Source organism: Methylobacterium ajmalii, assembly GCF_016613415.1.
GTDB classification, from domain to species: Bacteria; Pseudomonadota; Alphaproteobacteria; order Rhizobiales; family Beijerinckiaceae; genus Methylobacterium; species Methylobacterium ajmalii.
The window spans coordinates 121,259-177,625 of record NZ_JACWCT010000026.1; the positions used below are offsets into that span (position 1 = coordinate 121,259).

The window sequence follows — 56,367 nt, forward strand, 5'->3', positions numbered from 1 at the left end:
GGCGGTCCCCCGCGCCGTCGCCCTGTCCTCGACCACCCCGGCCCCGGCCGAAGCGACCCCGGTCGAGATCGCGGCCGGCGGCCAGATCTCGCCGCGCCTCGACCGCGACACTCGCGCGGGCGTCACCACCGCCGCCCGCATCGCCCCCGAGGCGCTGCCGAGCGACGACGCGAAGCGCCGCTACGCCGACCTCATCACCCCGGAGAACGCCGAGAAGGAGCAGCGCTGCCTCGCCGAGGCCGTCTACTTCGAGGCCCGCGGCGAGCCCGAGCAGGGCCAGGCGGCGGTGGCCCAGGTGGTGCTCAACCGCGCCAAGAGCGGCCTCTACCCGGCCAACATCTGCGGCGTGGTCTACCAGAACCGCCACCGCTACATGGGCTGCCAGTTCTCCTTCGCCTGCGAGGGCAAGTCGCTGCGCATCACCGACGACGCCTCCTGGCAGACAGCGACCCGCGTCGCCCACGCGGTGGTGGAGGGCCGCACCTACCTGGCCGATGTCGGCGGGGCGACCCATTACCACGCCGACTACGTCAAGCCGCGCTGGTCGCGCCGCCTGCGCAAGATGGACGTGATCGGCCGCCACATCTTCTACCAGCTGCGGCCCGGGCAGACCTGATAGAGAGCTGCAGGCTCCGATAGCAGAGGTGGGACGAGGCGGAATTTCGCGATTCGGTCTTCACGGTCCGAGGCTCGGAGGCTTTGGGCCGACCGGCAGCTCCGGAGCGGCGCGCGGGTTCTGATGGCAAGCGGACGTCGCCATCGTTGCGATCTCCGCGCCGGGCCGCGCGCAGGTGGTCGAGCCCTGCCTGGACCCGCTCGACCTGCCCCGCGCGGTCGGGGTCGCGCTCCTCGTCGGCGGTGTCGTACTGATCCGGCGGTGACCGGGCGGGGCTGCAACCGCCGGGCTCTCCGGCGGTCTGGATCGCCGTGGTAGCGATCTCCGTCTTCGCGCGGGGCTCGAACGTCCGCCTTGCCAGGAGCCGGGCCGCCGTCCGACAACCCGACGACGATGTCCCTCGGACCCGGATGTTTCCATGCAGGCCTACCGCGCCCTCGAAGCCACCTTCGCCCGCATCGGTGCCCTCGAGGATGCCTCCGGCATCCTCGGCTGGGACGCGCAGACGCTGATGCCGGACGGGGCGGCGGAGGGGCGGGGCGACCAGATCGCGGTCTTGCGCGGCCTCGCCCACGACCTCCTGACCGATCCCGCCACCGCCGACCGGCTCGCGGCGGCCGAGGAGGAGGGCGGGCTGGACGACTGGAGCCAAGCGAACCTCACCGAGATGCGCCGGGCCCACACCCACGCCGCGGCGGTGCCGCGCGACCTCGTGGAGGCCGGCTCCCGCGCCGTGTCGCGGGCCGAGATGACCTGGCGCGAGGCGCGTCGCGCCTCCGATTTCGCCCTGCTGCGGCCCGACCTCGCCGAGGTGCTGGCGCTCCAGCGCGAGATCGGCCGGGCGAAAGGAGAGGCCCTTGGCCTCTCCCCGTACGACGCCCTCCTCGACAGCTACGATCCGGGCCTGCGGCAGGCCGCGATCGACCCGGTCTTCGCGGTGCTGGAGGCCGAGCTGCCCGGCCTGATCGCAGAGGCGCAGGACCGCCAGGCGGCGGCCGGGCCCGCGCCCGTCCCGCAGGGGCCGTTCCCGGTCGAGGCCCAGCGCCAGGTCGGGCTCGCCCTGATGCGGGCGGCGGGGTTCGACTTCCGGCGCGGCCGGCTCGACGTCAGCCTGCACCCGTTCTGCGGCGGCGCCACCGACGACGTGCGCATCACCACCCGGTACGACGAGGCCGACTTCGCCCGCGCCCTGATGGGGGTGCTGCACGAGACCGGCCACGCCCTCTACGAGCAGGGCCGCCCCGCCGCCTGGCGCCGCCAGCCCGTGGGCGCGGCCCGCGGCATGAGCCTGCACGAGAGCCAGTCGCTCACCCTGGAGATGCAGGCCGGGCGCAGCCGCGAGTTCGTCGCCTACCTGGCGCCCCTGGTCCGCGAGGCCTTCGGCGGCACCGGCCCGGCCTGGGAGGCCGACGCGCTCCACCGCAACTACACCCGGGTCGTACCGGGCTTCATCCGGGTCGATGCCGACGAGTGCACCTACCCGGCCCATATCCTGCTGCGCTATCGCCTGGAGCGGGCGCTGATCCGCGGCGAGATGGAGATCGGCGACCTGCCGGGCGCCTTCGATGAGGGCCTGCACCGGCTCCTCGGGCTGACCGTGCCGGACGACGCCCATGGCTGCCTGCAGGACATCCACTGGCCGGGCGGCGCCTGGGGCTACTTCCCGACCTACACGCTGGGCGCGATGATGGCGGCCCAGCTCTTCGACGCCGCCTGCACGGCCGAGCCGGACCTGCGCCCCGGCCTCGCCCGGGGCGACTTCGCCCCCCTCGTCGGCTGGCTGCGCACCCATGTCCACGCCAAGGGCAGCGCGGCCGGCACGCAGGAGATCCTCGCCGCCGCGACCGGGCGGCCGCTCGATGCGGGGGTGTTTCTCGACCATCTGCGCCGACGCTACCTCGATGCCTGACCCGGTCCGCCCGGGCGGGGATCGACTTGCCTTCGTTCTGCTTGACCAGTCGAGCGAAGTCATGACATGAAACTCGGGTAGAGCCAGCGAATTGACGATCCGATGTCATCGGATCGTCATAAAATTAGAAGATCTATATTAGACGGATAAATTTAATACTGTGTAAGGCTCTGGCGACGTATGGGCCCGCCATCCGCTTCTGCGTTGGTGCACCCCATGCGTTTCACCCTGGGCAAGAAGCTCGGCCTTCTCGTCGGGCTGCCGATCCTCGTCGCCGCCGGCATCGCCGCCTTCGCGGTCTCGCTGTCCCACAACGAGCAGCGGCGCGCCGGCGCCGTGGAGGCGGCCTGGGAGGCCGCGCTCCACACCCGCAACCTCGCGCAGGCCATCGAGCACGTCGTGGTGACGGTGCAGACCTTGGTGGCGGCCGAGGACGTCGCCGAGGCCCGGCAGAAGTTCGGCGCCCTGCGCACCGCCCTGGAGGCGCTCGAGGCCGAGCGCCCGGCCTTCTTCGCCTCCCTCCAGCCCTATCTCGACGAGGACGAGGCACGAAAACTCTCGCTCACCCTCCAGGAGTTCCTGGCCTACCAGCGCGACACGGCGGAGCTCGGCCAGACGCTGTCGCCGAAGGCCGCACAGATCCAGGCCGCCGACGAGGCGACGATCAAGAGCCGCGAGCGGATGGTGGCGCGGATCCTGAAGCTCGGAGACGCGGTGCTCGAACGCCTCCAGGAGGAGCGCGAGGCGGTGGCCAAGGCGCGCCGGCGCGAGGCTGTCGCCCTCGTCGCGGTGCCGATCCTGGCCCTCCTCCTCACGGTCGCCGGTGCCGTCTGGGTCAGCCTGACCCAGCTGCAGCGTCCGCTCCACGCCCTGCGCCGCACGATGCAGGCCCTGACCGACGGCGACCTCGCGGTGGCGGTGCCGTTCACCCGGCGGCGCGACGAGATCGGCGAGATGGCTTCCTCGATCGCGGTGTTCCAGGCGGCCCTGCGCGAGCAGGGAGCGACGCAGGCGGCCGAGCGGGCCCGCGCCGAGGTCGAGCGGCAGCGGGCCGAGCGGCTGGAGGAGGCCTGCCGGGCCTTCGAGGCCCGGGCGGGGCAGGCGGCCGAGGCCCTCGACGCCTCGACCCGCGAGATGGAGCTGACCGCCGACGTGCTGTCGCGGGCCGCCCACGAGGTCGAGCAGCAATCGGGCGCGGTCACCGGCGCCTCCGGCGTCGCCGCCCGGGCGGTGGCCGAGGTCGACGGCGCCTTCCGGCACTTCTCGGAATCGGCCGTCGGCGTCGGAGACCGGGTCGGCCGGACGAGCGAGATGGCGAGCGCGACGCTGGCCCGCAGCCGGGCCACCGCCGCGACGGTGGAGCGGCTGGTCGCCGCCTCGGCCGAGATCGGCGAGGCCGCCGACCTGATCCGCACCATCGCCGACCAGACCAACCTGCTGGCGCTCAACGCCACCATCGAGGCGGCCCGGGCCGGGGTGACGGGGCGCGGCTTCGCGGTCGTCGCCTCCGAGGTCAAGGCGCTCGCCGGCCAGACCGCGGCGGCCACCGACCGGATCGGCGCCCAGATCGCCGCGATCCAGGGCGCGACCCGGCACACGGCGGAGGAGATCGGCGCGATCACCGATGCGGTGGCTGAGACGAGCCGGCTCGCCGAGGAGATCCGCGGGGCGATGCAGGACCAGGCGGTGACGAGCGCCGGCATCGGCCGCAACATCGACCGGGCCGGGACCGAGGCCCGCAGCGTCGCCGACAGCATCGAGCAGGTCCGTGCCGCCTCGCTCGCCAGCGCCGCCCAGTCGGACCAGGTGAGGGCGGTGGCGGGTGTGCTTGCGCAGAACTCGGCCCTGCTCGCCGAATCGGTGACGGCGTTCCTCGGCGAGGTGCGGGCGGCGTGAGCCGTCGGTCTCCGGAAAAGCCGGATCGGGGCGAGGATCGCGCCTGCCCCAACCGAGCGAGCGGGAACCGACGACCGCCGCCTGCCCGGTCCCCGAGACCTTCGCTGGCGGTGATCCGGAAAAGGCCGCCGACGTGAGCGCCGGCCCTCAGGCCGCCTTCCTGAACCCCGCCGCGTCCGCGCCGAGCATCTGGATGGGCTGGCCCGGGCGGGCGATCAGCGTGCCGCCCTTCGGCACCTCCGACCAGCCGGTGCGCAGCCCGTCGATCGGCTCGGAGACGACCGCGAGGCCGGTCGCGGTCTGCCGCCAGTACAGGCTCGGCGGGCGGCCGTCGCAGGCCCAGCGATAGGCGGTCAGGCTCTCGCCGTCGGTGAGCACGGCGGTGAAGCGCAGAGGCTCGTCCACGCCGGCCTCGTGCATCAGGCCGCGGGCGGCCGACAGGCTCGCCGCCATCGCGCCGACCGGGTCCCGGTCGAGGCCGTGCGCGAGAGCCAGCAGGAAGAGCGCCTCCGAATCGGTCGAGCCCTGGCGCGCCTCGTAGAGCGCGTCCGGGATCAGCGCCTCGAGCCGCCGGCGGATGCGCGCGTAGCCGCCGATCTGGCCGTTATGCATGAACAGATGGCGGCCATGGGCGAAGGGGTGGCAGTTCGCCCGGGTGGTCGCGGTGCCGGTCGAGGCGCGCACATGGGCGAAGAAGGTGCGGGCGCGGATCTGCCGGGAAAGGCTGCGCAGGTTCTCGTCGGACCAGGCCGGCCGCACATCGCGGTACAGGCCGGGCTCGGGCCGCTCGCCGTACCAGCCGATGCCGAAGCCGTCGCCGTTGGTCTCGGTCTGGGCCTCCGTCGCGTGCAGCGACTGGTGCACCAGGGAGTGGGTCGGCGCGCAGACGAGTTCGTCGAGATAGACCGGATCGCCGTGGTAGGCGAGGAAGCGGCACATCGGCTCTTCACCTCCCGCGGCGTGTGCCGGTCCCGCCCGGGACCGTGCCTCGTCCGCCGCCTTCATGGAACGGTAACATTCGGCGTCCGACGGTGAACAGTCCGTTAATGCGGCGCAGCATGCCCAAGGTTCCCGCACCTGCTCGTGCGGCAGGCAATGGCGTTGCGTCAGGAGCCGGCATGCGCGTGGCGCATCGGCCGTCGATCCGAACTGGACCTGTCGCCTGGATCAATGTCAGGATTGAGTCGTTGACGCTCGCGCAGGCGTGTTCGCGTCGTCGGCTTGCGTCCGCGTTCCCCCGGCTGGCGCCTCCCCGGCGTACCGTGCCGGGCCCGATCCCCGTCCCGTCGGTCGATCTCCGCCCTCGCCCGGGCGGGCTCGCGCGTCGTCGGGCGCCGATCGATCCGTCCATCTCCCGAGTACTCGCGAGGACCCGGGACCCCGACGCCACTCACATAAAACAAACAGGAGGCCTTATGGGCAGAGCAGCACCCACCGCTCCGATCGCCGTCGTGGTGGAGGACGACGAATCCGTCCGGGATTTCGCCGCCGCGATCCTCGAGGAGACCGATCTCGACGTCATCGCGTGCCGCAGCGCCGCCGACGCGCTCGCGGTGATGCGCGAGCACGGCTCCGAGGTCGCGCTGCTGTTCACGGAGGTGCAGCTCGCCGGCGAGATGGACGGGGCCGCGCTCGCCCGCACGGTGGAGCGGGACTGGCCCGACGTGCGCGTGGTGGTGACCTCTCGGCCCGGCGCGGCCCAGGCGGTGCCCGACCATGCCGTCTACATGCAGAAGCCCTGGCGGCCCCTCGACGTGCTGGTCGAGGCGGAGCGGGCCGCGCATGCGTCGGCCTGATCCTGCGTCGGCCTGATTCGGCTTCGGCCTGACCAATGAAGAAGAGCCCGCACGCCTCGCGGCGTCGGGCTCTCGGGATGGCCCCACCCGGAAAGGCGGGGCTTCTTGATGCGGCCTCCCGGACGGAGACCGGCCGGCCCTTAGGCCGAGGTGGCCGGAGCGGCGGCCGGGGCGGCAGCCGACGGGGCCATGCCCGGACGACGCGGGCCGCCGACGCGGGGCTTCGGCTTCGGAGCGGCGATCAGACCCTCGCGGATGGCGGTCTTGCGGGCCTGCTTGCGGGCGCGGCGCACGGCCTCGGCCTTCTCGCGAGCCTTGCGCACCGACGGCTTCTCGTAGGCCTTGCGCTGCTTCATCTCGCGGAAGATGCCCTCACGCTGCATCTTCTTCTTGAGGACGCGGAGGGCCTGATCGACGTTGTTGTCCCGAACGAGTACCTGCAAGGGTGTGTGTCCTTTTTGTCTAAATCCGAAAACGTGGCCGACCTTGCGCGGAACGCGCCCGGATGGCTGCCTGCCCGACCAACCGAAATGCGCCCCGCGGCCCGGACCTCGCGGACCGGGAGGGGCTTGGGTCGCATCACGGTCGCACCGGAGCCCGGCGCAAGCTGTCGACGCACGGTATGCGCCTGATCGCGGCCTTACACCACTCCGCTACCACTTCCAACCGCGGAGTGCTCGCCTGACCGAAATTTGAGCGGGTGCGGGGCCACTCGGGCGCCGCCGCGCAGGCTCCCGTACCTAAGCCGGACCTGGGCCGGATCAAGCGTTGGCCTGGATGAAGCTGCGCACGAGCGGATAGGTCTGGGCTTCCCACTTGCGGCCCGAGAACACGCCGTAATGGCCGACGCCGGCCTGGAGGTGGTGGCGCTTGCGGAAGGGTTTCAGGCCGGTGCAGAGATCGTGGGCCGCCACGGTCTGGCCGACGGCGCAGATGTCGTCGCGCTCGCCCTCGACCGTCATCAGGGCGGTCTTGCGGATCGCCCTCGTGTCGATCGGTGCGCCCCGGTAGGTGAGCCGGTTCTGCGCCAGCGTCGCGTCCTGGAACACGGTCCTGACCGTCTCGAGGTAGAACTCCGCCGGCAGGTCGAGCACCGCGAAATACTCGTCGTAGAACGTCTCGATCTGCGCCGCCTTGGCGGCCTCCCCGTCGGCGAGGTGCCAGTAGAGGTCGAGATGGCCGTGCATGTGCCGCGCGGCGTTCATCGACATGAACGCCGTGACCTGCATGAAGCCGGGATAGACCCGCCGCCCGGCGCCGGCATGGCGGCGCGGCACGGTGGCGATCAGGTTCTTCTCGAACCAGTCGATCGGGCGGGACGTGGCGAGCTCGTTGACCTTGGTCGGGTTGACCCGGGTGTCGACCGGGCCGGCCATCAGGGTCATGCTCGCCGGATGCGCCGCGTTGCGGCTCTCGGCCATCACGGCGGCGGCGGCCAGCGCCTGCACGCAGGGCTGGCACACCGCCACCACGTGGGCGCCCGGGCCCATCGCCTCGAGGAACTGCACCAGATGGGCGACGTAGTCGTCGAACCCGAAGCGGCCGGCGCTCACCGGCACGTCGCGGGCGTTGTGCCAGTCGGTGATGTAGACGTCGTGATCGGCCAGCAGGGTGCGCACGGTGCCGCGCAGCAGCGTGGCGAAGTGGCCCGAGAGGGGGGCCACCACCAGCACCCGGGGCTGCTCGCTGGCGATGTCCTTGCGAAAGCGCAGGAGCGTGCCGAACGGGGTCGCGAGCACCCGCTCCTCGGTCACCGGCGTCTCGCGGTTGCCGACCCGCACCGACGCGATCCCGTAGGCCGGCCGGGCATGGGTCAGGCCGGCCCGCATCATCATCCGGGCGGCGGCCGACACCCAGCTCGCGGGGGCGCCGTAGCCGGCCCGCATCCAGGGCTCCGTACCCGCCTGCAGCGCATGGCCCCAGGCGCGGGTGGCGCGCGCCATGTCCGACTGGACCTCGAAGGCATCGTAGAGCATCGGCGCTCGCTCTCCCTCACGGACACGCGCGGGGAGCGGCCCTTTCGCCGAGCGTATGGCAAGGCTCCGTCCCCCGCGACCGGACTTTCGGTGAAGGGCGGCCTGCGCCGCTCCGCCCCCGCGCGATGCGATGCGCGTGCCAACGCGGCGCCTGCCCGGTCCCGATTCCGCGTCGGGCCTTCGACCTTCGGCCGGCGCGGCCGCGAGCGGCACGAGTCTTGGATCGCGTCCGGTGCCGAAAGGCGAGGGTGGGCCGCGCGAAACCGGCCCGGGGGAGGACCGGATGGCCGAGGCGACGCTGACGATTTCGAGCCGCAACTACTCGTCCTGGTCGCTGCGGGGCTGGCTGCTGTGCCGCATGGCGGGGCTCGACGTCGCGGTCGAGATGCTGTCGGGCGATCCGGCGAGCCGGGCCGAGCTCCTGCACCTCTCGCCCTCGTTCCTGGTGCCGCGCCTCACCCACGGGGACGTGCGGGTCTGGGACGTGCTCGCCATCGCCCAGTACCTCGCCGAGGTGCGCCCGCAGGCCGGGCTTCTGCCCGGATCCCTGCCCGCCCGCGCCTGGTCGCACGCTGTCTCGGGCGAGATGCATGGCGGCTTCATCAACCTGCGCTCGGCCCTGCCGATGAACCTGCGTGCCCGCTACACCGACTTCAAGCTCTGGGGCGGGGCCCAGGCCGACATCGCCCGGGTGGTCGAGATCTGGCAGGAGGCGCTGCGCGCCCACGGGGGGCCGTACCTGTTCGGCGCGCGCCCGGTGGTGGCGGACGCGATGTACGCCCCGGTCTGCACCCGCTTCGTCACCTACGGCGTCGCCCTGCCGCCGGACTGCGCCGCCTATCGCGATACCGTCATGGACTGGGACCTGATGCGGGACTGGATCGCCGCGGCGGAGGACGAGCCCGAGGAGATCGAGGAACTGGACATGGAATTCTGAGGAGCCCTTCGGTCTCTCCCCCGCGGGACGCGGGACGGAGTGCCGGACCATCCCGCGCCGTCAGATCGCCCCCGCCAGCCGCAACCCCACCCCCGCCGCCGCGCAGGCGCCCAGCACCGGGATCATCCCGGCCCGGAAGCGGAAGACCGCCACGATCGCCGCCAGTGCCAGAACCAGTGCCCAGGGATCGAGGCTCGCAGGGACCGGCACGTCGAGCCGCAGCGGCCCGAAGGCCAGGGGTCGCACCTCGCGAAACAGGGTGTGGAGCGAGAACCAGACCGCGAGGTTGAGGATCACCCCCACCACCGCCGCGGTGATGGCCGAGAGCGCGCCGGCGAGCGCCGTGTTGCCGCGCAGCCGCTCGACGAAGGGCGCGCCGACGAAGATCCACAGGAAGCAGGGCGCGAAGGTGACCCAGGTGGTGAGAAGCCCGCCCAGCGTGCCGGCCGCGAGCGGCGAGAGCGCCCCGGGCGCCCGGTAGGCGGCGAGGAAGCCGACGAACTGCGTCACCATGATGAGCGGGCCGGGCGTGGTCTCGGCCATGCCGAGCCCGTCGAGCATCTCGCCGGGTTTCATCCAGCCGTACTGCTCCACCGCCGCCTGCGCCACGTAGGCGAGCGCCGCGTAGGCGCCGCCGAAGGTGACCATCGCCATCTTGGAGAAGAACACCGCGATGCGGGAGAAGACGTCGTCGGGCCCCAGAACGAGGAGGAGGGCGGCGACCGGGGCGAGCCAGACCGCCGCCCAGACCGCCAGGGTGAGAAGCATGCTCCGCCAGGACGCCCGCTCCCGCGGCCCCGCATCGTCGCCGAACAGGTAGGAGCCGTTCCCCGCCGCCGCGGCGTGGCCGCCCCCGGGGCGGAACGCCGGATGCCCGGCCCGGCCGCCGAGGAAGCCGACGATCCCCGCCGCCACCACCACGACGGGGAACGGCACGTCGAGGAAGAACAAGGCCGCGAAGGCGGCGGCCGCGAGCCCGGTCATCGCCGGGCCGCGCAGCGCCCGCCGGCCGATGCGCTGCACCGCCTCTAGCACGATGGCGAGCACCGCGGCCTTGAGGCCGAAGAACAGCCCGGCCACCGGCCCGGCCTCGCCGTACAGCACGTAGATCCAGCTGAGCGCCATGATGGCGAGGAGTCCCGGCAGCACGAACAGCCCGCCGGCGAGAAGGCCGCCCCGGGTCCCGTGCATCAGCCAGCCGACATAGGTGGCGAGCTGCTGCGCCTCCGGCCCGGGGAGCAGGGTGCAGAAATTGAGGGCGTGCAGGAAGCGGTTCTCGGAGATCCAGCGCTTCTCCTCGACCAGCACCCGGTGCATCACGGCGATCTGCCCGGCCGGCCCGCCGAAGGACAGGGCGGCGATCCGGGCCCAGACCGGCACGGACCCGGCGAGGGTCACGGGCGGTGGGGCGGCCCGGTCGCGCGCGGCGGGCTCGGTCGTCGTCACGGGCGTCGGCACTCCGAGTCGGGGGAGCCGGAAAGTAGCGCGATCGGTCGCGTTGTGCGACAGAACCCAGCGAGTACATCCGGCGAACGGGGCCGCCGGCCTCGCGCCGCCGACACGAGCCACGCGCCAGGTTCCGCTTGAGCAAGCAGCCCAAAGCCCTCCTCACCCCCGAGCGCCGCGAGGACGACACCGACGCCTCGATCCGGCCGCTCAGCCTCGCCGACTTCACCGGCCAGAAGGCGGCCCGCGCCAACCTCCAGGTGTTCATCGACGCGGCGAAGAAGACCGGCCAGGCCCTCGACCACGTCCTGTTCGTCGGCCCGCCCGGCCTCGGCAAGACCACGCTCGCCCAGATCGTCGCCCGCGAGCTCGGGGTCAACTTCCGCTCGACCTCCGGCCCGGTGATCGCCAAGGCCGGGGACCTCGCGGCGCAGCTCACCAATTTGGAAGAGCGCGACGTCCTGTTCATCGACGAGATCCATCGCCTCAACCCGGCGGTGGAGGAGATCCTCTATCCGGCGATGGAGGATTACCAGCTCGACCTCATCATCGGCGAGGGCCCGGCCGCCCGCTCCGTGAAGATCGAGCTGCCGAAATTCACGCTCGTCGCCGCCACCACCCGGGCGGGGCTCCTAACCACGCCGCTGCGCGACCGCTTCGGCATCCCGGTCCGGCTCGAATTCTACGACATCGACGAGCTCGAACTCATCGTCAGCCGCGGCGCCCGGGTGCTCGGCATCGGCATGGCGCCGGACGGCGCCAACGAGATCGCCAAGCGGGCGCGGGGCACGCCGCGCATCGCCGGGCGGCTGCTGCGCCGGGTGCGCGATTTCGCCATCGTCGAGGACGCCCCCACCATCACCCGCGCCATCGCCGACCGGGCGCTGCGCCTCCTCGACGTCGATCCTGCCGGGCTCGACACGATGGACCGCAAGTACCTCAACATCATCGCCCACTCGTTCAGCGGCGGGCCGGTCGGGGTCGAGACCATCGCGGCGGCGCTCTCCGAGCCGCGCGACGCGATCGAGGAGATCATCGAGCCCTACCTGATCCAGAAGGGCTTCGTGCAGCGCACGCCGCGCGGCCGGGTGCTCACCGCCCACGCCTTCCGCCATCTCGGCCTGCCCGAGCCGAACCGCGACCCCACCGTGCAGTTCGGCCTGTTCACCGGGGACGAGGATGCGTGAGCAGGGGAGGGGTTACCGCCTCTTCACCCGTCGCCGCGTGCTCCAGGGGGCCGGCCTCGTCGCGCTTTCGGGCGCGACGACCGGCGCCTACGCCACCGGGATCGAGCCGTTCCGTCAGGTCGTGACCCGCTACGCGATCCGCCCCAACACCGCCGCGCCCTGGCCTGCGGGGCTCTCCTTACGCATCGCGGTGCTGACCGACATCCATGCCTGCGACCCCTGGATGAGCCTGGAGCGCATCGCCGGCATCGTCGAGACCACCAACGCGCTGCAGGCCGACCTCGTGGTGCTGGTCGGCGACTTCGTGGCGGGCCAGCGCTACGTCACCCGCTACGTGCCTGCCGCCGAATGGGCGCCGGTGCTGAGCAAGCTCAGGGCACCGCTCGGCGTCTATGCGGTGCTCGGCAACCACGACTGGTGGGAGGACAAGACCGCGCAGAAGCGCGGCGCCGGACCGACCATCGCCGGCACGGAACTGACCCGGAACGGCATCCGGGTCCTGTCGAACGAGGCGGTGCCGCTCGCGACGAAGGCCGGCCCGGTCTGGCTCGCCGGGCTCGAGGACCAGCTCGCCCTGCTGCCGTCCGCCAGGCGCCACGGCCACAAGCGGGTCGGCCTCGACGACCTGCCCGCCACCCTGGCGGCGGTGCCGGACGGCGCGCCGATGATCCTGCTCGCCCACGAGCCCGACATCTTCGCCCACGTTCCGGCCCGGGTGGCGCTGACCCTGTCGGGCCACACCCATGGCGGGCAGGTGCGGCTGTTCGGCTGGTCGCCGGTGGTACCGTCGCGCTACCCCCGCCGCTTCGTCTACGGCCATGTCCGCGAGGCGAGCGACCTCGTGATCTCCGGGGGGCTCGGCCTCAGCATCGCGCCGATCCGGTTCGGGGTGCCGCCGGAGATCGTGGTGGTGGAGCTGGGGGCGGATGCCACCGTCTGACAGACGGCTTGACGTGATCGTCTGCTCGACGCGCATGTCTCGCCCTCTCTACGCCCCATCCCATCCACGACCTCATCCTGAGGTGTTGGTCGATCGGAGATCGACTGACCTCGAAGGAGGGCTCTGGGGATCGCCGAGGCTTCTGGAGCTCTCCTTCGAGGTCAGTCCATCGTTGATGGACTGACACCTCAGGATGAGGTGGAGGGTGGGACAACAGAATTCCTCGCAAACCCTCGCAAGGGGAGCACACGTTGAGCAAGAAGGATGATCGCCGCGTGACCGAAACCCTGCCCCCGGACGCCCACGCCCTTCCGGTGCGCGTCTACTACGAGGACACGGATTTCTCCGGCTTCGTCTACCATGCGAGCTACCTGCGCTTCATGGAGCGGGGGCGGACCGAACTCTTGCGCGGGCTCGCCGGCGACCAGTCGGAGCTGCACCGGGAGGCGGACGGCCTCGTCTTCGTGGTGCGGCGCATGACCCTCGACTACCTCAAGCCCGCCCTCATGGACGACGCGCTCACGGTGCTCACCGCCACCCGCGAGCTGCGCGGCGCCTCGATGCATCTCGACCAGGAGGTGCGCCGCGGCGACGAGGTGCTGGTGCGGGCCGAGGTGGTGGTGGCCTGCGTGCGCGACGGCCGGGCGGTGCGCCTGCCGGAGGCCCTGCGGCGGCGCCTCGGCCGGCGCTGAGACGACACCTGCGGACTCCGCTCACCATTCCTTAACCCTGCCGGGGGCTTAACTCGCGGCGGGCGAGCGCTCCGTCGCAGGGCGCGGCCCATACTTTCGACAGATTCGGGCGCGATCGAGACACGATACGACAAGCCCCGATCCCGGTTGGAGTGCCAGCGGTCCGTTCCTCGGCCCGCGACGCGAGGAAAGCCGCATGAATCCCGCCGACGCCGCCCAGGCGATGCCCGTGGCCGAGATCACGATGTTCGGCCTGTTCTGGCAGGCTCACTTCGTCGTCAAGGTGGTGATGCTCGGCCTCCTCGGCTCCTCGATCTGGTGCTGGTCGATCATCGTCGACAAGACGCTGCTGTTTCGCCGCACCAAGGCGGAGATGGACGCCTTCGAGGAGGAGTTCTGGTCCGGCCGGCCGCTGGAGGAGCTCTACCGCGCCTACAACGACAAGCCGGCGAGCGGGCTCGCCGCCCTGTTCGTCGCCGCGATGCGCGAGTGGCGCCGGTCCTACGAGGGCTCCGGCCGCTCGATCCGCAGCCTCGGCCAGCGCATCGACAAGGTGCTCGACGTGACGATCCAGCGCGAGGTCGAGCGGCTGGAATCGCGCCTGCTGTTCCTGGCCTCGATCGGATCGGCGGGCCCGTATATCGGCCTGTTCGGCACGGTGTTCGGCATCATGACCGCCTTCACGTCGATCGCGGCCTCGAAGAACACCTCGCTCGCGGTCGTGGCGCCGGGCATCGCCGAGGCCTTGTTCGCCACCGCGATCGGCCTGTTCGCGGCGATCCCCGCGGTGCTCGCCTACAACAAGCTCCAGGCCTCGGTCGCCAAGGCGCAGGGGCGCCTCGAGGGCTTCGCCGACGAGTTCTCGGCGATCCTGTCGCGGCAGATCGACGAGCGCATGGCGCTGGCGGCCTGAGCCGGCGCGCGTCCCCCCTCTCGGACAGGGATCGAACCCAATGAGCATGGCCACCGGAGCGGCCCAGGGCGGCGGGCGCCGTCGGCGCGGCCGGCGGGGCGGCGGCGCGATCAACGAGATCAACATGACGCCGTTCATCGACGTCGTGCTGGTGCTCCTGATCATCTTCATGGTGGCGGCGCCGATGATGACGGTGGGCGTGCCCCTGGACCTGCCGCAGACCAAGGCCGCGCCGCTCAACCAGGATTCGAAGCCCGTCACCCTGTCGATCCGCCAGACCGGCCAGGTCTTCCTGGGCGAGGACGAACTGACCGACGACACCATCGTCGCCAAGCTCTCGGCCACCGCCAAGGACGGGTTCGAGGAGCGGGTCTTCGTGCGCGGCGACAAGCGGGTCGATTACGGCCGCGTCGCCCAGGTGATGGCGATCGTGACGGGCGGCGGCTTCAAGAAGGTCGCCCTCGTGACCGAGCCCGACCAGCGATAGCAGGACGGGGTCCGCCGTGGTGTTTCCCTTCGACAGGTCCGAGCCCGGCGTCTGGGTGTCGGCCGGCGCGCACGTGGTGCTGATCGGGCTGGCGCTGTTCGCCGCCGCCTCGCACGTGCTGCCGCAGGCCGAGGAGGGCGTGCCGGTCGAGGTCATCACCGAGAACCAGTTCTCGGAGCTGACCAAGGGCCAGCGCGACGGCGACGCCCCGGCCAAGAGCCCGCGGGCCGACCGCGCCGCCGACAAGCAGCGCGACAACGATCCCGGCGAGGCCAAGGCCGACGTGCCGACCCCGCCGACGCGCCCGCCCGAGATGAAGGTCGCCAACGCCGAGGAGATGCCGGCGCCGCCCCTGCGCCCGGCCCTCGAGCAGCCCGAGCCCGCCCCGATGCCGCCGGCCCGCCCCGACACCGCCAAGGCCGATGCCGAGAAGGCTGCCGCCGCGAAGGCAAAGGCCGACGCCGAGGCGCGCGAGGCCAAGGCGGAAGCCGAGCGCGAGGCCAAGGAGGCCGCCAAGGAGGCAGCAAAGGAAGCCGCGAAAGCCGCCGCCAAGGAGGCTGCCAAGGAAGCTGCAAAGGCTGCGGCCGAGAAGGCCGCCGCGACCGCCGCCAAGGCCGCCGCGGAGAAGGCGGCCGCCGAGAAGGCCGAGGCCGAGGCGATCCGGCGCGAGGAACTGGCCGAGGCCAAGGCGGCCGAGAAGGCCGCCGCCGAGAAGGCCGCCGCCGAGAAGGCCGCCGCGAAGGCGAAGGCGGAAGCCAAGGCCCGCGCCGAGGCCGACGCGAAGGCCAAGGCCGAAGCCAAGGCGGAAGCGGAGGCGAAAGCCCAGGCCGAAGCCGAGGCGAAGGCCAAGGCGGTCGCCGACGCCAAGGCCAAGGCGGAAGCGAAGGCCCGTGCCGAGGCGAAGGCCGAGGCGGAAGCGAAGGCCCAGGCCGAAGCCGAGGCGAAGGCGGAGGCCAAGGCGGAAGCCGAAGCGAAGGCCCACGCCGCCGCGGAAGCCAAGGCGAAGGCCGAGGCCGCGGCAAAAGCCAAGGCGGTGGCGGATGCCCGTGCCAAGGCCGCCGCGGAGGCCAAGGCCAAGCGCCAGGCCGAGCTCGCCGCCAAGTTCAATTCGGGCTCGATCCGCGACATGCTGGCATCGCACGGGCCGTCGCAATCGACCGGGGCCACCGGCCGCGAGGTCCAGCGGACGGCGGCGCTCGGCGCCGCCACCGGCACCTCGCAGCGGCTCAACCCGAGTCAGCGCGATGCCCTGGTCGGCCTGCTGCAGCAGCAGATCGAGCGCTGCTACTCGGCCCCGCCCGGCGCCGCGCAGGGCATCGTGCTGCCCCAGCTCGACATCCGCCTGAATCCGGACGGCTCGCTCACCACCGATCCGCGCATCCTGCGCGCCGGCGGCAGCGCGGTCGACCGGTCGATCGCCGAGGCCGCGGTGCGGGCGGTGCGGCGCTGCGCGCCCTTCCGCATCCCGGCCCAGTTCGCGCCGTTCTACAACGACTGGCGGGTCATCAACGCGGAGTTCGAGCTGCCGCGGGCTTGAAGATCCCACCGGCCGCCTGCCTCACCACACGACGGACGTCCCCTGCATGCACTCCCCCTCGCGACTGCGTCCCGCGCTCGCCGCGCTCCTGTGGCTGTGCCTCGCCGCCGGCCTGATGCCCGGCTTCGCCACGCCGGCCCAGGCCCAGCTCAACCTGCGCATCGGCCCCGGCGGCGCCTTCCAGCCGATGCCGATCGCCATCGCGGACTTTTCCGGCGATCCGAGCCTCGGCCCGACGCTCTCGGGCATCGTGACCAACAACCTGAAGCGCTCGGGCTACTTCACGCCGGTCGAGAAGGGCCGCTTCCCCGAGAGCCCGAACTTCGACGCCGCGCCGAACTTTTCCGCCTGGAAGGACATCGGCGTGCAGGGCCTCGTGACGGGCCGGGTCACCCGTGACGGCACCGGCAAGCTCAAGGCCGAGTTCCGGCTCTGGGACGTGCTGTCGGGCCAGCAGATGGTCGGCCAGCAATATGCGGGCGACGGCGCCAACGCCCGCCGGATGGGCCACCTGATCTCGGATGCGGTCTACACCAAGATCACCGGCATCGGCGGCTTCTTCGACACCCGCGTCGCCTTCGTCGACGAGTCGGGCTCGAAGGAGCATCGGCGCAAACGCCTCGCCATCATGGACCAGGACGGCGCCAACGTGCGCTACCTGACGAGCGGCGAGGCCTCGGTGGTGGCGCCGCGCTACTCGCCCTCGACCCAGGACATCACCTACATGGCCCAGGTCACCGGCCAGCAGCCGCGGGTGCAGGTGATCAACCTCTCGACCGGCGCCCGCCAGGTGATCCCCACCAATGCCGAGATGAGCACCAGCCCGCGCTTCTCGCCGGACGGGCGGCGCCTGGTGATGAGCGACCAGGACGGCGGCAATGCCAGCATCTACGTGATGGACCTCGCCTCCAAGGCGCAGACCCGGATCACCAACGCCAACGCCATCGACACCTCGCCGTCCTTCTCGCCGGACGGGCGCGAGATCGTGTTCGAGTCCGACCGCGGCGGCCAGCAGCAGGTCTACGTCATGGGCGCCGACGGCTCGAACCCGCGCCGCCTGACCTTCGGCGACGGCTCGGCCTCGCAGCCGGCCTGGTCGCCGCGGGGCGACTACATCGCCTTCACCCGCCAGCGGAAGGGCTCGTTCGCGATCTGCGTCATGAAGCCGGACGGCACCGGCGAGCGGGTGCTGACCGAGGGCTTCCACAACGAGGGCCCGACCTGGGCGCCGAACGGCCAGTACCTGATCTTCTTCCGCGATCCCGGCGGCCAGGCCGGCGGCAAGCTCTACATGGTCGACATCACCGGCAAGGTCGAGCAGCCGGTCCCGACCCCGTCCTACGCCTCCGACCCGACTTGGTCGCCGCTGATCGACCCGCAGCGCTAAGCAGATTTCGCCGAAGTGGTGACCGGTTCGGCGCCGAACATCTGCTACAAAACAGGAACCTGAGCGGGCGAAGCGTTGGCCTGCCAACGCAAGTCTGCTTAGGATGGACGAAGGCCGGCCCGCGCGACGGGCCGGCCATTTTATTCCACCGTGCCTCGGCGCCGACGCCCGTTTGGGCTTGCCCTGCGCCCTCGAACGGGTCGCTCGACGACGCGGCGGTCTCACACCCCGATTGCCGCCTTCACCAGCTCCGGCCGCATCGGCAATTCGCGCAGGCGCACGCTCGCGGCCTGCCGGATCGCGTTGGCGAGGGCTGCGGCAGTCGGGCCCTGGGCGACCTCGCCGGCCCCGAGGAACGGCGCGCCCGGTCGGTCGATCAGGTGGACGTCGAGGCGCTCGGGAATGTCCGGGAAGCGGGCGATCGGGTAGGTGCTCCAGTCGCGGCTCGTCGGGCCCGTGGCGTCGTGCGCCACCGCCTCGAACAGGCTCCAGCTCATCGCCTGGATGATCCCGCCCTCGATCTGGTCGCGAAGCCCGTGGGGGTTGACGATCTCGCCGGCATCGAGCGCCGCCTGCGCCCGCACCAGCCGGACCCGGCCGCTCTCGCGCTCCACCGCCACCTCGACGGCGACGGCGCAGTACCCGGCGAGGTTCTTGTAGCGGGCGAAGGCGAAGCCGGCGCCGCGGCCCTTCGGCAGCGCCGCCCCCCAGCCGAACCGCGCGGCCGTCGCCTCGATGACGGCGCGGGCACGGGGATCGTCGAGATGGGCGAGCCGGAAGGCGACCGGATCGGCGCCCGCCGCCTCCGCGGCCTCGTCCATCAGGCTCTCGATCGAGAACACGTTCATGTATGCGCCGAGGCTGCGCAGGGCCGAGACCCTGAGCGGCATCGCGGCGACGAAATCGTGCGCCACCCGGGCCCGGGCGAAGCGGTAGAGCGGGATGGCGTTGCGGTCGCCGCCGCCCTCGGGCTGCGGCAGCGCCTTCGGAGGCGGGGCCGGGAACGGACTCTCCAGCATCCGGGCCGAGAGCAGCTGGCCGGCACCAGGCGGGCGGGTGAGGTGGGTCGGGCTGCGCACCGCGTAGTCCCAGTCGGCGATGCGCCCGTCCGGCCCCAGCACGGCGGAGACCTGGGTCATCATCGCGCCGCCATAGGGCTCCCACAGGTGCTCCTGCTCGCGGGTGTACTGCACCCGCACCGGCCGGCCAAGCAGGGCGTGGGCCAGCAACGCCGCGTCGCCCGCCGCATCGTCGGCGCCGTTATGGCCGTAGCAGCCCGAGCCCTCGACGTGGATGCAGCGCACCTGGACTTCGGGCAGCGCCAACATCTCGGCCAGCGCCTTGCGCAGGGGGAACATCCCTTGCGCATGCGACCAGACGGTGAGGCGCGTGCCGTCGAACTCCGCCACCGCGCAGGACGGGCCGATCGAGCCGTGCATCTGGTAGCGTCGGCGGTACTGCGCGGTGATCGTGCGCCCCGCCGGCACCGGCGTTCCGGCGCCGGCCTCGTGGATGATCGTGCGCTTCGCCTCCCGCCCGGCGAGGTCGGCAAACAGCGCATCGGGCTCCGGCACGGGGGTGCCGCCCTGCCAGACCGCGTGCGCGGCGAGCGCCCGCATCGCCGTGACGGCGGCATATTCCCGCTCGGCCACCACCGCCAGAAAGTCCCCGTCGCGGTGGACCCGGATCACCCCGGGCCGGGCTGCCACGGCCTCGGTCTCGAGGGCGACGAGGCGGGCGCCCGGGCGGGGCGGGCGTACGATCCGGGCATGCACCATCCCCGGCGCGCGGATGTCCTGAACGTAGGCCGGCCCGCCCGCGACCTTGGCGGGGATGTCGACCCGAGGCAGCGGCCGGCCGACGAGGGTGCGGGTGCCGGGTTCACGCAGGGCCGTCGCCTCGGGCACCGGTGCGTCGAGGTCGATTTCGGCGGCGAGTTCCGCAAAGTGCAGCCGGCGCCCGTCCGGCGCCGCGACCGCGCCGTCGGCCACGCTCAGCGTTTCCGCCCGTGCACCGAGCCGGAGCGCGGCCGCCTGGACGAGCAGCGCCCGCGCGGCGGCGGCGGCGAGCCGGATCGCGGTGGCGGAATCCTGCATCGAGTGGCTGCCGGCGGTGTAGCCCTCGTCGGGGGTCAGCTCGGTGTCGGCGGTGATCAGGCGCAGGACCGCCGGATCGAGGCCGAGCTCCTCCGCGGCGACCTGGATCAGCGCCGTCTTGATCCCCTGGCCGAGTTCGGCCTTGCCGGTGAGCACCGTGACGCTGCCGTCCGGATCGAGGCGGATCCAGGCATCGATCCGCGGCGCCTCGGCGAGGCTGCCGGGCAGCGCCGCCCGGGCCGGGCCGATCCCGACGAGGAGCGCGCCGCCGACGAGCAGCGCCCGGCGGGTGAGCGCGGTCACGACCCGCCTCCCGCGGCCGGGCTGGGCCGCCCGGCGGCCCGCCGCACCGCGGCGAGGATCCGCATGTGCGTTCCGCAGCGGCAAAGGTTGAGCCGCAGGGCGGCCCGGATCTCGTCCTCGCCCGGATGCGGGTTTTCGCGCAGCAGGGCGTGGGCCCGCATCACCATGCCGGCGATGCAGTAGCCGCACTGCGCCGCGTTCTCGGCGATGAAGGCGGCCTGGAGCGGGCCCGGCGCCTCGGGCGAGCCCAGGCCCTCGACGGTGGTGACGGGACGCCCCTCCAGCACGCCGATCGGGGTGAGGCAGGACAGGACCGCCCGGCCCTCGACCTCCACCGTGCAGGCGCCGCACTGGCCGAGCCCGCAGCCGAACTTGGCGCCGTTCAGCCCCAGCTCGTCGCGCAGGACGTAGAGAAGCGGGGTGTCGGGCTCGGCCGCCACCGTCCGGGCCCGGCCGTTCACCGTCAGGGTCGGCATCGGCGTCTCCTCCTCACCGTGTCGCCTCCGCCCGGGCGCCGGATCGGGTCGTCCCGCCCATCAGCCGGCGCACCGTCCCGTCGAGGTCGGGCCACGGCCCGTCCGGGCTGAAGCGGGCGCGCAGGTAGGCCGCGAGGTCCGTCGTCTGGGACGGCGTCAGCATCGTCCCGTAGGCCGGCATGATCGGGCCCGGCACGTGGTCCCGCGGGGCGATCCCGTCGCGCAGCACCAGGATCAGGTTGCGCGGGTCGGGCGCCCGCAGGGTGGTGCGGTGGCCGAGCGAGGGCGTGGTGTAGGGCACCCCGCCCGCCGCCCCGCCGCCGCTCTCGTGGCAGGTCGCGCAGGCGCCGGCATAGGTCGCCGCCCCGCGGGCGAGCGCCGGATCGTCGCCCGAAACCGCCCGGTCGACCGGGCCGGTGCGGCTGCCGGCGGCGCCCGGGCCGTAGAGCGTCGCCACGTAGGCGGCGATGGCCCGGATCTCGCCCGCCGGCACGGTGCGGTGCGCGTCGACCACCGGGCGCATCGGGCCGGCGGCCCCGCCGTGCTGCGGATCCCACTCGGCGAGGTAGCGGGCGAGGTCGGCCTCGCTCCAGGCGAGCGGCGAGGGCGACGAGCGGTCCAGCGGCGGAACCCACCAGCCGTCGGCCTCGCCGCCCGCATAGGCCTTCGAGCGGATCTCTGCGCCCAGCAGGTTGCGCGGGCTGTGACAGGCGCCGCAATGGCTCAGCGCCTCGGCGAGGTAGGCGCCGCGGTTCCAGTCCGGCGAGCGGCGCGGGTCGGCCGGGATCGCCGGAGCCTGCGCGAACAGCAGCTTCCAGCCGGCGATCAGCGGGCGCCACGACAACGGCGCCGGCAGCGCGTTCGGCGTCGCCGCCTGCCTCACCGGCTCCCGGGTCATCGTGAAGGCATAGAGGGCGGCGATGTCGTCGTCGGTCAGGCCGGCATAGTGGGTGTAGGGAAAGGCCGGGTAGAGGTGGCGCCCCTCGCGGTCGACCCCCTCGCGCATCGCCCGGGCGAAGGCGGCGAGCGTGTAGCGGCCGAGCCCGGTCTCGGGATCGGGCGTGATGTTGGTGGAATAGATCGTGCCGAACGGCGTCGCGACCCCGCGGCCGCCCGCGTAGGGCCGGCCTCCCTCCGCCGTATGGCACGAGGCGCAGTAACCCAGCGCGGCGAGGACCGCGCCGCGGCGCACCGGCTCGGCCGCGACCTCGTCCGCGGCGGGACCGCCCGGCGCGATGGCGGAACGCCACGCGGCGATCCCGAAGCCCGCGACCCCGGCGAGGACCGCCGCTCCCAGCCAGACGGCGATCCGGCGACGCCTCACGGCCCCTCCCGCGACAGGATTCCGATGGAGGGCGGGCCCTCCGGCACGCGGGACAACCGGGGCCTCCTGTCGAGGTTCCGCGACAGGCCCGCCCGCGCCGCGTCGGCGGTGACGCGGGCGGAATGAGCGCCGGGGTGAGACCGCACGGTCTGCCGCAAGGTCTTGCCGCAATCCTGCGAAACAATGCTATCGTCCGGGCTGTTGCGGCGATCCCCGTGAGGCTCGGCCGTCATGGACCGGCGGCGGAGCCGCGCCGCGGTCCCGTCGTGCGGACGATCCCTCGCCCGCCCGGCCTGCTGGTCCCGATCTTGCCGATCCCGCGGGGCCGACGGGCGATTCTCGCCGGGATCGTTTCCGGATGCGGCAACCCCGCACGAGGCCGACGCCGCACGGCTCGGCAGAACGTCATGGCCCGTCAGACCTTCATGGCCCAGCAGAGTTTCCAGGCCCGTCCCGGGCCACCGCGGATGAGCGAGGACGACGCGGCCTGCCGCGCCTGCTGCGGCCAGATGCGCGCGCATTGGCAGGAGCGGCCCCATGCCCGCCTGATGGTGGTGGCCTCGACGCCGGTGGTCGAAGCCTTCGGCGGCGGCGTCGAGACCCGCTACCTCTGCCTCGATTGCGGGCATACCCTGCTGCATTCGACCGGCCGCTTCGGCCAAGGCTGGCATTGAGGCCAAGGCCGGCATTGAATCAAAGGCTGGCATCGGGCGGCCTCCGACCTTGGCTCGCGCCGTGGAGCGAGCCCGCGTACCGGCGACCCCGATGATCGTCGCCACGTCCGAGCGGCCCGACCTCGCCGCCGTCACCGCGCGCTGGCGCCGGGAGGCCTTTGCGCGAGGCCGCAGCCTGTCCGAGGTGGCCGCCGCCGAGGCCGCGACCGCCGCCGGACCGGGCCCGATGCCCCGCACGCTGGTCCTGCTCGCCGGCGGCGAGCCCGTCGGCATGGCGAGCCTGGTCGCCCACGACCTCGACCCGCGGCCCGATCTGACCCCCTGGCTCGCCGGCGTCTACGTTCCGCCCCACGCTCGCGGCCGCGGCCACGCCGCCCGGCTCGTCGCCGCGATCGAGGCCGAGGCGGCGGCGTCGGGTGTCGCGACGCTGTGGCTCTACACCCGCACCGCCGAGCCGCTCTACGCCCGGCTCGGATGGCGGACGGTCGAGCGGTTCGCGTACCGGGACGAGCCCTACGCGCTGATGCGGCGCGACCTCCCGTGAGGGGCGTGCGGCTCCGACCGCGTGGCCGGGGCTGACGGCCGCCGGCCCTCGACAGGCGGCCCACCCATCCCGCATGGCCATCCCGCTCCCCATCTGCAGGGCGAAACGCCCCCCACGACCTCAGCCGAGACCGCACCTCATGACCGACGCCCCCGGCCGCCCGACGCCGATCCCGCTCACGATCCTCACCGGCTTCCTCGGCGCCGGGAAGACCACCCTGCTCAACCGGCTGCTGCGGGCACCCGAGCTCGCCGACACCGTGGTGATCGTCAACGAGTTCGGCGAGGTCGGGCTCGACCACCTGCTGATCGAGACCGTGGACGAGGGCATGATCCTGCTCGGCGCCGGCTGCCTGTGCTGCACCGTGCGGGGCGACCTGATCGCGACTCTCGAGGACCTGCTGCGCAAGCGCGACAACGGCCGCATCCAGCCGTTCCGCCGGGTGGTGATCGAGACCACCGGCCTCGCCGACCCGGCGCCGATCCTGCACGCGATCCTGTACCATCCCTACGTGGCGATGCGGTACGCGCTGCAAGGCGTGGTCACGGTGGTGGACGCGGTCAACGGCGCGGGCACCCTCGACGCCCATCCGGAGGCCCTGCGCCAGGTCGCGGTGGCGGACCGGCTGGTGCTGACGAAGGCCGAGCTGCCGGGCGCCGAGGCGCAGGCCCTGCGCACGCGCCTGTCGACGATCAACCCGGGCGCGCGGATCCTGGCGCCGGACGCGCCGCCGGACGAATTCCTCGGTGGCCTGTTCGACCTCGACGGCAAGGTCGCCGACGTGCGGGACTGGCTCGGCGCCGAGGTCCACGACCACCATCATCACGGGCATCACCACCACGACGTCAACCGGCACGACGCGGCGATCCGGGCCTTCCATCTGGTGAGCGACGCGCCGGTGCCCCGCGCCGCGTTCGAGATGTTCCTCGACCTCCTGCGCTCCGCCCACGGGCCGAAGCTCCTGCGGTTCAAGGGGCTGGTGGCGCTGGCCGACGATCCGGGGCGGCCGGTGGTGGTGCACGGGGTGCAGCACGTCGTCCACACCCCCGCGGTGCTGCCGGCCTGGCCGGACGGCGACACCCGCTCGCGGCTGGTCCTGATCGTGCGCGACCTCGACCCGGCCTTCGTGCGCCGGCTGTGGGACGCGTTCCTGGGCCGGCCCGCCGTGGACGCGCCGGACGCCGCCGCGCTGATCGACAATCCGCTGGCGATCCCCGGCGGGTAGGGCCGGCCCCGGCACGGGTCTTGAAACGGGGTGTCCGGCACGGCCGCAGGGGCGGCGCCATCGTCCCGTTTCGGGACGGGTTGATCCGGAACGAGGCCGCGATGAACACTTCCTTCACGCTGATCCAGGGCGGGCTGACCGGTGCGGTGACCCTGCGGGCGGAGCTGCGCCATCCCGCCTCCCTGCGGGAGCCGGAGGTCGAAGCCTGGCGCAGCCTGATGGCGCGGGCGCTCGAGCCCAGCGTCTACGCCGATCCCGATTTCGCCCTGACGATGGCCCAGCACCTCGCCGACGGGCAGACGCTCGCGGTGCTGCTGGTCTGGCAGGACGGGGCGCGGGCCCCGATCCTGCGCGGGGCGCTGCCGCTCCGGCTGCCGGCGCGCCAGGCGCTCGCCGGCCGCGCCCGGCTCTGGCGCCTGCCGCTCGCCGGCACCGCCGAGGCGGCGATCGACGCCGACCATGCCAGCGCGGTGCTGCGGACCGCCCTCGACCACCTGCGCGGGTCGCCGCTGCGCCTCGTCGACCTGCTGTGGCCGGACCTGCGGCCCGATTCGGCCCTGGCTGTCGCCCTCGGCGCGGCGGCGGGCGGCACCGGGCGGCATCTCGCGCTCGCCGAGCAGGCCGCCGCGCCCGAGGTGGCGCCGGCGCCCCTGACCCTGCCGGCCGGACGGACCTCCCTGGAGCGGGTGCGCGACACGGCGCGGCTGCGCGATGCCGTCGAGCATTTCCTGGTCCTCGACGCCCGGCGCGGCGCGGACAGCCTGCTCGCCGACCCGGCGACGGCCACGGCCTTCCGGGTGGTGACCCGGCGCTTCGCCCACCGCGGGCAAGCCTGCGTCGATCTCGTGCGGCGCGACGGCGAGGTGGTGGCGGCTGCGATCCACCTCGCGACCGGACGGCACGACACGATCTGGCGCCAGGCCGGCCTGTGCCTCGCGCAAGTGCCGTCGCAGGCTCCGGCACCGGCCCGCGTCGAGGCGGTGGTGACGGTGGAGCGGGCCGGCGCCGTCCGGGCGCCGCGGGAGCGGACGGATCTTCGCCGGCTGCTGCGCCTGCGCGCCTGACCGGACGAGCCCCCCGCTACTCGTCCTCGCCGAACCGGTTGGCGAGGAGGGCGGTGATCGCCTCCATGCAGGAATCCTGGTCGGGCCCGAGGGCGGTCACCCGGATGCTGGTGCCCTGCGCGGCGCCGAGGGTGAGCAGGCCCATGATCGAGCGCCCGCCCACGGTCTCGCCGCCCCGGCTCACCGTCACGTCGGAGCCGAATTTCTCGACCGTCTGGACGAACTTGGCGGAGGCCCTGGCGTGCAGGCCGCGTCGGTTGATGATGGGAAGGTCGCGGGCGCTGGCGCCCTCGGGAACCGGCGGCAGCTCGCCGTCCTCGTCGTCTGTGTCGGCAAAGGGCGTCATCGATCGGGGCACCTGCTCGGAACCGGTGGGACCGGCTCACAGGCCCGTCGTCCGGCTCTCGCGCGTGTTGAGGAAGTCGGCTCCACCAGGGTAACCGGGCCGACGCAGAAAGCTAGGGCGCACAACCGGCCCGGCGAGGATCCGGGATCTCGACGGTCCTACGTCCGGCGCGGGCGGAGCGGCCCGTAGAAGCCGCTCCATTCCATGCCGAGCGCCCGGGCCCGCCCGGCGATCACGCCGGGCATCGACGGCAGGCTCGCCACCGGGGACGCCAGGATGTCAGGATCGTTCAGGAGGTGTCCGACCTGTCGCCCCCGCCGGCGGAGCAGCCCGTACAGCAGGACGAGCATCGCCAGGAGGCCCCAGGTCGTGAGGGTCTGGCCGAAGACGTAGAGGCCATAGGGCGGCGAGAGCGCCGTGCCGAGCCGGGACAGGCCGACGCCGACGACCGGCAGCAGGATCAGGAAGCCCAGGAGTTCCAGCGGCAGCCGGCGAAACACGCGGATGGCGGCGTCGAGGTCCTCGACCGGTACGTGGTCGAGCGACAGCCGCGCGTCGTTCACGGCCTGGTTCATGGCGTCTCCCGGAAACGGTGCCGCCTTCGCGCGCGGCGGCCGTACCGTTCTAGGACGTCATGTCTGGGACGTCACGGCCCGTGGGGAAAACCCGCCCCGGCCGCCTGCCGCTACTTGCCGGCCAGGACCCGCGAGGCGACGTTGATGTACTTGCGCCCCGCCTCCTGGGCGTGGAGGACCGCCTCGCCGAGGCTCTCCTCGTCGCGGACGCTGGCGAGCTTGATCAGCATCGGCAGGTTGATGCCGGCGACGACCTCGACCGAGCCGCCGTTCATGCAGGAGAGGGCAAGGTTCGAGGGCGTACCCCCGAACATGTCTGTCAGCACGACCACGCCCTCGCCGGAATTCACCCGGCACACCGCCGACATGATGTCCTTGCGACGGACCTCCATGTCGTCCTCGGGGCCGATGGTGATCGTCTCGAGCTGCTCTTGCGGCCCGACGACGTGCTCCAGCGCGGCTTTGAATTCCGTCGCGAGCAGGCCGTGGGTGACGAGCACCATTCCAATCATCGACACGAGTTCCGACGCCCCGTTGGAGCCGAGCCGCCATTTTGTGCAGCGCGAAGGCGAGCGCAAGAGCAATGCGGCGAAATCCGCATCAATCGGTCATCATCATGACACGGAGGCGGCGCCAATGCCACAACACCGTTTCGGCGCGGCCGGGCCCCCGCGACAGGATCATCCTGGGGAGCCGGACCCCGCGGAGAAGGACCGTCTCCGCGCCCTCCTCGGGCATTCGCGGCGCCTCCTCGGCGAGGTCGACGACGAGGCGCAGGATCGCCGAAGGCGCCGTCGCGTCAACGGCTTGCAGCCCGAGCCCGCGAACCTCGACGAGGCCGGCGAGCGCCGGATGCGGGGCCGCCACGAGCCGCCCGTGACGATACGTCAGGACGACCCGGTCGTCGCCCACCAGTGCGGCGAACGTGCCGTATCTGGCGCCGAGGTCGAGAAGGTCACGGGCCAGGGTCGATTTGCCGCTCCCCGCCTCGCCCCGCACCAGGATCCCGTCCTCGCCGACGACGACGCAGCTCGCATGCACGGTCGCGGTGGACGGTGCCCGCGCCGTCACCGGCTCTGGGCCGGGATGCGGACGATGAAGCGGGCGCCGAGCACGGCCGGCTCGCCGTCCTCCCCGGCGGGTCCCAGCCGGTTCTCCGCCCGGATCGTGCCCCGGTGGGCCTGGACGATCTGGCGCGAGATCGAGAGGCCCAGCCCCGAATTCTGCCCGAAACCCTGCTCCGGCCGGTCGGTGTAGAAGCGCTCGAAGATCCGCTCCAGGGCGTGGTGCGGGATGCCGGGGCCGTCATCCTCCACGGTCAGCTCGACGGCGTTGCGCCGCCGCCGCAGGGCCACCCGGACGCTGGCGCCCTTGGGCGAGAACGAGCGGGCGTTGTCGAGGAGGTTGTTGACCACCTGGCCGAGCCGGCTGTCGTGGCCGAGGATCGCGAAGGCGTCCTCGACGCCGGCGGGCGCCGGCTCGACCGTGAGGTCGATCGCCGCGTCGCCCCGGCGCCGGCGCTCGTTGGCGACCGACACCACCGTGGTGATGAGCTTTCTCAGGTCGACCCGGCCGGCCTCGGCCCGGGCGAGCTCGGCGTCGAGGCGCGAGGCGTCGGCGATGTCGCTGATCAGCCGGTCGAGGCGCTTCACGTCGTGCTGGATGACCTGCAGCAGCCGGCCGCGCGATTCGTCGGTCTTGGCGAGCGGCAGGGTCTCGACGGCGCTGCGCAGCGAGGTCAGGGGATTCTTCAGCTCGTGCGAGACGTCGGCGGCAAAGTTCTCGATCGCGTCGAGGCGGCGGTAGAGCGCCTGCGTCATGTCGCGCAACGCCCCCGAGAGATGGCCGATCTCGTCGGTGCGCCGGGTGAAGTCGGGGATCTCCTGGCGCGACTTGATGCCGGTGCGCACCCGCTCGGCGGCCTCCGCCAGGCGCCCGACCGGCCCGACGATCTGGCCGGCGACCAGCATCGACAGCACCACCATCACCAGCGCCGCGATGATGAAGACCTGCAGCAGCGAGAAGCGCTCGGCGGCGATGATCTTGTCGATGTCGCCTTCCTGGGTCGAGAGCAGCAGGGCGCCCCGCACCGTGCGGCCGCGCTGGATCGGCACCGCCACCGACACGATGGTCTCGCCCGGGCCGTTGCGGCGCACCAGCGTGCCGCGCGCGCCCGTCAGCGCCCGCTGCACCTCCGGCAGGGTCCGTCCATCGGCCGGGCCCGGCTCGTCGGCCGAACTCGAGCGGCCGAGCCATGGCAGCGCACCCCGCACGGCGTTCCAGGCCTGCTCGACGAAGCTCGACCGGTCCTTGCGCAGCGGCGGCGGATCGCGGCTGAGGTCGCCGCGGATATAGAGGCCGCGCGAATCGATCAGCATCGTGCCGTCGCGGTCGTAGACCCGGGCGCGGGTGCCGGTCGGGGTGATCAGGCGGCGCAGGAGCGGCGCCACCCGCTCCGGGTTGAGGGAGAATTCGAGGCCCGAGGGCGCCTCGTCGGCGAAGGATCCGCCCTCGCCGGCCTGGAGCTGGAGCAGGCGGTCGGGGTCGATGGTGATCGCGTCGGTGTCGACGGTGGCCGACGCCGCGATCGCCCCCGCGATGATGTCGCCCTGCGTCAGCAGGCTCTGGACCCGGGCCTCGATCAGGCCCTGGCGGAACTGGTTGAGGTAGAGGAAGCCGATCAGGAGCGCGATCAGCCCGGCGAGGTTCAGGACCACGATGCGCCGGGTCAGGCTCGAGGCGAAGCGCTGGGCCACCCAGCGGCGGACCGAGCGCCAGCCGAACGGCTCGCGCGCGGCCTCGGCGTCCGGGTCGATCTCGCCCGGGGGCTTCGGGGCGTGCGCGGTCCGGGTGGAAGGATCCCGATCCCGCGCGCGGCCCGGGCCGCGCAGGCGGCGCCCGGTGCCTTCGAGGAGGCGGCCGGGGCCGCCCAGCAGGCGGCGCACGGCGCCGGGGGGCGAGCCTTCGCTCACGCGGTCGTCACTCCGGCGGTCAAGTCGCTCACATTTCCTTGAAGCGGTAGCCGACGCCGTACAGCGTCTCGATCATGTCGAAGCTGTTGTCGGTGACCTTGAACTTCTTGCGCAGCCGCTTGATGTGGCTGTCGATGGTGCGGTCGTCGACGTAGACCTGGTCGTCGTAGGCCGCGTCCATGAGCGCGTTGCGGCTCTTCACGACGCCCGGGCGCTGGGCCAGCGCCTGCAGGATCAGGAACTCGGTCACCGTCAGCGTCACCGGCTCGCCCTTCCAGGTGCAGGTGTGGCGCTCCGGGTCCATCATCAGCTGGCCGCGCTCGAGCGAGCGGGCGGCGGCGGCCTCCGCCTCCCGGGCCGAGGCGCCGGGCCCCGCCTCCTTGGCGGCGAAGCGGCGCAGCACCGCCTTCACCCGCTCGACCAGCAGGCGCTGCGAGAACGGCTTCCGGATGAAGTCGTCGGCACCCATCTTGAGGCCGAAGAGCTCGTCGATCTCCTCGTCCTTCGAGGTCAGGAAGATCACCGGCAGGTCGGATTTCTGGCGCAGGCGACGCAGGAGCTCCATCCCGTCCATGCGCGGCATCTTGATGTCGAAGATCGCGAGGTCGGGCGGCGAGTGCTTCAGGCCGTCGAGGGCCGAGGCGCCGTCGGTGTAGGTCTGGATCCGGTAGCCTTCGGTCTCCAGCGCGATCGACACGGAGGTCAGGATGTTGCGGTCGTCATCGACGAGGGCGATGGTCGGCATGGGCATTCCCTGGGGGCAAGCGTCGCTCGCCAGGACACAACGGTCCTGCTGAACGTCGCCCGACTGAAAACCGTTTCGGGCGCGGCGTGCCTCGACCCGGTCGATCTCGGGTGTCGCCGCCTCCCGTCCAGCCCGGCTCTCGCCGAAAAGACTGGACAGTGGCTGCGGCGCCACGATTCCGACACCCTTAAGGCCATCCCGCCGAAAAAGCGAGCATCCGCGATACGGGCTCAACCGGTGCGATGGATCCCCGGGGACGAGGCCGCCGCGCGGCGGGGGCCTAGCCTCGTGAACGCCGCGGCGTCGCGCGGCCTGGACGGGCCCGCGGGAGGCCGCCAAGGTGCGGCGCGACCACCGAGGGGCGAGGGGGGAATAGACCATGGCGGATGCAGACGGGAAGCAGGCCGCGCCGCTGCCGGCCGCCGAGGCGCCCTTCGACGCGATCGGGCTCGCCCGCTCGCTCCTGCGCCGGACGCGCTCGGGCGCCCTCGCGACGCTGGAGCGGGACGGAGGCGCGCCCTTCGCCTCGCTCGTCACCGTCGCGACCGACCTCGACGGCACGCCGCTGCTGCTCCTGTCGCGGCTCTCGGCCCACACCCTCAACCTCGAGGCCGACCCGCGCTGCTCGCTGCTCCTCTCCCAGGGCGGCAAGGGCGATCCGCTGGCCCATCCGCGCCTGACCGTGGCCGGCGCGGTCGTGCGCAGCGACGAGCCCCGGGTCCGGGCTCGCTTCCTCGCCCGCCACCCGAAGGCGGCGCTCTACGTCGACTTCCCGGACTTCGCCTTCTTCCGCCTCGTCGCCCGGGCCGGCCACCTCAACGGGGGCTTCGCCCGAGCGGCGACGCTGACCGGGCCGGAACTCCTCACCGACCTGTCGGGCCACGACGCCCTCGCCGAGACCGAGCCCGGCGCGGTCGCCCACATGAACGAGGATCACCTCGACGCCGTCGCGCTCTACGCCACGCGGCTCGCCGGCGAGGAGCCGGGGCCGTGGCGCCTGACCGGGTTCGATCCGGACGGGCTCGACCTCGTCGCCGGCGAACGCACCGCCCGGGTCCTGTTCCCGGAGCGGCTGGAGAGCCCCGCGGCCCTGCGCCCGACCCTGGTGGCGATGGCCGCCCAGGCCCGCGGGCTGCCCGGGGCATGACATAAAGTCGAGCTTGTCACCGTTGGATACCGCGAATTCGATTGAACCGGGAAGTTTCGCCGCCTACTACGGCTGCCCACCGAGGCCGTCGGAGAACGGTCGCGGCCCGTCGCGCTTGACCGGCTTGCAAGTCCTTGATCGGCTCGCAAGCCCAAGCAAGGTCTTCGCGCCGGACTTGAGCAGTCATTCGGCCCGATTCGGACCGGCAGCCATCCGGCTTTGCCCGGGTCGGCGCCAGGAGGATCGGGCGTGAACGACATCGGCGTATTCAACGAGGCGTTCGGCGCCGACAAGATCGGCTTCCGCAACCTCAAGCGCGTCAACTGGAACCTCGAGGCCCCGAGCCTCTACGAGCACGCCCTGCAGCGCGGCGAGGCCCAGCTGGCCGCCGGCGGCGCCCTGGTCGCCGAGACCGGCATCCACACCGGCCGCTCGCCCAAGGACAAGTTCGTCGTCCGCGACGCCGACACCGAGAACGAGGTGTGGTGGGAGAACAACGGCGGCATCACCCGCCCGCAGTTCGAGACCCTGCTCGAGGACTTCCTGGCCCATGCCGAGGGCAAGGAGCTGTTCGCCCAGGACCTGTTCGGCGGCGCCGAGGTCGGCCACCGCGTCCGCGCCCGGGTCTTCACCGAGTACGCCTGGCACTCGCTGTTCATCCGCAACCTGCTGATCCGCCCCGAGCGCGAGGCCCTGGCCGGCTTCACGCCCGAGCTGACCATCATCGACCTGCCGAGCTTCCGCGCCGACCCGGCCCGGCACGGCTGCCGCACCGAGACCGTCATCGCGGTCGACTTCTCGCGCAAGATCGTGCTGATCGGCGGCACCTCCTACGCCGGCGAGATGAAGAAGTCGGTCTTCACGTACCTGAACTACGTGCTGCCCAAGTCGAGCGTGATGCCGATGCACTGCTCGGCCAACGTCGGCCACGAGGGTGACTCGGCGCTGTTCTTCGGCCTGTCGGGCACCGGCAAGACCACCCTGTCCTCCGATCCCAACCGCGTGCTGCTCGGCGACGACGAGCACGGCTGGAGCCCGAAGGGCATCTTCAACTTCGAGGGCGGCTGCTACGCCAAGACGATCCGCCTGTCGAAGGAGGCCGAGCCCGAGATCTACTCCACCACCGAGCGCTTCGGCACCGTGATGGAGAACGTCGTCATCGATCCGGTCACCCGCTTGCCGGACTTCGACGACGCCTCGCGCACCGAGAACACCCGCTGCGCCTACCCGCTGCCGTTCATCAGCAACTCGAGCGTCACCGGCCAGGCCGGGCACCCGAAGAACATCGTCATGCTGACCTGCGACGCCTTCGGGGTGCTGCCCCCGATCGCCAAGCTGACCGGCGCCGAGGCGATGTACCACTTCCTCTCGGGCTACACCGCCAAGGTGGCCGGCACCGAGAAGGGGCTGAAGGGGCCCGAGGCGACCTTCTCGACCTGCTTCGGCGCGCCGTTCATGCCGCGTCACCCGTCGGTCTACGGCAACCTGCTGCGCGACCTGATCGCCCGCCACCACGTCGATTGCTGGCTCGTCAACACCGGCTGGACCGGCGGCGGCGTCGGCACCGGCCGCCGCATGCCGATCCGGGTCACCCGCCGCCTGCTGACCGCGGCGCTGGACGGCTCGCTCGCCAAGGCCGATTTCCGTCGCGACCCGTATTTCGGCTTCGCGGTCCCGACCTCGGTGCCGGGCGTCGAGCCGCATATCCTGTACCCGGTCAAGACCTGGCAGGACAAGGCGGCCTTCGCCGAGACCGCCAAGAGCCTGGTCGAGATGTTCCGCAACAACTTCAAGCGCTTCGAGGCCCATGTCGACGCCGACGTGCGGGCCGCCGAGCCGACCATGTCGATCGCCGCCTGAGCCTGACGGCTCGACGGAAAAAGAGGGCCCTTCTCCCCGGAGAGGGGCCCTTTTTCGTTGTACAAGCACCCGCGTAGACACGGAGAGGGAGGAGCGGCCGATGATGGTGCTCGTCGTCGGTGCCGGGGTGGTCGGCCTCGCGATCGGTCGGGAGCTGGCCCTGCGCGGCCACGAGGTGATCGTGGCGGAGGCGGAGGGCGGCATCGGCACCGGCGTGTCCTCGCGCAATTCCGAGGTGATCCATGCCGGGATGTACTACCCGACCGGCTCGTCCCGGGCGCGCCACTGCGTCGAGGGACGGCGCCGGCTCTACGCCTTCTGCGAGAGCCACGGGGTGCCGCATGCGAAGATCGGCAAGCTGATCGTCGCGGCGACCGAGCTGGAGGGCGGCAAGATCGCGGCGATCCACGCGCAAGGGCTCGCGAACGGGGTCGAGGGCCTGTCGCTCCTCGACGGCGCCGAGGCCCGGCGCCTCGAGCCGAACCTGACCTGCCACGCCGCACTCCTCTCGACCGAGACCGGCATCGTCGACAGCCACGCCCTGATGCTGGCGCTGCAGGGCGACATCGAGGGGGCGGGCGGCGCGCTCGCCTTCAATACCCCGATCTCCCGCCTGACCCGCTCGCCCGAGGGCTGGGTCGCGCGCTTCGGCGACGCCGAGGAGATCACCGTCGATGCCGTGGTCAACGCCGCGAGCTTCGGGGCGCAGGGCCTCGCCCGGGCGACCGAGGGTTACCCGGAAGCGCGCGTGCCGCGGCTCGTTCTCGCCAAGGGCAACTATTTCGGCTGCACCGGGCGGCCGGCCTTCTCGCGGCTGATCTACCCGGCCCCGGTCGAGGGGGGATTGGGCATCCACCTCACCCTGGATCTCGCCGGACGGATGCGCTTCGGCCCCGACGTCGAGTGGATCGACGCGCCCGACTACGAGGTCGATCCCGGCCGCGGCGGCCTGTTCTACGCCGCGATCCGCCGCTACTGGCCCGCGCTCCCCGACGGCGGGCTGGTGCCCGACTATGCCGGCATCCGCCCCAAGCTGTCCGGGCCGGGGGAGGGGGCCGCCGACTTCCTGATCGACGGCCCGGCCGAGCACGGCCTGCCGGGGCTGGTGCACCTGTTCGGCATCGAGAGCCCGGGGCTGACCTCGAGCCTGTCGCTGGCGCAGGACGTGGCGGACCGGCTGGGGGCGTGAGGTTCGCTGCGCGCTTGACCGCGCACTTGGCGTTCAGAGGAGCCCAGAGCCGCAACGATCATCCAACCCTCACCCTCATCCTGAGGTGTTAGTCGATCGAAGATCGACTGACCTCGAAGGAAGGCTCCAGAGAGCTCGGTGCTCCCTGGAACTCTCCTTCGAGGCTCACGTCGTTCGCACCTCGGGATGAGGTCGCGGGTGGGATGGATGGTCCGCGCCGTCGCGTGACGACCGCCCCCGCCCGACACTCACCCCCATCCGACAACCGCGTGCGTCCGGCCGCCGTCTTGGCGCGGCGGGGTGCCGCTGCTATCTCCCCTCGACCTCTTCCTTCACCGCCGTGCGCCACGCGCATCGCCGCGCCTGCGCGCCGGAGACAGCCTCACGATGACCGCGTCCCCCATCGACAACATCCGCAACTTCTCGATCGTCGCCCATATCGACCACGGCAAGTCGACCCTCGCCGACCGGCTGATCCAGATCACCGGGGCGGTCGCGGCGCGCGACATGAGCGAGCAGATGCTCGACTCGATGGATATCGAGAAGGAGCGCGGCATCACCATCAAGGCGCAGACCGTGCGCCTGGAATACAAGGCCCAGGACGGGCGCGACTACGTCCTCAACCTGATGGACACGCCCGGCCACGTCGATTTCGCCTACGAGGTCTCGCGCTCGCTCGCCGCCTGCGAGGGCTCGCTCCTCGTCGTCGACGCCTCCCAGGGCGTCGAGGCGCAGACGCTCGCCAACGTCTACCAGGCGCTGGACGCCAACCACGAGATCGTCCCGGTCCTCAACAAGATCGACCTGCCGGCGGCCGAGCCCGACCGGGTCAAGGACCAGATCGAGGAGGTGATCGGCATCGACGCCAAGGACGCGGTGCCGATCTCGGCCAAGACCGGCATCAACATCGAGGCGGTGCTGGAGGCGATCGTCACCCGCCTGCCGCCGCCGAAGGGCGACCGGAGCGCGCCGCTCAAGGCGCTGCTGGTCGATTCCTGGTACGATGTCTATCTCGGCGTCGTCGTGCTGGTGCGCATCGTCGACGGCGTGCTCAAGAAGGGCATGACGATCCGCATGATGGGCGCGGACGCAACCTACGGCGTCGAGCGCCTCGGCGTCTTCCGGCCCAAGATGCAGGACATGGCCGAGCTCGGCCCCGGCGAGGTCGGCTTCTTCACCGGCTCGATCAAGGAGGTGGCGGACACCCGCGTCGGCGACACCATCACCGAGGACAAGCGCCGCACCAAGGAGGCGATGCCGGGCTTCAAGCCGGTGCAGCCGGTGGTGTTCTGCGGCCTCTTTCCGGTCGACGCCGCGGACTTCGAGAACTTGCGCGGCGCGATGGGCAAGCTCCGGCTCAACGACGCCTCGTTCTCCTACGAGATGGAGACGTCCGCGGCGCTGGGCTTCGGCTTCCGCTGCGGCTTCCTCGGGCTCCTCCACCTCGAGATCATCCAGGAGCGGCTGGAGCGCGAGTTCAACCTCGACCTGATCTCGACCGCGCCGAGCGTCGTCTACCACCTCAACATGTCCGACGGGGAGAAGAAGGAGCTGCACAACCCGGCCGACATGCCCGACGTGATGAAGATCGAGACGATCGAGGAGCCGTGGATCCGCGCCACGATCCTCACGCCCGACGAGTATCTCGGCGGCGTGCTCAAGCTGTGCCAGGATCGCCGCGGCACCCAGATCGACCTCAACTACGTCGGCAAGCGCGCCATGGTCGTCTACGACCTGCCGCTCAACGAGGTGGTGTTCGATTTCTACGACCGCCTGAAGTCGATCTCGAAGGGCTACGCCTCGTTCGACTATCATATCTCGGATTACCGCGAGGGCGACCTCGTGAAGATGTCGATCCTCGTCAACGCCGAGCCGGTCGACGCGCTCTCGATGCTGGTCCACCGCACCCGCGCCGAGCACCGCGGCCGCGCCATGTGCGAGAAGCTGAAGGACCTGATCCCCCGCCACCTGTTCCAGATCCCGGTCCAGGCGGCGATCGGCGGCAAGATCATCGCCCGCGAGACCATCCGGGCCCTGTCGAAGGACGTCACCGCCAAGTGCTACGGCGGCGACATCTCCCGCAAGCGCAAGCTCCTCGACAAGCAGAAGGAGGGCAAGAAGCGCATGCGCCAGTTCGGCAAGGTCGAGATCCCCCAGGAGGCGTTCATCGCCGCCCTGAAGATGGACAGCTGAGGCCGGCCCTCCGCGGGAGAATCGCGTCGGCTTTTCGTGGTGTCGGCGGGTGCGCGTCGGATCAGGAACGGTCCGGCGGGCTCCGGCCAGCCGGTCGTTCCGCCGGCCTCAGCCGGCCCGGGCCAGGATCAGGTCGGTGGCCGCCGAGACGACCCGGTTGCGGCCGGTGGTCTTGGCCTCGTAGAGGGCGATGTCGGCGCGCTTGAGGAGGCCGCCCACGGTCTCGCCCTCGGACCAGGTGCTGACCCCGAAGCTCGCGGTGACCTGCACCGGGCCGCGCTGGCCCTTGAAGCGCAGCTGCGTGCAGCGCATCCGCAGGCGGCCGGCGGCGGCCTCGGCCTCCTCCAGGCTGCGGCCGGGGAGCGCGAGGGCGAATTCCTCGCCGCCGAGGCGCCCGGCGACGCCGCCGGCCTCGGTCAGGAGCTCCTGGGCGACGCCGCGGATCACCGTGTCGCCGACGTCGTGGCCGTGCTGGTCGTTGACCGCCTTGAAGTGGTCGATGTCGATCAGGATCATCGAGATCCGCCCGTGGGCGCCGGCCCGGTCCGCCGCCTCGCCTGCCCGCTGGAGGAAGGCGCGGCGGTTGAGGAGCCCGGTCAGGGCGTCGGTCTCGGCGAGCCGGATCAGCTCGCGCTGCATCCCCGTCATCCGCTCGGCGGCGCGCAGGCGGGCATGGAGCTCCTCGGGGCTCGGCGGCTTGTCGATGAAGTCGTCCGAGCCGCTGTCGAGCGCCTCCGCCAGGTTGCGGGCGTTGCGGGCCGACGACATGGTGATGATGTAGAGCGGGCGGTGCGCGTCCGCGAGGAGCCGGGCCGACCAGCACAATTCGAGGCCGCCGATCGGCCGCACCTCGAGGCTGGTGATCAAGGCGGTCACCGAGGCGTTGTCGGTGACGAAGTCCAAAGCCTCGCGCGAATCCGTGAAGGTGTCCACGGTGTGGCCGCGGGGGGTGAGGAGCCCGCTGATGACCTTGAGCACGACCCGGCTCGGATCGACGACGACGATGTGCATGACGCCCCCAGGCAGGAGGACAGGCCCCCGCATCCCGCGAAAAGGTTGCGCCCGAAGGTTTAACGCCGCCTCAAGGCGGCCCGCACAATCGTCGAGCTTACGGTGACGCAGCGCCAGGTTTCTCCGGCCCCGCGCGCGGCGCCGCCGGTCACGCCGGACGGGCGCTACATCGTGGTGCGCGGGCGGCTGTGGCGGCGCAGCGATCCCGGCCTCGCGCCGGCGGAGCGCGAGGCCCTGGTGGCCGCCCTGATGCGGGCCCGCCGCGCGGTCCGCGACACCAAGGCGGAGGGCGGCGCGGCCCTGGCGGAGGCCCGCGCCGCGGTCGACGCGGCCAAGCACGGCCTCGGCGAGCGCGGCCCGCCGTGGTGGACCGACGGGGCGCCGGACTACAACCGGCACCTCGCCCACACCACGCCCTACGCGGCGTGGTTCGCCGGGCTCGGGGATGAGGGAGGCGGGGAGGGGTAGCGCGGGCTCAATCGACGATGCCGAGCGCCCGCATGCGCCCGATCGTCTCCATCAGCCGCGGGCCGGTATCCTCCCGCAGCACCGCCTCGGTGAGCAGGAAGGCCGGGCCGCTGATGTTGAGGGCGAAATGACCTCGCCCGCCGGGGGCCTGGATCGGCGCCGCGACGGCGTTGATGTCCTGGTGCCAGATGCCGATCCCGACGCAGAACCCGCGCTCGGCGATCTCGCCGGCGCAGCGGCGATAGGTGTCGTCGAGGCGCGCCGCGTCGGCGCCGTCGCGGCGCAGGCGGGTCATCAGGGCGGTCCGCTCGGCCTCCTCGAGGCTCGACAGCGTCGCCATGCCCATGGCGCTGCGGGCGAGCGGCAGCCGGTACCCGACCTCGCTCGACAGCACGATGCGCTGGCCCTCGCCGCGCCAGAGCTGGACGTAGACGCTCGACAGCCCGTCGAGGAGGCCGAGCGCCACGTGGGCCTGCACGGCGGTCGCGAGGTCCTGCAGGAACGGCTTCACCATCTGCGGGAACGAATTCTGGCGCAGGAAGGCCGAGCTGAGCGCCAGCACCGCCGGCCCGAGGCCGTAGCGCTCGCCCTCCGGGTCGTGGACGAGGTAGCCGAGGGAGAGCAGCGTGTGGGTCAGGCGCGACACGGTGGGCTTGGGCAGGCCGGTGCGGGCCGCGATCTCGCGGTTGCCCAGCATCTCGGCGGCATCCCGGAAGACGCGCAGCACCTGCAGGCCGCGGGCGAGCGCGGTCACGAACTGCCGGTCGCCGTCCTCCGGCTCCGCCGCCTCGTCCCGGGGGGACGGCTTCGCCGCGACGGCCTTCGGGGCCAGAACCTCGTGTGCCAGAACCTCTTGCGCCAGAACCTCTTGCGCCAGGGCTTCCCGTCTCGGGGCCTCCTTCGCGTCGTCCTTCGTCGCACCCCGGGTGATCGTGCCGGCGCGCGCCGCCATCGCCTGTGCCATGCCGCCGCCTCCCTCGCGTCCCGGGGCCTCTCGGCGCCGCCCGGGTTGTGCCCCAAGGTGACCCGAGGACGGCGGATCGGCAACTTGTTTCGCGATGCGGATCGACATTTCGCGACTTGACCGGTTCCGGGCGGGGAGGCAGTGTCGGGGACGAAAGGGGCGCGGACCCCTGGGCGAAGCCGAACGGCGCGCCGACAACGAGCCCGGACACTCGAAATCCCGGGCGATAAAGAATCCCGAGCGAAAAGCCCCGGGAACGCCATTCCAGGAGGGACGCCTTGGTCAAGACCCTTGCGCGCATCACGGCCGCCGGCCTCATGGCCCTGGCGGCCTCGACTGCGCTCGCCGCGCCGATGAGCCTGAAGATCGCCTTCGTCGATCCGCTCTCCGGCGGCGGCGCCAGCACCGGCGAGGCCGGGCTGAAGACGTTCCAGTTCATGGCCGACCAGCTCAACGCCAAGAACGCGGACCTGAAGCTCGAGGTGACGGGCTACGACAACAAGCTGAACCCGCAGGAGAGCCTGGTCCAGCTCCAAAAGGCGATCGATTCCGGCGCCCGCGTCGTGGTGCAGGGCAACGGCTCCTCGGTCGGCGCCGCGCTGATCGATTTCGTCGGCAAGTACAACGATCGCAATCCCGGCAAGGAGATCCTGTATCTCAACTATGCCGCGGTCGATCCGGCGCTGACCAATGCCAAGTGCAATTACTGGCATTTCCGGTTCGATGCCAATTCCGACATCAAGATGCAGGCTCTGACCAATTACATCAAGGGCAAGCCGGAGATCAAGAAGGTCTACCTGATCAACCAGGACTACTCGCACGGCCAGGCGGTGCGCGCCGCCGCCCGCGCGATGCTGAAGGAGAAGCGTCCCGACATCCAGATCGTCGGCGACGAGGTGGCGCCGCTTCAGAAGGTCAACGACTTTTCGCCCTACATCGCCAAGATCAAGGCGTCGGGCGCCGACACGGTGATCACCGGCAACTGGGCGCAGGACATGGCGCTGCTGCTCAAGGCCGCGGGCGATGCCGGGCTGCAGGCCAATTTCTACACCTATTACGGCGGCGGTAGCGGCGGCCCGACCGCGATCAAGCAGGCGAACCTCCCCGACCGGGTCTTCCAGATCTCCGAGGGCTACGCCAACATCGACTACAAGCCGGCCCACGACTTCGAGGCCGCCTTCCGCGCCAAGACCGGCCAGGAGGTCACCTACGCGCGCGTCGTCAACCTGATGAACGTGCTGTCCAAGGCGACGCTCGCCGCCAAGTCGACCGATCCGAAGGCCATCGCCAAGGCAATGGATTCGATCCACCAGGACACGCTCTACGGCAAGGACAGCTTCATCCGGCCGGACGACCACCAGATCTTCCAGCCGATCTACATCTCGCGCTTCGGCCCGGTCGACACCGCGAAGGTGCTGGACAGCGAGAATACCGGCTGGGGCTGGACCGGCACCGGCGAGATCGCCGCCCAGGACACCCTGCTGCCGACCACCTGCAAGATGGACCGCCCGAGCTGAGGCGGGGAGGGCGCCCCGGATTCCGCCGGGGCGCCGCACCGATCCTCGCGCCGAACGGCCCTGTCCGGGCCGGGCGGTGCCTCGGCGGACAGGAGATCCGGGATCCGGCGCAGGAGGCCGCGAAGCGTCCGTCCGTCCGCGACGTCGCGAAGACCGCGGCGTGTCGCGACATCTCTCTCCCGGATCCCGGATCTCCCTCCGCTTCACGCATCCGGGCAAGGGGAGCGAGCCAGATCTCGCCGGCGGGCGCGCTCGCCAGGCCCTATCGCCCCGCACCGGCAGGAGACCCCGCGTGCTCGAACTCGTCATCATCTCGACGCTGAACGGCGTGCTCTACGGGATGCTGCTCTTCCTGATGGCGAGCGGCCTGACCCTGATCTTCAGCATGATGGGCGTGCTCAACTTCGCGCATGCCAGCTTCTACATGCTGGGCGCGTTCTTCGGCTATCAGATCAGCAAGTTCACCGGGTTCTGGGTCGGCCTCGTCGTCGCGCCCGTCGTGGTCGGCGGCATCGGCGCGCTCATCGAGCGCTACGGCCTGCGCAACGTCCACCGCCACGGCCACGTGCCGGAACTGCTCTTCACCTTCGGCCTCGCCTACGTGATCGAGGAGGTGGTGCAGATGGTCTGGGGCAAGCTGCCGGTCGATTACCGGGTGCCGGCGGTGCTCGACTTTCCGGCCTTCACGGTGTTCGGTACCAACTATCCGGCCTACAAGCTGTTCATGCTGGTGATCTCGGTGGTGATCTTCATCGCCCTGTTGGCGGTACTCACCCGCACCCGGGTCGGGCTGATCATCCAGGCGGCGCTGACCCATCCCAACATGGTGGCGATGCTCGGCCACGACGTGCCGAAGGTATTCATGCTGGTCTTCGGCGTCGGCACGGGCTTGGCGGCGGTGGCCGGCGTCATTGCCGGGCCGGCGCTGGTGACGCAGGCCAACATGGCGGGTTTGCTCGGGCCGATCCTGTTCGTGGTCGTGGTGGTCGGGGGCCTCGGCTCGCTCACCGGCGCCTTCGCGGCCTCGCTCCTGATCGGGCTGGTGCAGACCTTCGCCATCTCCCTCGACGTCTCGGTCGCCAGCGTCCTCCAGGCCGTGGGCATCGACGGTGCGCCGTCCGGCGGCGTGCTGGGTGATCTGTGGAACGTGACGATCGCCCAGATAGGGCCGATCATCCCCTATCTCCTGCTGGTCCTCGTGCTGATCGCGCGGCCGACCGGCCTGCTCGGGAACCGCGAAGCATGAGCGACCTCGCCGACATCGCGCCGTCCGGCGCCCTCGCGCAGGCCGGCTCCCGCCCGACGATCCGGCCGAAGGGCGCCGGGGCCGTCGCGCAGGTCCTGCCCTGGCTCGCCGCCGCGGCGATCCTCGTCGCGGCGCCGCTGATCTTCACCAGCGGCACGGCGCTGACCATGATGAGCCTGATGGGCATCATGGTGGTGTTCTCCCTGTCCTACAACATGCTGCTCGGCCAGACCGGGCTCCTGTCATTCGGCCATGCGGTCTATTACGGACTGGGCGCGTTCTTCACCGTCCACGCGATGAACCTCGTGACGTCCCTGCGCCTGCCGGTGCCCCTGCCGCTGCTGCCGGTGGTGGGCGGGCTCGCCGGCCTCGCCTTCGGCATCCTGTTCGGGGCGATCTCGACCCGGCGCGCCGGCACCGTCTTCGCGATGATCTCGCTGGGCATCGCCGAACTGGTCTCGTCGGGCTCGCACATCCTGCACAGCTTCTTCGGCGGGGAAGAGGGCATCACCGCCAACCGCACCAAGATGCTGCGGGTCTTCGACCTCAGCTTCGGGCCGCAGATCCAGGTCTACTACCTGATCGCCGCCTGGTGCCTGATCTGCGCGGTGGCGATGTACGCCATCACCCGCACGCCTCTCGGGCGCCTGTGCAACGCCGTGCGGGAGAACCCGGAGCGGGTCGAGTTCCTCGGCTACGAGCCGCAGGCGATCCGCATCACCGCCTTCTGCCTCTCGGCGATGTTCGCGGGCGTCGCCGGCGCGCTGGCGGCGATCAACTTCGAGATCGCCAACTCGGCCTATCTCGGGGTGCACCAGTCGGGCGTGGTGCTGCTCGCGACCTTCATCGGCGGCATCGGCACCTTCGTCGGCCCGGTCGTCGGCGCGGTGGTGGTGACGCTGCTCCAGGTCTCGCTCAGCGATCTGACGGAGGTCTGGCAGCTCTATTTCGGGCTCCTGTTCATCGCGATCGTGATGTTCGCCCCCGGCGGCATCGCCGGCCTCGCCCTCATGCACGGCCCGCTCCTGCGCGCGGGCACCGCCCACCGGCTGCTGCCGGCCTACCTGCTGGCGCTCGGGCCCTTCCTGCTCCTGCTCGCGGGGTCGATCGCGCTGATCGAGATGGCCTTCCGGATGCTGGTCAAGGCGAGCGACGGCACCGAGATGAGCCTCGCCGGCATCCCCTTCGACGCCGCCCACATCCTGCCCTGGATCGTCGCCGGTGCGATGGCGACCGGGGGCGGGCTCGCCTTACGGGCCGTGCTGCCGCGGGTCGCGGCCGCCTGGCACGAGGCCTCCGCCGCCGCCAAGGAGAAGCTGGCATGAGCCCCGCTGGCATGAGTCCCACTGGCATGAGTCCCACTGGCACGAAACCCGCGAGCACCGGCCCGGCGATCGAGCTGTCCGGCGTCAACAAGAGCTTCGGCCCGGCCAAGATCATCAACGGCGTCGACCTCACCGTCCCGGCCGGGGAACGCCACGCCATCATCGGGCCGAACGGCGCCGGCAAGTCGACGCTCTTTCACCTGATCAGCGGCCGCTTCGCGCCGACGAGCGGCACGATCAGGCTGGAGGGCCGCGACATCACCGGCTGGCGCCCGGCGGCGATCAACCGGGCCGGGCTCGCCCGCAGCTTCCAGGTCACCAATATCTTCCCCAAGCTCAGCGTGTGGGAGAACGTGCGCTGCGCGGTCTTGCGGGCGATGGGCCACGGCCCGTCGTTCTGGCGCGGGGTCGAGGGGCTGCCGGGCGTCGCCGAGCGCACGGAGGAGATTCTCTCGCGCATCCGGCTGGGCCACCGCGCCTCGGTGGCGGCGGGGCTCCTGGCCTACGCCGACCAGCGGGCGCTCGAGATCGGCATCGCGATTGCCAGCGACGCCAAGGTCATCCTGCTCGACGAGCCGATGGCCGGGATGAGCCACAGCGAGAGCGAGCACGCCACGCAGCTGATCCGCGAGGTCACCACGGGCCGCACGCTGCTGATGGTCGAGCACGACATGGCGGTGGTGTTCGGGCTCGCCGACCGCATCTCGGTGCTGGTCTACGGCCGCATCATCGCCACCGACACCCCAGCCCGCATCCGGGAGAACCGCGCCGTGCAGGAAGCCTATCTCGGGGTCGCGACCGGTGAGGAGGCCGCGTGAGCGCCGCCCTGGCGATGCCGGCGCACCATCCGGCCCCCGCGCTCCTCGAGGTCGAGGACCTGCACGCCTATTACGGCAAGAGCCACATCCTGCAGGGAGTGAGCTTCCGGGTCGGAGCCGGCGAGATCGTGTCGATCCTCGGCCGCAACGGCGTCGGCCGCTCCACCACCCTCAAGGCGATCATGGGCGACGTGCCGCCCCGCGGCCAGATCCGCTTCAAGGGCCAGGCGATCGCCGGCCTCAAGCCCTACGCGGTCGCGCGCCGGGGCTTGGGCTATGTGCCGGAGGAGCGGGCGATCTTCCCCAAGCTCACGGTGCGGCAGAACCTGGCGCTCGGCGAGAAGGGGGGCAAGCGCGGCGGGCGCTGGTCCTACGCCGACATCTTCCGGCTGTTTCCGCGGCTCGAGGAGCGGATCGACACGCCCGGCGGCGTGCTCTCGGGCGGCGAGCAGCAGATGCTCACGATCTGCCGTACCCTGATGGGCGATCCCGACCTCATCATGATCGACGAGCCCACGGAAGGGCTGTCCCCCCAGATGGTCGCCCGCGTCGCCGAGATGATCGGCGAGATCGCCGCCCGCGGCGTCGCGGTGCTGCTCGTCGAGCAGAAGCTGACCATCGCGTTGAAGCTGTCGCAGCGCCTCTACGTCATGGGCCACGGCCACGTCGTGTTCGAGGGCACGCCGGCCGCGCTGTCCGCCAACGAGGCGGTGAGAAGGGAATGGCTGGAGGTGTAGTCGTTCGGCGTATCGTCGCCGGATCCGACATCCTGCGTCGTCGTCCCGGGGACCGCGACAGCGGAACCCGGGACGACGCAATGAAGCGGAAGGCCGGGCTGACGCCGGCGATCGCTCAGCGAACGCCGAGCAGTTCCACGTCGAACATCAGCGTGGCGTTCGGCGGGATCACGCCGCCGGCGCCGCGGGCGCCGTAGCCGAGCTCGGGCGGGATGATCAGGGTGCGCTTGCCGCCGACCTTCATGGTCGACAGGCCCTCGTCCCAGCCCTTGATGACCTGGCCGGTGCCGACCGCGAAGTTCAGCGGCTGCTTGCGGTCGAGCGAGCTGTCGAACTTCGCGCCCTTCTTGCCGTCCTGGTAGAGCCAGCCGGTGTAGTGGACGCTGACGGTCTGGCCGGCATTCGGCTGCGGACCGGTGCCGACCACGTCGTCCTTGACCTGGAGGCCGGACGGGGTGGTGGAGAACGAGGCGGCGGAGGCTGAAGCGGTCATGGCGATCGTGAGGGCTCCGGCGAGGAAGAGGGAACGGCGCATCGACGGGATCGGTCCTGTGCGTGACGTCGGGGAGGAGTTAGGGCATCGCGGCGCCCGCGGATAGGCCGCGCCGCCCGCTCCTCACGCCGGGGGCAGGGATTCCGGGTCGATCGTCCCGCCGTCGGCCCAGCCCATGAGCAGCGCCCGCACTGCCGCCGGATCGGCGAGGCGGTGGCGCGCGACCGTGTCGCCGGGCCCGACCCGGATGGTGATCCCGCCATCCTCGTTCACCGGCACGAAGGCCTTCTCGTCGGTGAGGTCGTCGCCGATGAAGATCGCGCGCCGGCCGGCATAGGGCGCCTCGCCCAGGAAGGCCCGGATGGCATGGCCCTTCGTGGCGCTCGCCGGCAGGATCTCGGCCACCGCCTTGCCCTGCTGCAACCGGTAGGCTTCGCCGAGGATGCCGGCGACCGAGGCTGCGGCCGATTGCGCCCGCACGGCATCGGCCTCGCTCGCGAGCCGCCAATGCACCGCGACCGAGCAGCCCTTGTCCTCGATCAGCACGCCGTCGAGATCGGCGACCGCCCGCTGCAGGGTCTCGACGCCCGCCCGAAGGGCGGGATGCGCCGCCGGATCGCCGCCGGCCACCCGGCCGTCTCGGCGCTGCTCGACCCCGTGCAGGCCGGCGACGTCGAAGCGCTCCGGCGCCAGGAACCCGTCGATCGTGGCGATCGGCCGCCCGGTCACGAGCGCCATCGCCCCGCCGAGGCGCCCGCGCAGCCGCGCGAGGCCGGCGGGCAGGTCGGGCGGGACCACCACCCCGTCGGGCCGGGGCGCGATCTCCACCAGGGTGCCGTCGAAGTCGAGGAAGAGGGCGAAGGCGGTGTCGGTCAAGGGATCGAATCTCCCGTCGCTGGAAGGGACCGCCGCGGGGGTGCGACCGGTCCGCATCCGCTCCTTAGCGGCGCATGGCCCTGGCACCGCCGGCCGCGTGGGGCGGCGACGCCACGTGGATCTGGCGGGGCGATGCCGGATCGCAACCGGATCCGCGACCCAAAGCGGCGCCGGAGAGGCGACATCGTGTCGCGTAGCCGAGGGCGGCCCTGCCGCGCCGCCGGATCTTTCGTCCGGACGGACAGTATTCCTAGGAGGGTGATCTCGGCTCCACGACGCGCCCGGCAGGCGTTCGCAAGCTCTCCCGTCGTCCCACCGCTGGGGAAAGCGTCGTCCAGGTGCCCGGCCGCGCCCGGAGCGCCGCTCTCGGCCGCGGCGACGGGCGCGCTGAACGATCTTACCCGGATCTTACTGCGATGCCGTGGTCTCGTAATGCAGCGTAACCCTTGATTCAACTACGCGTGATTACTGGTGGGCGACGCGGTGGCGATTGGCACGGCCGAGCGGGGTGGATGCGCAGTGCGGCGGATTCTGACGATCATCGACCTCTTCCGCGTCGACACCTCGAACCCGGACCTGATGCGGGCGCAGATGCGTGCCCTGCACAACCAGGTGCCGCTGCTCTACGTGATCCTGGCCGTCAACTCGACCGCGGTGGCCGTCACGCATCTGGGCGTCGCACCGACCGGGATCACGCTCTACCCGCTCGCGGGGCTCCTGTCGGTCTGCGTCGTTCGTCTCTGCCTGTGGCTGCGCCGGCGCCGGCAGCCGATCGGGATGGAGGGGACCGCGCTCAAGCTGCGCGCCACGCTGGCGCTCGCCGGCATCCTGGCGGTGTGCTTCATGAGCTGGAGCGTCGCCCTGCTGCAGTACGGGGACGCCTATGCGCAGGCCCACGTCCTGTTCTATGTCGGCAACACGATGATCGCCTGCGCGTTCTGCCTCGCGCATCTGCGGGCGGCGGCGCTTCTGGTCATCGCGGTCGTCGCGGTCCCGTTCTGCCTGCACCTCAGCTCCTTCGACAACCACGTCATGCGGGCCATCGCCCTCAATTTACTGGTGGTCAGCGGCGCGCTCGCCTTCGTGCTCCTCGCCTATCATCGCGACTTCACGCGGCTCATCGGGCAACAGGTCGAGCTCGAGCGGCTGAGCCGGGAGAACCTGCGGCTCGCCAATCTCGATACCCTGACCGAGCTGCCCAACCGCCGCAGCTTCTTCGCCTCCCTCGATACGGCGGCGCAGGCGGCCCAGGCGAGCCGCGGCGGCTTCGTCGTCGGCCTCGTCGACCTCGACGGCTTCAAGCCGGTGAACGACGCCCACGGCCACGGTGCCGGCGACGCGGTGCTGCAGGAGGCCGCGCGCCGCCTGCGCGCGGTGATGGGAAACGCCGCCGTGGTGGCCCGTCTCGGCGGCGACGAGTTCGGCCTGATCCTGCCCGGCAGGGCCGGGGCGACCGCGCTCGCCGGGACCGGGGATGCGATCTGCGGTGCCCTGGCGGCGCCGTTCCGGCTGCCGAACGGCGGCAGCGCCCAGATCGCCGCCTCGGTCGGCTTCGCGGCGTGTCCGGAGGCCGGGTACCGGGCGGAGGTCCTGGTCGAGCGGGCGGATTACGCCCTGTACTACGCCAAGGCGAACCGCCGCGGCACCGCGGTGCTGTTCACCGAGGAGCACGAGCGTCTGCTGCGCACCCAGAGCGTGATCGAGCAGGCCCTGCGCCACGCCGATCTCCCGCAGGAGCTGAGCCTCGTCTACCAGCCGATCGTCGACGTGCAGAGCGGCCGCACGATCGCCTTCGAGGCGCTGGCGCGCTGGAGGAGCCCGGAGCTGGGCCAGGTCTCCCCGGCGGTGTTCGTGCCGATCGCCGAGCGCTCCGGACTGATCACCCGCATCACCGCGGTGCTGTTCGGCCAGGCGCTCGCCGCGGCCCGGGCCTGGCCCGAGTCGGTCGCCCTGTCGTTCAACCTGTCGATGGCCGACATCGCCTCGCCCCAGGCCGCCGCCGGTATCGTCGCGGCGGTCAAGGCAAGCGGCCTCGCCCCCGGCCGGGTGATCCTGGAGGCGACCGAGACCGCGCTGATCCAGGACGTGGCGCAGGCCCAGAACGTGCTGGGGACCCTCAAGGCGAACGGCATCGCCATCGCGCTGGACGATTTCGGCACCGGCTACTCGTCCCTGAGCTACGTCCACCGCCTGCCGCTCGACAAGCTCAAGATCGACCGTAGCTTCATCAGCGAGATCACCACCGACCCGGCGAGCCGCGACATCGTCACGTCGATCCTCGGCCTCGCCCGGAACCTGAAGCTCTGCTGCGTCGTCGAGGGCATCGAGACCGCCGAGCAGGCCCGCCTGCTGGAGAGCCTCGGCTGCGTCCAGATGCAGGGCTATCACTTCCATCGGCCGATGGGGGTCTCCGACACGCTGAACTACCTGGATTCCGAGGCGGCGCGGATGATCCGGTCGGTCCAGGCGGTCGCCCGTCAGCAAGCGGTCGCCTGAGCAGGGGAATGCCGTCCACCTGAAAGGGGAGGGGATCGGCCATGCTCACCGATGACATCGGCGACATCCCAGGCCGCGCCGGTCGGCTCGCCCGGATCGAGGCGCCCTGCACCGCCCGGTCTTCCTCGGCGACGCCATCGATCGCGCGCCCGGCAGTGCCGGGGTCGTGGCCATCGCGCGCGACCTCCAGGCCCGCGAGCCGGATTCCGCGACCTGCCTGACCGGCAAACACGAGGCGATGCTGCTCGACGCGGTCGCCGGGACCGGCTTCGACCTGTGGCGGCTCGACAGCGGCGGCCCGACGCGCAGTTCCTACGACGTCACGCAAGCCCAGCGGCCTGCCCGACATCGTCGCCTGGATCGCCGCCCTGCGGCCTTGCACGCACACCCCGACGCGGAACGGCTCGCCCACCGCATTGATCTCGATACCGGCGCGGTGTTCGACGGTCCGCTCACTGCCGGGGTGTTCACCGCGGGGCAGGGGCCGCCGGTGGATATTCTGTCGTTGCGGTGGGAGGCCGGCAGCGGCATCGCTGCTCTCGACCCTTTGCCGATGTCCGGAAGGTCCGCTTGCAGGCTGCTCAGGCGGCGGCCGTGGCATTTTGCGACGAAGCGGATGCCGGTCGTCGCAGACAATGCAGCGAAATGAAGGACCTGGAGGTCTTCGCGATCGTGAAGCTCTTCCGCAGCCGGGCTGGGTAACGTGCGGACGAGCAGCTTTTCGACATGCTCGCCGGATCTCGGCCGTCGAAGCGACCGAATCATCGCGGACATCGCCAGCACGTCGCCTCGTTTGAAATACTGTACCGGACGATCGGACCGGTTCGTGCTGTCAGCGAGATTTCGCATGATGCTCCGGGCGAACAGTTCCGGTGCCTCCAGCATCATCAGGTGTCCGGTGCCGGGAATGTCCGTGTTGGTCATGGCTCCGCGCGCCAGCCACTCGGGCACGTTCCAACCGCTCCGAGCGCGAGCACCTGCGAGCAGGTGAACCGGCAGTCCGGACACGACGAGGTTCTTCAGGCCATCGAGATAGGCATCGTCGCCTGTCGCCGCGACGACAGCGCGAGCCTGGCTGCGCAATGTGGAGACGGGTTGATTTTCGAGCTACTGGGTCGCGATTTCCAAGGCGACGGGAGTAGGCTTGACCCCGGCGCGGCCGATCCATGCAGCCACATCGGCGCGAAAACCCTCGACCTCCTCCGCGATCTCGGAAAGTTCCTGCGTTGCAATCCTTCGCGACCAGAAGGCGTCGTCCAGCGTGAGGTTGCCCTCGATGCTCGTCAGGGATTTCGTCAATTTCGGGTGACGTCCCGCAAACAGGACGGCAATGGCGCCGCCGACCGAGTGAGCGACGACATCAACGGGCTCGTCGACGCGTTCTCGCAGGCAACTCGCAACACGGTCGGCTTGCTCAGCCAGCTCCCAGGCCGTCGGGGCCTCGTTTCGGTAAGAGCCGTATCCGATCAAATCGGGTGCAAGAACCGTCGCGTCGCCGAGACCCGAGAGGATGCCGGGAGCGCTCAGCGACCCGAACAGGCCGTGGATCAGTCGAATCGGTGCCATCGCGTCCTCCACCGTATCGCTCCCCGATGGGTACGAACCTCGTGGACGCTTTCGGGGAAGGCGCTTCGTGCAGCGTATGGCGTCGATGGGTCGGTTGCGGAACGTCCGCTTCCGGCAGAACGGCGCAAGGCGGCCCGCGGCCTTGGACAGCCCGATCAAGCCGAGCGGGTTTCGGGCCCGGAGCCTCGATCGAAGGAGGAGCCCATCCCGCTCCATCCGGCATCGTCACCGGCCATGGATCCCGGGTTCCGCTTCGCGGCCCCGGGAGACGATGGAGGCCGTGCAGCCCGCCGGAGACATCCGGCGGGCTGCACAGGATTCTCAGCCCTTCGCCTTCGCCACCTGGGCGCGGGCGGCCTCAAGCACCTTCTCCGGCGTGAAGCCGAACTTCGACTGCAGGTCCTTGATCGGCGCCGAGGAGCCGAAGGTGTGCATGCCCAGGATCGTGCCGGCGCTGCCGGTGTAGCGGTCCCAGCCGATCACCGAGCCCTGCTCGACCGCGACGCGGGCGGTCACCTCGGGCGGCAGCACGCTGTTGCGGTAGGCCTCGTCCTGCTGCTCGAACAGCTCCCAGGACGGCATCGACACCACCCGGGCTTTCACGCCCTCGGCCTTCAGCGTCTCGTAGGCGCCGAGGCAGAGCTGCACCTCGGAGCCGGTGCCGATCAGGATCACGTCCGGCTTCGCCTCGTCGGTGCCGGCCAGCACGTAGGCGCCCTTGGCGGCGCCCGAGGCCGGGGCGTACTTCTCCCGGTCGACGGTCGGCAGCGGCTGGCGGCTCAGCGCCAGCACCGCCGGCTGGTGCTTGAGCTGCATGATGACGCGATAGGCCTCCGCCACCTCGTTGGCGTCCGCCGGCCGGAAGGTGACGAGGCCGGGAATCGCGCGCAGCGCCAGCAGGTGCTCCACTGGCTGGTGGGTCGGCCCATCCTCGCCCACCCCGATCGAATCGTGGGTGAAGACGTGGAAGACCGGCAGCTCCATCAGGGCGGCGAGCCGGATCGGCGGGCGCATGTAGTCGGAGAAGACCAGGAAGGTCGCCCCGTAGGCGCGCAGGCCCACGAGGCCCAGGCCGTTGACGATCGAGCCCATCGCGTGCTCGCGCACGCCGAAATGGATGTTGCGCCCGCCGGGCGTGAACGGCCCGAGGGTGCCGGCCTCCGGGCTCTCGAGCTTGGTCTTGTTCGAGGGCGCGAGGTCGGCCGAGCCGCCAAGCAGCCACGGCACCCGGTTGGCGATGGCGTTGAGCACCTTGCCGGACGATTCGCGGGTGGCCAGCCCCTTGGCGTCCGCCGGGAAGACCGGGATCTCGGCGTCCCAGCCCTCCGGCAGCTCGCCGGCGAGATAGGCGTCGAGGTCCTTGGCGAGGCCGGCGTCCCCGGCCTTCACCTCCTCGACCAGCGCCAGCCACTCCTCGCGCAGGGCCTTGCCGCGGGCGCCGATCCCGTTGCGGAAGGCGTCGTAGACGCCGTCCGGCACCAGGAACTGCGAATCCTCCGGCCAGCCATAGGCGCGCTTGGCGCCCTTGACCTCGTCGGGGCCGAGCGCGTCCGAGTGGGCCTTCGGCGTGCCCTGCTTCGTCGGCGCGCCGTAGCCGATCACCGAGTTGACGATGATCAGGGTCGGGCGGTCGCCCGATTGCAGGAAGGTCTCGAGGGCGTGGGCGACCGCCGCGGTGTCGTTGGCGTCGGCGACCCGCAGCACTTGCCAGCCATAGGCCAGGAAGCGGGCGGCGACCTCCTCGCTGAAGGCGAGGTCGGTGTGGCCCTCGATGGTGATGGTGTTGTTGTCGTAGATCCAGCACAGGTTCGACAGGCGCAGGTGCCCGGCGATCGAGGCGGCCTCGGCCGAGACGCCCTCCATCAGGTCGCCGTCGCTGCACATGGCGTAGACGTTGTAGTCGAAGACCTGCCGGTCGCCGTGGGCCAGGCGCTCGCCGAGGAAGCGGCCGCCCATCGCCATGCCGACCGAATTCGCCACGCCCTGGCCGAGCGGCCCGGTGGTCACCTCGACGCCGGTGGTGAAGTGGTATTCCGGGTGTCCCGGGGTGCGGCTGTCGAGCTGGCGGAACTTCTTGATGTCCTCCAGGCTCACCGCCGGGGCGTTGCCCCCGTCCTTCTCCGCCACCTCGGCGAGGTGGAGCAGGCTGTAGAGCAGCATCGAGGCATGCCCGACCGACAGCACGAAGCGGTCGCGGTTCGGCCAGTGCGGGTTCGCCGGGTCGTAGCGGAGGTAGCGGTTCCACAGGGTGAAGGCGACCGGGGCCAGGCCCATCGGCGCGCCGGCATGGCCGGAATTGGCCTTCTGCACCGCATCGATCGTCAGCGTGCGGATCGTGTCGATGCAGCGCTGGTCGATCTCGCTGGTGCCGGCCTTCGCCTTGGTGTCGGCTGCGCTCATGTCTGGGCCTCGTCGGAATGGGGTGTCGGGATGCGCCGCCTCACGACGTCGCGCCCTGGGCCGCGTGCGGCAGCATGACCGGGCGCTCGCCCGCCTGCCCCGCCGCGTCAGGGTCTCCGCCGCGCTCCTTAGCGGGTCCGACGGCGCGACTGAAGTTCAGAAGCGTGTTGACCAACGCGACATGGCTGAACGCCTGCGGAAAATTTCCGACCTGGCGCTTGCGCACCGGGTCGTATTCCTCGGCGAGCAGCCCGACGTCGTTGCAGAGCGCCAGCAGCCGCTCGATCAGGGCGCGGGCCTCGTCGCAGCGCCCGAGCCCGATCAGGTTGTCGGCGTACCAGAAGCTGCACGGCAAGAAGGCGCCCTCGCCGGCAGGCAGTCCGTCGGTGGTCTGGCCGCTGGTGTCGTAGCGCAGCACGAAGCCGTCATGCATCAGCTCGCGGCCGATCGCCTCGACGGTGCCGACGACCCGCGGATCGTCCTGGGGCAGGAAGCCCATATGGGCGATCAGCAGCAGGCTCGCGTCGAGGTCCTTCGCGCCGTAGAACTGCACGAAGCTGTTGCGCTCCCGATCGAAGCCCTTGTCGCAGACCTCGCGGTGGATCTCGTCGCGGGCGGCGCGCCAGCGCGCCACCGCGGTCTCGTCCCCGGCGGTCGGCTCCTCGTCGGCGACGTGCTCCTCGTAGAACTTGATCGCCCGGTCGAAGGCGACCCAGGCCATCACCTTCGAATGGACGAAGTGCTTGCGCCCGCCGCGCACCTCCCAGATGCCCTCGTCCGGCTCGCGCCAGACCCGCTCGAGGTGGTCGAGGAGGGCACGCCCGACCCGCACGCCCGATTCGTCGGCCCGCATCCCGCGCTGGTGGGCCTGGTAGAGGGCGTCGAACAGCTCGCCGTAGACGTCGAGCTGGAACTGTTGCGCGGCGGCGTTGCCGACCCGTACCGGGCGCGAGCCTTCGTAGCCCGGCAGCCAGTCGAGCTCGATCTCGGGCAGCAGGCGCTCGCCGGCGATGCCGTAGAGGATGTGGGCCTGGGCGGGGCTGCCCGCCACCGCCCGTGTGAGCCAGTCGCGCCAGGCCCGGGCCTCGTCGATGTAGCCCGCATCCATCAGTGCCAGCAGCGTGAAGGTCGAGTCGCGCAGCCAGCAGAACCGGTAGTCCCAGTTGCGCACGCCGCCGATCTGTTCGGGCAGCGAGGTGGTGGGTGCTGCCACGATCCCGCCGGTCGGCCGGTAGATCAGCGCCTTGAGGGTCAGGAGCGAGCGCGTCAGCACCGCGTCCCAGGGCGTGCCGCCGCGGCAGCGTCGGCACCAGGAGCGCCAGTAATCGACGGTGCCGGAGAGCACCTTGCGCGGCTCGATCGGCGGCGGGTCCTCCTCGTGCGAGAGGCCCCAGCTCAGCACGAAGGCGGTGCTGCGCCCTTCCTCGATCGTGAAGTCCGAGACCGTCGACTGGCCGACCCCCTTGAGCGGCGCACGGGTGCGAAGCACCAGCTTGTTCGGCCCGGCGATGGCGCGCAGGTCGTCGTTCTCGCTGCGCGACACCCAGGGGACGGCGGAGCCGTAATCGAAGCGCACCACCAGATCCATGCGCATCGCCACCCGGCCGCGCACGCCCTCGACCAGGCGCACCAGGTGGGTGCCGTCCTCGACCGGCATGTAGTCGAGCACCCGCACGACCCCCTCCGGGGTCTCGTGGATGGTCTCGAGGACCAGCGTGTCGTCCAGGTAGCGGCGGGTGGTGGTGGCCGCGCCCGCCGGCGCGATCTTCCAGTGGCCGTGATCCTCGCGGGTGCCGAGCAGGGCCGCGAAGCAGGCGGAGGCGTCGAAGCGCGGCCAGCACAGCCAGTCGACGCTGCCGTCGCGCCCGATCAGCGCCGCGCTGCGCCCGTCCCCGACGAGCGCGTAATCCTCGATGAGCAACGCCATGATGCGTCCCGAACGGAAGTCGTGACGCCCGTAGCTAGAGCGGCCTTCCCTTCGGTCCAACCCGATTCCGGCCGCGTCCGGTCAGCGCCGGCGGTCGATCAGGTCGATCATCGCGGCGCCGGCATTCACCATCCCGTCGCCCATCGCCGCCACGGTCTGGGTCACCACCCGGCCGGTCGGCATGAAGGGGAGCCAGGGCGAGGAGGACCGCCCGGTCTCCGGGCCGGTGCTCGCCGTGCGGGTCGCGGGGCTGCGTCCGGTCTCCGGCGCGGATTCCGTCTGGGCCTTCGCCTTCGGCATCTCGGGCCGGGCCGGCGGGCGCAGGCCCGCGAGCGCCGGCACCGCGCGGGAGCGGTGGGGGGCGGCAGCGCGGCGGGCTGCCTTGCCCTCCGGCTTCTCCTCGGCGGCCTTCTCGCCGCTTCTGGCCTCGGCGATCACCGGCAGGACCAGCGGGGTGGCCTCCGCCGGCATGGCGGCCTCGGGCGGCAGGGTCGCGACCAGGGGGAATTGCCGCTCGAACTCGAGCGGGTAGGGGGCGCGCACCCGCCCCTCGCCCTCGGGAGCGCCGCGGAACAGGTCCGCCCCGGGCGGCAGCGGCTGCATCGCCACGACCTGGCCCTCCGGCGCCCGCGGCTCCGGTTCGCGCCAGTACAGCGAGCCCGCGGCCAGGCAGATCGCCACGCAGGCGGTGGGGAGCAGCGGCAGGTAGCCCCGCGAGGCGCCGGGCAGGCTTCCGATGGCGCCGATCGTCGCCGTCTCGCGCATCCGCCCCTTGTCCCGCATCCCAGCCTCCTCGCCGCCGATGCCGCAGTGAAGCCCCGGTTTCGGGCCGAAGCGGGGCCGTTTCTTTGCGCTTTCGTGTCCGCGGGCGGTCCGTGCGGCGGCCGCCCCGGACGGAGGGCGGGGATGCCACGCGCCCCCCCTTGGGTTAGGGAGCGGACGTGACCACCCCGTTCCCGGGTCGTCGCGCGGGATTCCGCCCGCACGGCCCGACTTTTGCGTGATCCGACGCCGACATGCCCGACCGCGCGACCCCCGCCCCGTCCCCGGGCGACAGCCTGACCATCGCCGTCGTCGACCCGAGCCGTGCCCGGGCGGCGATCCTGGAGGAGGGCCTGCGTGCCGTCGAGGGCGCCCGGGTGGTGGTGATCCCCGACACCGCCGACCTCCTCGACCGGCTGTCGGCCGTCTCGCCCGACGTGGTGGTGATCCACCTCGAGAGCCCGAGCCGCGACCTCCTCGAGCAGATGTTCGGCGTCTCGCGCCTCGTCGAGCGGCCGGTGGCGATGTTCGTCGACCGCTCCGACACGCCGATGATGCAGGCGGCGGTGGATGCCGGCATCTCGGCCTACATCGTCGACGGCCTGCGCGCCGAGCGGATCAAGCCGATCATCGAGATCGCGATCCTGCGCTTCAACGCCTTCGCGCGGCTCCAGCGCGAGCTCAGCGAGGCGAAGGGCGAACTGGCCGACCGCAAGCTGATCGAGCGCGCCAAGGGCATCCTGATGAGCGCCAAGGGGCTGACCGAGGACGAGGCCTACAAGCAGCTCCGGCGCAAGGCCATGAACGAGAAGCGCAAGATCGTCGACATCGCCCGCGCCATCGTCACCGCCGCGGACCTGCTCGGATGAGGCTGCAGCTCGGCTACGTCCCGCTCACCGACGCCGCGGTGCTGATCGCCGCGGTGGAGCGCGGCTTCACGGAGGAGGAGGGGCTCGGCGTCGACCTCGCCCCGGCGCCGTCCTGGGCCACCCTGCGCGACCACCTGGCGCTCGGCCTCCTCGACGGCGCCCACATGCTGGCGCCGCTGGCGCTCGCCTGCCACCTGGGCCTCTCCGGACCGCAGGCCCGGCTGATCGCGCCCGCCGCGCTCGCCCGCAACGGCAACGCCGTGACCCTGTCGCTGCCGCTCTGGCGGGCACTCGATGCCCGGTCGGACGCCGTGGCCGACGTCGCCCGCGCCTTCGCCCGGGTCGCCGAGGACCGGGCCGGGGCGGGGCGGCCGCTGACGCTCGGCACCGTCCACCCCTATTCCAGCCACACCTACCAGCTGCGGCGGCTCCTGGCGCGC

The 56,367-nt window shown here is 71.7% G+C and carries 51 protein-coding genes (1 of these 51 running past the window's edge); 30 read left to right on the forward strand and 21 right to left on the reverse strand.

The annotated features are described in order from the left end of the window. From HPY23_RS04770 to HPY23_RS04780, 3 genes are all read left to right on the forward strand, one after another. Positions 1-616, forward strand: a 616-nt coding sequence (locus HPY23_RS04770) for a cell wall hydrolase (RefSeq protein WP_200646906.1), incomplete at its 5' end; no start/stop codon positions are given. Positions 617-1,034: 418 nt separating this feature from the next. After that, positions 1,035-2,525, forward strand: a complete 1,491-nt coding sequence (locus HPY23_RS04775; RefSeq protein WP_091886168.1) for a carboxypeptidase M32 — start codon at positions 1,035-1,037, stop codon at positions 2,523-2,525. Between the two features lie 216 nt (positions 2,526-2,741). Continuing rightward, positions 2,742-4,421: a methyl-accepting chemotaxis protein gene (locus HPY23_RS04780; protein WP_091886171.1), complete on the forward strand. Its 1,680-nt coding sequence runs from the start codon at positions 2,742-2,744 to the stop codon at positions 4,419-4,421. 147 nt (positions 4,422-4,568) lie between these two features. Here the strand turns inward: HPY23_RS04780 and HPY23_RS04785 are convergent, their stop codons facing one another. Further along, on the reverse strand, positions 4,569-5,360 hold the full coding sequence (locus tag HPY23_RS04785) for a class II glutamine amidotransferase (RefSeq protein WP_060845623.1): 792 nt from the start codon (positions 5,358-5,360) through the stop codon (positions 4,569-4,571). Positions 5,361-5,836: 476 nt separating this feature from the next. Between HPY23_RS04785 and HPY23_RS04790 the strand changes: the two genes are divergently transcribed. Beyond that, positions 5,837-6,217 (forward strand): response regulator, encoded by a 381-nt coding sequence (locus HPY23_RS04790; protein ID WP_091886174.1) that lies wholly within the window; start codon positions 5,837-5,839, stop codon positions 6,215-6,217. A 140-nt stretch (positions 6,218-6,357) separates the two neighbouring features. On the opposite strand, the gene rpsU is transcribed toward HPY23_RS04790, so the two are convergent. Together rpsU and HPY23_RS04800 are read right to left on the reverse strand one after the other, a co-directional pair. After that, entirely contained in the window at positions 6,358-6,660 is a 303-nt protein-coding gene (rpsU, locus tag HPY23_RS04795; protein ID WP_060845625.1) for a 30S ribosomal protein S21, read from the reverse strand. Between the two features lie 318 nt (positions 6,661-6,978). Continuing rightward, positions 6,979-8,193 carry a polyhydroxyalkanoate depolymerase gene (locus tag HPY23_RS04800; protein ID WP_091886176.1) on the reverse strand — a complete coding sequence of 405 codons (1,215 nt, stop codon included), beginning with the start codon at positions 8,191-8,193 and terminating at the stop codon, positions 6,979-6,981. A 283-nt stretch (positions 8,194-8,476) separates the two neighbouring features. Between HPY23_RS04800 and HPY23_RS04805 the strand changes: the two genes are divergently transcribed. Further along, on the forward strand, positions 8,477-9,130 hold the full coding sequence (locus HPY23_RS04805; RefSeq protein ID WP_091886179.1) for a glutathione S-transferase family protein: 654 nt from the start codon (positions 8,477-8,479) through the stop codon (positions 9,128-9,130). A gap of 60 nt (positions 9,131-9,190) precedes the next feature. Here HPY23_RS04805 and chrA read toward each other — a convergent pair whose 3' ends face one another. Further along, positions 9,191-10,576, reverse strand: a complete 1,386-nt coding sequence (gene chrA / locus HPY23_RS04810) for a chromate efflux transporter (protein ID WP_244537570.1) — start codon at positions 10,574-10,576, stop codon at positions 9,191-9,193. A gap of 137 nt (positions 10,577-10,713) precedes the next feature. Between chrA and ruvB the strand changes: the two genes are divergently transcribed. The 7 genes from ruvB (at position 10,714) to tolB (ending at position 17,719) form a co-directional block, all read left to right on the forward strand. Continuing rightward, a complete protein-coding gene (gene ruvB, locus HPY23_RS04815; RefSeq protein WP_089504291.1) occupies positions 10,714-11,763 on the forward strand; it encodes a Holliday junction branch migration DNA helicase RuvB in 1,050 nt (349 codons plus the stop codon). Beyond that, complete coding sequence (locus tag HPY23_RS04820; protein WP_091886185.1) at positions 11,756-12,703, forward strand: metallophosphoesterase; 948 nt, start codon at positions 11,756-11,758, stop codon at positions 12,701-12,703. The genes ruvB and HPY23_RS04820 overlap by 8 nt, the downstream gene beginning before the upstream one ends. Positions 12,704-12,978: 275 nt before the next feature. Beyond that, entirely contained in the window at positions 12,979-13,395 is a 417-nt protein-coding gene (gene ybgC / locus HPY23_RS04825) for a tol-pal system-associated acyl-CoA thioesterase (protein WP_091753548.1), read from the forward strand. 196 nt (positions 13,396-13,591) lie between these two features. Continuing rightward, on the forward strand, positions 13,592-14,308 hold the full coding sequence (gene tolQ, locus HPY23_RS04830; protein ID WP_048426904.1) for a protein TolQ: 717 nt from the start codon (positions 13,592-13,594) through the stop codon (positions 14,306-14,308). A 40-nt stretch (positions 14,309-14,348) separates the two neighbouring features. Then, positions 14,349-14,795 carry an ExbD/TolR family protein gene (locus tag HPY23_RS04835; RefSeq protein ID WP_060845632.1) on the forward strand — a complete coding sequence of 149 codons (447 nt, stop codon included), beginning with the start codon at positions 14,349-14,351 and terminating at the stop codon, positions 14,793-14,795. Positions 14,796-14,814: 19 nt separating this feature from the next. Continuing rightward, positions 14,815-16,332: a cell envelope integrity protein TolA gene (tolA, locus tag HPY23_RS04840; RefSeq protein ID WP_091886323.1), complete on the forward strand. Its 1,518-nt coding sequence runs from the start codon at positions 14,815-14,817 to the stop codon at positions 16,330-16,332. Between the two features lie 46 nt (positions 16,333-16,378). Continuing rightward, positions 16,379-17,719 (forward strand): Tol-Pal system beta propeller repeat protein TolB, encoded by a 1,341-nt coding sequence (gene tolB, locus HPY23_RS04845; protein WP_091886188.1) that lies wholly within the window; start codon positions 16,379-16,381, stop codon positions 17,717-17,719. Positions 17,720-17,940: 221 nt separating this feature from the next. On the opposite strand, the gene HPY23_RS04850 is transcribed toward tolB, so the two are convergent. The 3 genes from HPY23_RS04850 to HPY23_RS04860 are packed head-to-tail and all read right to left on the reverse strand — an operon-like array spanning position 17,941 to position 21,918. Beyond that, the gene (locus HPY23_RS04850) at positions 17,941-20,118 is read right to left on the reverse strand and encodes a xanthine dehydrogenase family protein molybdopterin-binding subunit (RefSeq protein ID WP_091886193.1); all 2,178 of its coding nucleotides are present in this window, start codon (positions 20,116-20,118) and stop codon (positions 17,941-17,943) included. Continuing rightward, complete coding sequence (locus HPY23_RS04855) at positions 20,115-20,594, reverse strand: (2Fe-2S)-binding protein (RefSeq protein WP_091886197.1); 480 nt, start codon at positions 20,592-20,594, stop codon at positions 20,115-20,117. The genes HPY23_RS04850 and HPY23_RS04855 overlap by 4 nt, the downstream gene beginning before the upstream one ends. A 13-nt stretch (positions 20,595-20,607) precedes the next feature. Further along, on the reverse strand, positions 20,608-21,918 hold the full coding sequence (locus HPY23_RS04860) for a cytochrome c (protein WP_244537571.1): 1,311 nt from the start codon (positions 21,916-21,918) through the stop codon (positions 20,608-20,610). Between the two features lie 407 nt (positions 21,919-22,325). Here HPY23_RS04860 and HPY23_RS04865 point away from each other — a divergent pair, with 407 nt between their 5' ends. From HPY23_RS04865 to HPY23_RS04880, 4 genes are all read left to right on the forward strand, one after another. After that, positions 22,326-22,592 carry a hypothetical protein gene (locus HPY23_RS04865; RefSeq protein WP_236012975.1) on the forward strand — a complete coding sequence of 89 codons (267 nt, stop codon included), beginning with the start codon at positions 22,326-22,328 and terminating at the stop codon, positions 22,590-22,592. Between the two features lie 91 nt (positions 22,593-22,683). Further along, the gene (locus HPY23_RS04870; RefSeq protein ID WP_091886204.1) at positions 22,684-23,136 is read left to right on the forward strand and encodes a GNAT family N-acetyltransferase; all 453 of its coding nucleotides are present in this window, start codon (positions 22,684-22,686) and stop codon (positions 23,134-23,136) included. A 139-nt stretch (positions 23,137-23,275) separates the two neighbouring features. Further along, complete coding sequence (locus HPY23_RS04875) at positions 23,276-24,361, forward strand: CobW family GTP-binding protein (RefSeq protein ID WP_091886207.1); 1,086 nt, start codon at positions 23,276-23,278, stop codon at positions 24,359-24,361. A gap of 101 nt (positions 24,362-24,462) precedes the next feature. Then, the gene (locus HPY23_RS04880; protein ID WP_063919993.1) at positions 24,463-25,425 is read left to right on the forward strand and encodes a GNAT family N-acetyltransferase; all 963 of its coding nucleotides are present in this window, start codon (positions 24,463-24,465) and stop codon (positions 25,423-25,425) included. Between the two features lie 16 nt (positions 25,426-25,441). Here HPY23_RS04880 and HPY23_RS04885 read toward each other — a convergent pair whose 3' ends face one another. The 6 genes from HPY23_RS04885 to HPY23_RS04910 form a co-directional block, all read right to left on the reverse strand. Continuing rightward, positions 25,442-25,771: an HPr family phosphocarrier protein gene (locus HPY23_RS04885; protein WP_060845639.1), complete on the reverse strand. Its 330-nt coding sequence runs from the start codon at positions 25,769-25,771 to the stop codon at positions 25,442-25,444. Positions 25,772-25,929: 158 nt separating this feature from the next. Then, a complete protein-coding gene (locus HPY23_RS04890; RefSeq protein ID WP_091886210.1) occupies positions 25,930-26,346 on the reverse strand; it encodes a hypothetical protein in 417 nt (138 codons plus the stop codon). 110 nt (positions 26,347-26,456) lie between these two features. Next, positions 26,457-26,858, reverse strand: a complete 402-nt coding sequence (locus HPY23_RS04895; protein ID WP_048430373.1) for a PTS sugar transporter subunit IIA — start codon at positions 26,856-26,858, stop codon at positions 26,457-26,459. Between the two features lie 88 nt (positions 26,859-26,946). Further along, a complete protein-coding gene (locus HPY23_RS04900; RefSeq protein ID WP_175539943.1) occupies positions 26,947-27,417 on the reverse strand; it encodes an HPr kinase/phosphorylase in 471 nt (156 codons plus the stop codon). Further along, positions 27,414-29,162, reverse strand: a complete 1,749-nt coding sequence (locus tag HPY23_RS04905) for a sensor histidine kinase (RefSeq protein WP_091886331.1) — start codon at positions 29,160-29,162, stop codon at positions 27,414-27,416. The genes HPY23_RS04900 and HPY23_RS04905 overlap by 4 nt, the downstream gene beginning before the upstream one ends. Before the next feature lie 184 nt (positions 29,163-29,346). Beyond that, positions 29,347-30,063, reverse strand: coding sequence for a response regulator transcription factor (locus tag HPY23_RS04910; protein WP_048430384.1), 717 nt, complete (start codon positions 30,061-30,063; stop codon positions 29,347-29,349). A gap of 379 nt (positions 30,064-30,442) precedes the next feature. On the opposite strand from HPY23_RS04910, the gene HPY23_RS04915 reads away from it, so the two are divergent. From HPY23_RS04915 to lepA, 4 genes are all read left to right on the forward strand, one after another. After that, entirely contained in the window at positions 30,443-31,210 is a 768-nt protein-coding gene (locus HPY23_RS04915; protein WP_091886213.1) for a HugZ family pyridoxamine 5'-phosphate oxidase, read from the forward strand. Between the two features lie 249 nt (positions 31,211-31,459). Then, positions 31,460-33,070, forward strand: coding sequence for a phosphoenolpyruvate carboxykinase (locus tag HPY23_RS04920; protein WP_060845642.1), 1,611 nt, complete (start codon positions 31,460-31,462; stop codon positions 33,068-33,070). Positions 33,071-33,170: 100 nt separating this feature from the next. Further along, positions 33,171-34,259: an NAD(P)/FAD-dependent oxidoreductase gene (locus HPY23_RS04925; RefSeq protein ID WP_091886216.1), complete on the forward strand. Its 1,089-nt coding sequence runs from the start codon at positions 33,171-33,173 to the stop codon at positions 34,257-34,259. Positions 34,260-34,646: 387 nt separating this feature from the next. Next, positions 34,647-36,452: a translation elongation factor 4 gene (lepA, locus tag HPY23_RS04930; protein WP_060845644.1), complete on the forward strand. Its 1,806-nt coding sequence runs from the start codon at positions 34,647-34,649 to the stop codon at positions 36,450-36,452. Positions 36,453-36,560: 108 nt separating this feature from the next. On the opposite strand, the gene HPY23_RS04935 is transcribed toward lepA, so the two are convergent. Then, positions 36,561-37,463 carry a GGDEF domain-containing response regulator gene (locus tag HPY23_RS04935; RefSeq protein ID WP_060845645.1) on the reverse strand — a complete coding sequence of 301 codons (903 nt, stop codon included), beginning with the start codon at positions 37,461-37,463 and terminating at the stop codon, positions 36,561-36,563. 102 nt (positions 37,464-37,565) lie between these two features. On the opposite strand from HPY23_RS04935, the gene HPY23_RS04940 reads away from it, so the two are divergent. Then, complete coding sequence (locus tag HPY23_RS04940) at positions 37,566-37,931, forward strand: hypothetical protein (RefSeq protein ID WP_091886218.1); 366 nt, start codon at positions 37,566-37,568, stop codon at positions 37,929-37,931. Positions 37,932-37,938: 7 nt separating this feature from the next. Here the strand turns inward: HPY23_RS04940 and HPY23_RS04945 are convergent, their stop codons facing one another. After that, a complete protein-coding gene (locus tag HPY23_RS04945; protein ID WP_236012701.1) occupies positions 37,939-38,895 on the reverse strand; it encodes an IclR family transcriptional regulator in 957 nt (318 codons plus the stop codon). A gap of 317 nt (positions 38,896-39,212) precedes the next feature. Between HPY23_RS04945 and HPY23_RS04950 the strand changes: the two genes are divergently transcribed. The 5 genes from HPY23_RS04950 (at position 39,213) to HPY23_RS04970 (ending at position 44,538) form a co-directional block, all read left to right on the forward strand. Then, positions 39,213-40,412 carry a branched-chain amino acid ABC transporter substrate-binding protein gene (locus tag HPY23_RS04950; protein WP_060849180.1) on the forward strand — a complete coding sequence of 400 codons (1,200 nt, stop codon included), beginning with the start codon at positions 39,213-39,215 and terminating at the stop codon, positions 40,410-40,412. Positions 40,413-40,704: 292 nt separating this feature from the next. Next, on the forward strand, positions 40,705-41,658 hold the full coding sequence (locus HPY23_RS04955) for a branched-chain amino acid ABC transporter permease (protein WP_091886221.1): 954 nt from the start codon (positions 40,705-40,707) through the stop codon (positions 41,656-41,658). Beyond that, on the forward strand, positions 41,655-42,983 hold the full coding sequence (locus HPY23_RS04960; protein ID WP_091886224.1) for a branched-chain amino acid ABC transporter permease: 1,329 nt from the start codon (positions 41,655-41,657) through the stop codon (positions 42,981-42,983). Before HPY23_RS04955 ends, HPY23_RS04960 begins: the two co-directional genes overlap by 4 nt. Before the next feature lie 26 nt (positions 42,984-43,009). Further along, the gene (locus tag HPY23_RS04965) at positions 43,010-43,801 is read left to right on the forward strand and encodes an ABC transporter ATP-binding protein (protein ID WP_091886227.1); all 792 of its coding nucleotides are present in this window, start codon (positions 43,010-43,012) and stop codon (positions 43,799-43,801) included. A gap of 14 nt (positions 43,802-43,815) precedes the next feature. Next, on the forward strand, positions 43,816-44,538 hold the full coding sequence (locus HPY23_RS04970; protein WP_091886336.1) for an ABC transporter ATP-binding protein: 723 nt from the start codon (positions 43,816-43,818) through the stop codon (positions 44,536-44,538). A 115-nt stretch (positions 44,539-44,653) separates the two neighbouring features. On the opposite strand, the gene HPY23_RS04975 is transcribed toward HPY23_RS04970, so the two are convergent. Next, positions 44,654-45,073, reverse strand: a complete 420-nt coding sequence (locus tag HPY23_RS04975) for an FKBP-type peptidyl-prolyl cis-trans isomerase (RefSeq protein WP_060845649.1) — start codon at positions 45,071-45,073, stop codon at positions 44,654-44,656. 81 nt (positions 45,074-45,154) lie between these two features. After that, entirely contained in the window at positions 45,155-45,907 is a 753-nt protein-coding gene (otsB, locus tag HPY23_RS04980) for a trehalose-phosphatase (protein WP_091886230.1), read from the reverse strand. A gap of 519 nt (positions 45,908-46,426) precedes the next feature. On the opposite strand from otsB, the gene HPY23_RS04985 reads away from it, so the two are divergent. Further along, the gene (locus tag HPY23_RS04985; RefSeq protein WP_091886233.1) at positions 46,427-48,403 is read left to right on the forward strand and encodes a putative bifunctional diguanylate cyclase/phosphodiesterase; all 1,977 of its coding nucleotides are present in this window, start codon (positions 46,427-46,429) and stop codon (positions 48,401-48,403) included. A gap of 166 nt (positions 48,404-48,569) precedes the next feature. Beyond that, entirely contained in the window at positions 48,570-49,052 is a 483-nt protein-coding gene (locus HPY23_RS04990) for a hypothetical protein (protein WP_091886237.1), read from the forward strand. Positions 49,053-49,510: 458 nt separating this feature from the next. On the opposite strand, the gene HPY23_RS04995 is transcribed toward HPY23_RS04990, so the two are convergent. The 4 genes from HPY23_RS04995 to HPY23_RS05010 form a co-directional block, all read right to left on the reverse strand. Next, positions 49,511-49,981 (reverse strand): alpha/beta fold hydrolase, encoded by a 471-nt coding sequence (locus HPY23_RS04995; protein ID WP_175539944.1) that lies wholly within the window; start codon positions 49,979-49,981, stop codon positions 49,511-49,513. Between the two features lie 309 nt (positions 49,982-50,290). Continuing rightward, a complete protein-coding gene (gene tkt / locus HPY23_RS05000) occupies positions 50,291-52,369 on the reverse strand; it encodes a transketolase (RefSeq protein ID WP_091886243.1) in 2,079 nt (692 codons plus the stop codon). A gap of 40 nt (positions 52,370-52,409) precedes the next feature. After that, a complete protein-coding gene (locus HPY23_RS05005) occupies positions 52,410-54,296 on the reverse strand; it encodes a glycoside hydrolase family 15 protein (RefSeq protein WP_091886246.1) in 1,887 nt (628 codons plus the stop codon). Positions 54,297-54,377: 81 nt separating this feature from the next. Continuing rightward, positions 54,378-55,079 carry a hypothetical protein gene (locus HPY23_RS05010; protein WP_091886250.1) on the reverse strand — a complete coding sequence of 234 codons (702 nt, stop codon included), beginning with the start codon at positions 55,077-55,079 and terminating at the stop codon, positions 54,378-54,380. A gap of 233 nt (positions 55,080-55,312) precedes the next feature. On the opposite strand from HPY23_RS05010, the gene HPY23_RS05015 reads away from it, so the two are divergent. After that, positions 55,313-55,927, forward strand: a complete 615-nt coding sequence (locus HPY23_RS05015; RefSeq protein WP_091744911.1) for an ANTAR domain-containing response regulator — start codon at positions 55,313-55,315, stop codon at positions 55,925-55,927. Further along, a protein-coding gene (locus tag HPY23_RS05020) for a CmpA/NrtA family ABC transporter substrate-binding protein (protein WP_091886253.1) crosses the window boundary here: on the forward strand, positions 55,924-56,367 show its start. Its footprint extends 558 nt past the window's final position; the window shows 444 of its 1,002 coding nt (coding positions 1-444); its start codon is at positions 55,924-55,926; the stop codon falls past the right edge of the window. Before HPY23_RS05015 ends, HPY23_RS05020 begins: the two co-directional genes overlap by 4 nt.

Coding starts and splice junctions, on each gene's coding strand:
- HPY23_RS04775 (WP_091886168.1), top strand. CDS start 1,035: ATGCAGGCCTACCGCGCCCTCGAAGCCACCTTCGCCCGCATCGGTGCC.
- HPY23_RS04780 (WP_091886171.1), top strand. CDS start 2,742: ATGCGTTTCACCCTGGGCAAGAAGCTCGGCCTTCTCGTCGGGCTGCCG.
- HPY23_RS04785 (WP_060845623.1), bottom strand. CDS start 5,360: ATGTGCCGCTTCCTCGCCTACCACGGCGATCCGGTCTATCTCGACGAA.
- HPY23_RS04790 (WP_091886174.1), top strand. CDS start 5,837: ATGGGCAGAGCAGCACCCACCGCTCCGATCGCCGTCGTGGTGGAGGAC.
- HPY23_RS04800 (WP_091886176.1), bottom strand. CDS start 8,193: ATGCTCTACGATGCCTTCGAGGTCCAGTCGGACATGGCGCGCGCCACC.
- HPY23_RS04805 (WP_091886179.1), top strand. CDS start 8,477: ATGGCCGAGGCGACGCTGACGATTTCGAGCCGCAACTACTCGTCCTGG.
- HPY23_RS04820 (WP_091886185.1), top strand. CDS start 11,756: ATGCGTGAGCAGGGGAGGGGTTACCGCCTCTTCACCCGTCGCCGCGTG.
- tolQ (WP_048426904.1), top strand. CDS start 13,592: ATGAATCCCGCCGACGCCGCCCAGGCGATGCCCGTGGCCGAGATCACG.
- HPY23_RS04835 (WP_060845632.1), top strand. CDS start 14,349: ATGAGCATGGCCACCGGAGCGGCCCAGGGCGGCGGGCGCCGTCGGCGC.
- tolB (WP_091886188.1), top strand. CDS start 16,379: ATGCACTCCCCCTCGCGACTGCGTCCCGCGCTCGCCGCGCTCCTGTGG.
- HPY23_RS04855 (WP_091886197.1), bottom strand. CDS start 20,594: ATGCCGACCCTGACGGTGAACGGCCGGGCCCGGACGGTGGCGGCCGAG.
- HPY23_RS04865 (WP_236012975.1), top strand. CDS start 22,326: ATGGCCCGTCAGACCTTCATGGCCCAGCAGAGTTTCCAGGCCCGTCCC.
- HPY23_RS04870 (WP_091886204.1), top strand. CDS start 22,684: ATGATCGTCGCCACGTCCGAGCGGCCCGACCTCGCCGCCGTCACCGCG.
- HPY23_RS04875 (WP_091886207.1), top strand. CDS start 23,276: ATGACCGACGCCCCCGGCCGCCCGACGCCGATCCCGCTCACGATCCTC.
- HPY23_RS04880 (WP_063919993.1), top strand. CDS start 24,463: ATGAACACTTCCTTCACGCTGATCCAGGGCGGGCTGACCGGTGCGGTG.
- HPY23_RS04885 (WP_060845639.1), bottom strand. CDS start 25,771: ATGACGCCCTTTGCCGACACAGACGACGAGGACGGCGAGCTGCCGCCG.
- HPY23_RS04890 (WP_091886210.1), bottom strand. CDS start 26,346: ATGAACCAGGCCGTGAACGACGCGCGGCTGTCGCTCGACCACGTACCG.
- HPY23_RS04895 (WP_048430373.1), bottom strand. CDS start 26,858: ATGATTGGAATGGTGCTCGTCACCCACGGCCTGCTCGCGACGGAATTC.
- HPY23_RS04910 (WP_048430384.1), bottom strand. CDS start 30,063: ATGCCGACCATCGCCCTCGTCGATGACGACCGCAACATCCTGACCTCC.
- HPY23_RS04915 (WP_091886213.1), top strand. CDS start 30,443: ATGGCGGATGCAGACGGGAAGCAGGCCGCGCCGCTGCCGGCCGCCGAG.
- HPY23_RS04925 (WP_091886216.1), top strand. CDS start 33,171: ATGATGGTGCTCGTCGTCGGTGCCGGGGTGGTCGGCCTCGCGATCGGT.
- lepA (WP_060845644.1), top strand. CDS start 34,647: ATGACCGCGTCCCCCATCGACAACATCCGCAACTTCTCGATCGTCGCC.
- HPY23_RS04935 (WP_060845645.1), bottom strand. CDS start 37,463: ATGCACATCGTCGTCGTCGATCCGAGCCGGGTCGTGCTCAAGGTCATC.
- HPY23_RS04945 (WP_236012701.1), bottom strand. CDS start 38,895: ATGGCACAGGCGATGGCGGCGCGCGCCGGCACGATCACCCGGGGTGCG.
- HPY23_RS04950 (WP_060849180.1), top strand. CDS start 39,213: ATGGCCCTGGCGGCCTCGACTGCGCTCGCCGCGCCGATGAGCCTGAAG.
- HPY23_RS04960 (WP_091886224.1), top strand. CDS start 41,655: ATGAGCGACCTCGCCGACATCGCGCCGTCCGGCGCCCTCGCGCAGGCC.
- HPY23_RS04965 (WP_091886227.1), top strand. CDS start 43,010: ATGAGTCCCACTGGCACGAAACCCGCGAGCACCGGCCCGGCGATCGAG.
- HPY23_RS04970 (WP_091886336.1), top strand. CDS start 43,816: ATGCCGGCGCACCATCCGGCCCCCGCGCTCCTCGAGGTCGAGGACCTG.
- HPY23_RS04975 (WP_060845649.1), bottom strand. CDS start 45,073: ATGCGCCGTTCCCTCTTCCTCGCCGGAGCCCTCACGATCGCCATGACC.
- tkt (WP_091886243.1), bottom strand. CDS start 52,369: ATGAGCGCAGCCGACACCAAGGCGAAGGCCGGCACCAGCGAGATCGAC.
- HPY23_RS05005 (WP_091886246.1), bottom strand. CDS start 54,296: ATGGCGTTGCTCATCGAGGATTACGCGCTCGTCGGGGACGGGCGCAGC.
- HPY23_RS05010 (WP_091886250.1), bottom strand. CDS start 55,079: ATGCGGGACAAGGGGCGGATGCGCGAGACGGCGACGATCGGCGCCATC.
- HPY23_RS05015 (WP_091744911.1), top strand. CDS start 55,313: ATGCCCGACCGCGCGACCCCCGCCCCGTCCCCGGGCGACAGCCTGACC.